51 protein-coding genes, 1 tRNA gene and 1 riboswitch (1 of these 53 running past the window's edge) are annotated in these 57,671 nt (G+C 54.2%); of the genes, 33 read left to right on the top strand and 19 right to left on the bottom strand.

The annotated features are described in order from the left end of the window. The first annotated feature begins 652 nt into the window (after window positions 1–652). The gene (locus DW088_RS09540) at window positions 653–4,759 is read left to right on the top strand and encodes an S-layer homology domain-containing protein (protein WP_118360535.1); all 4,107 of its coding nucleotides are present in this window, start codon (window positions 653–655) and stop codon (window positions 4,757–4,759) included. Between the two features lie 34 nt (window positions 4,760–4,793). Here the strand turns inward: DW088_RS09540 and DW088_RS09545 are convergent, their stop codons facing one another. The 5 genes from DW088_RS09545 to DW088_RS09565 form a co-directional block, all read right to left on the bottom strand. Continuing rightward, the gene (locus tag DW088_RS09545) at window positions 4,794–5,243 is read right to left on the bottom strand and encodes a low molecular weight protein-tyrosine-phosphatase (protein WP_118360536.1); all 450 of its coding nucleotides are present in this window, start codon (window positions 5,241–5,243) and stop codon (window positions 4,794–4,796) included. A 477-nt stretch (window positions 5,244–5,720) separates the two neighbouring features. Further along, window positions 5,721–7,079, bottom strand: coding sequence for an MATE family efflux transporter (locus tag DW088_RS09550; protein WP_118360537.1), 1,359 nt, complete (start codon window positions 7,077–7,079; stop codon window positions 5,721–5,723). A gap of 119 nt (window positions 7,080–7,198) precedes the next feature. Next, a complete protein-coding gene (locus DW088_RS09555; protein WP_118360538.1) occupies window positions 7,199–8,689 on the bottom strand; it encodes a Na+/H+ antiporter NhaC family protein in 1,491 nt (496 codons plus the stop codon). A 140-nt stretch (window positions 8,690–8,829) separates the two neighbouring features. Then, the gene (locus DW088_RS09560) at window positions 8,830–10,215 is read right to left on the bottom strand and encodes an alanine/glycine:cation symporter family protein (RefSeq protein WP_118360644.1); all 1,386 of its coding nucleotides are present in this window, start codon (window positions 10,213–10,215) and stop codon (window positions 8,830–8,832) included. A 144-nt stretch (window positions 10,216–10,359) separates the two neighbouring features. After that, entirely contained in the window at window positions 10,360–11,559 is a 1,200-nt protein-coding gene (locus DW088_RS09565; protein WP_118360539.1) for a nucleotide sugar dehydrogenase, read from the bottom strand. 97 nt (window positions 11,560–11,656) lie between these two features. Between DW088_RS09565 and epsC the strand changes: the two genes are divergently transcribed. Genes epsC through DW088_RS09580 form a run of 3 tightly spaced genes read left to right on the top strand, consistent with a single transcriptional unit; the run spans window position 11,657 to window position 13,201 of the window. Next, on the top strand, window positions 11,657–12,433 hold the full coding sequence (gene epsC / locus DW088_RS09570) for a serine O-acetyltransferase EpsC (RefSeq protein WP_118360540.1): 777 nt from the start codon (window positions 11,657–11,659) through the stop codon (window positions 12,431–12,433). Between the two features lie 52 nt (window positions 12,434–12,485). Beyond that, window positions 12,486–12,845 (top strand): sulfite exporter TauE/SafE family protein, encoded by a 360-nt coding sequence (locus DW088_RS09575; protein WP_118360541.1) that lies wholly within the window; start codon window positions 12,486–12,488, stop codon window positions 12,843–12,845. Then, the gene (locus tag DW088_RS09580) at window positions 12,842–13,201 is read left to right on the top strand and encodes a sulfite exporter TauE/SafE family protein (protein ID WP_118360542.1); all 360 of its coding nucleotides are present in this window, start codon (window positions 12,842–12,844) and stop codon (window positions 13,199–13,201) included. The genes DW088_RS09575 and DW088_RS09580 overlap by 4 nt, the downstream gene beginning before the upstream one ends. 252 nt (window positions 13,202–13,453) lie before the next feature. Here the strand turns inward: DW088_RS09580 and rnhA are convergent, their stop codons facing one another. Both rnhA and DW088_RS09590 read right to left on the bottom strand, forming a co-directional pair. Next, the gene (rnhA, locus tag DW088_RS09585; protein WP_118360543.1) at window positions 13,454–13,891 is read right to left on the bottom strand and encodes a ribonuclease HI; all 438 of its coding nucleotides are present in this window, start codon (window positions 13,889–13,891) and stop codon (window positions 13,454–13,456) included. Between the two features lie 24 nt (window positions 13,892–13,915). Continuing rightward, complete coding sequence (locus DW088_RS09590; RefSeq protein ID WP_117750624.1) at window positions 13,916–15,316, bottom strand: sodium-dependent transporter; 1,401 nt, start codon at window positions 15,314–15,316, stop codon at window positions 13,916–13,918. Window positions 15,317–15,588: 272 nt separating this feature from the next. On the opposite strand from DW088_RS09590, the gene proC reads away from it, so the two are divergent. From proC to DW088_RS09610, 4 genes are all read left to right on the top strand, one after another. Beyond that, complete coding sequence (proC, locus tag DW088_RS09595) at window positions 15,589–16,395, top strand: pyrroline-5-carboxylate reductase (RefSeq protein WP_118360544.1); 807 nt, start codon at window positions 15,589–15,591, stop codon at window positions 16,393–16,395. 139 nt (window positions 16,396–16,534) lie between these two features. After that, window positions 16,535–16,852 carry a hypothetical protein gene (locus DW088_RS09600; RefSeq protein WP_117750626.1) on the top strand — a complete coding sequence of 106 codons (318 nt, stop codon included), beginning with the start codon at window positions 16,535–16,537 and terminating at the stop codon, window positions 16,850–16,852. Between the two features lie 81 nt (window positions 16,853–16,933). After that, the gene (locus DW088_RS09605; RefSeq protein ID WP_382736430.1) at window positions 16,934–17,803 is read left to right on the top strand and encodes a radical SAM protein; all 870 of its coding nucleotides are present in this window, start codon (window positions 16,934–16,936) and stop codon (window positions 17,801–17,803) included. A 218-nt stretch (window positions 17,804–18,021) separates the two neighbouring features. Beyond that, the gene (locus DW088_RS09610) at window positions 18,022–18,621 is read left to right on the top strand and encodes a zinc dependent phospholipase C family protein (protein WP_118360546.1); all 600 of its coding nucleotides are present in this window, start codon (window positions 18,022–18,024) and stop codon (window positions 18,619–18,621) included. Window positions 18,622–18,712: 91 nt separating this feature from the next. Here DW088_RS09610 and gyrA read toward each other — a convergent pair whose 3' ends face one another. The 8 genes from gyrA to dnaA form a co-directional block, all read right to left on the bottom strand. Next, window positions 18,713–21,286 (bottom strand): DNA gyrase subunit A, encoded by a 2,574-nt coding sequence (gene gyrA, locus DW088_RS09615; RefSeq protein ID WP_118360547.1) that lies wholly within the window; start codon window positions 21,284–21,286, stop codon window positions 18,713–18,715. A gap of 58 nt (window positions 21,287–21,344) precedes the next feature. Next, window positions 21,345–22,367, bottom strand: a complete 1,023-nt coding sequence (locus tag DW088_RS09620) for a threonine aldolase family protein (protein ID WP_118360548.1) — start codon at window positions 22,365–22,367, stop codon at window positions 21,345–21,347. Window positions 22,368–22,378: 11 nt separating this feature from the next. Next, window positions 22,379–24,319 carry a DNA topoisomerase (ATP-hydrolyzing) subunit B gene (gyrB, locus tag DW088_RS09625; RefSeq protein ID WP_118360549.1) on the bottom strand — a complete coding sequence of 647 codons (1,941 nt, stop codon included), beginning with the start codon at window positions 24,317–24,319 and terminating at the stop codon, window positions 22,379–22,381. Window positions 24,320–24,473: 154 nt separating this feature from the next. Beyond that, complete coding sequence (gene remB, locus DW088_RS09630; protein ID WP_110435761.1) at window positions 24,474–24,734, bottom strand: extracellular matrix regulator RemB; 261 nt, start codon at window positions 24,732–24,734, stop codon at window positions 24,474–24,476. Between the two features lie 269 nt (window positions 24,735–25,003). Further along, window positions 25,004–26,116, bottom strand: a complete 1,113-nt coding sequence (gene recF, locus DW088_RS09635; protein WP_118360645.1) for a DNA replication/repair protein RecF — start codon at window positions 26,114–26,116, stop codon at window positions 25,004–25,006. Window positions 26,117–26,192: 76 nt separating this feature from the next. After that, the gene (gene yaaA, locus DW088_RS09640) at window positions 26,193–26,399 is read right to left on the bottom strand and encodes a S4 domain-containing protein YaaA (protein ID WP_118360550.1); all 207 of its coding nucleotides are present in this window, start codon (window positions 26,397–26,399) and stop codon (window positions 26,193–26,195) included. Next, window positions 26,392–27,501, bottom strand: coding sequence for a DNA polymerase III subunit beta (dnaN, locus tag DW088_RS09645; protein WP_118360551.1), 1,110 nt, complete (start codon window positions 27,499–27,501; stop codon window positions 26,392–26,394). Before dnaN ends, yaaA begins: the two co-directional genes overlap by 8 nt. A 426-nt stretch (window positions 27,502–27,927) precedes the next feature. Next, entirely contained in the window at window positions 27,928–29,205 is a 1,278-nt protein-coding gene (gene dnaA / locus DW088_RS09650; protein ID WP_243022633.1) for a chromosomal replication initiator protein DnaA, read from the bottom strand. A gap of 546 nt (window positions 29,206–29,751) precedes the next feature. On the opposite strand from dnaA, the gene rpmH reads away from it, so the two are divergent. The 15 genes from rpmH (at window position 29,752) to DW088_RS09720 (ending at window position 43,146) form a co-directional block, all read left to right on the top strand. Next, window positions 29,752–29,886 carry a 50S ribosomal protein L34 gene (rpmH, locus tag DW088_RS09655; RefSeq protein ID WP_110435757.1) on the top strand — a complete coding sequence of 45 codons (135 nt, stop codon included), beginning with the start codon at window positions 29,752–29,754 and terminating at the stop codon, window positions 29,884–29,886. 164 nt (window positions 29,887–30,050) lie between these two features. Next, complete coding sequence (locus tag DW088_RS15890; RefSeq protein ID WP_158574657.1) at window positions 30,051–30,227, top strand: hypothetical protein; 177 nt, start codon at window positions 30,051–30,053, stop codon at window positions 30,225–30,227. After that, window positions 30,193–30,537, top strand: a complete 345-nt coding sequence (gene rnpA, locus DW088_RS09660) for a ribonuclease P protein component (RefSeq protein WP_110435756.1) — start codon at window positions 30,193–30,195, stop codon at window positions 30,535–30,537. The genes DW088_RS15890 and rnpA overlap by 35 nt, the downstream gene beginning before the upstream one ends. Continuing rightward, window positions 30,534–30,746 (top strand): membrane protein insertion efficiency factor YidD, encoded by a 213-nt coding sequence (gene yidD / locus DW088_RS09665; protein WP_117491172.1) that lies wholly within the window; start codon window positions 30,534–30,536, stop codon window positions 30,744–30,746. Before rnpA ends, yidD begins: the two co-directional genes overlap by 4 nt. A 254-nt stretch (window positions 30,747–31,000) precedes the next feature. Then, window positions 31,001–32,008, top strand: a complete 1,008-nt coding sequence (locus DW088_RS09670) for a YidC/Oxa1 family membrane protein insertase (RefSeq protein ID WP_158574658.1) — start codon at window positions 31,001–31,003, stop codon at window positions 32,006–32,008. Between the two features lie 3 nt (window positions 32,009–32,011). Further along, entirely contained in the window at window positions 32,012–33,049 is a 1,038-nt protein-coding gene (gene jag, locus DW088_RS09675; protein ID WP_118360553.1) for an RNA-binding cell elongation regulator Jag/EloR, read from the top strand. 15 nt (window positions 33,050–33,064) lie between these two features. Then, entirely contained in the window at window positions 33,065–34,426 is a 1,362-nt protein-coding gene (gene mnmE / locus DW088_RS09680; protein ID WP_110435752.1) for a tRNA uridine-5-carboxymethylaminomethyl(34) synthesis GTPase MnmE, read from the top strand. Window positions 34,427–34,799: 373 nt separating this feature from the next. Continuing rightward, window positions 34,800–36,686 (top strand): tRNA uridine-5-carboxymethylaminomethyl(34) synthesis enzyme MnmG, encoded by a 1,887-nt coding sequence (mnmG, locus tag DW088_RS09685; protein WP_118360554.1) that lies wholly within the window; start codon window positions 34,800–34,802, stop codon window positions 36,684–36,686. Beyond that, window positions 36,683–37,387, top strand: coding sequence for a 16S rRNA (guanine(527)-N(7))-methyltransferase RsmG (rsmG, locus tag DW088_RS09690; RefSeq protein ID WP_118360555.1), 705 nt, complete (start codon window positions 36,683–36,685; stop codon window positions 37,385–37,387). The genes mnmG and rsmG overlap by 4 nt, the downstream gene beginning before the upstream one ends. A gap of 262 nt (window positions 37,388–37,649) precedes the next feature. After that, on the top strand, window positions 37,650–38,483 hold the full coding sequence (locus tag DW088_RS09695; RefSeq protein WP_243029872.1) for a ParB/RepB/Spo0J family partition protein: 834 nt from the start codon (window positions 37,650–37,652) through the stop codon (window positions 38,481–38,483). A gap of 677 nt (window positions 38,484–39,160) precedes the next feature. Then, window positions 39,161–39,937, top strand: coding sequence for a ParA family protein (locus tag DW088_RS09700; protein ID WP_118360556.1), 777 nt, complete (start codon window positions 39,161–39,163; stop codon window positions 39,935–39,937). After that, window positions 39,937–40,812, top strand: coding sequence for a ParB/RepB/Spo0J family partition protein (locus DW088_RS09705; RefSeq protein WP_118360557.1), 876 nt, complete (start codon window positions 39,937–39,939; stop codon window positions 40,810–40,812). Before DW088_RS09700 ends, DW088_RS09705 begins: the two co-directional genes overlap by 1 nt. A 12-nt stretch (window positions 40,813–40,824) precedes the next feature. After that, window positions 40,825–41,394: a hypothetical protein gene (locus DW088_RS09710; RefSeq protein ID WP_118360558.1), complete on the top strand. Its 570-nt coding sequence runs from the start codon at window positions 40,825–40,827 to the stop codon at window positions 41,392–41,394. A 33-nt stretch (window positions 41,395–41,427) separates the two neighbouring features. Further along, window positions 41,428–42,720 carry a serine--tRNA ligase gene (gene serS / locus DW088_RS09715; RefSeq protein ID WP_116705073.1) on the top strand — a complete coding sequence of 431 codons (1,293 nt, stop codon included), beginning with the start codon at window positions 41,428–41,430 and terminating at the stop codon, window positions 42,718–42,720. Window positions 42,721–42,753: 33 nt separating this feature from the next. Then, window positions 42,754–43,146 carry a thioesterase family protein gene (locus DW088_RS09720; protein ID WP_118360559.1) on the top strand — a complete coding sequence of 131 codons (393 nt, stop codon included), beginning with the start codon at window positions 42,754–42,756 and terminating at the stop codon, window positions 43,144–43,146. Between the two features lie 49 nt (window positions 43,147–43,195). Here the strand turns inward: DW088_RS09720 and DW088_RS09725 are convergent. Next, a tRNA-Leu gene (locus DW088_RS09725) sits at window positions 43,196–43,279 on the bottom strand. An 802-nt stretch (window positions 43,280–44,081) separates the two neighbouring features. Here DW088_RS09725 and DW088_RS09730 point away from each other — a divergent pair. The 4 genes from DW088_RS09730 (at window position 44,082) to DW088_RS09745 (ending at window position 48,219) form a co-directional block, all read left to right on the top strand. After that, window positions 44,082–44,339 carry a heavy-metal-associated domain-containing protein gene (locus DW088_RS09730; protein ID WP_116705072.1) on the top strand — a complete coding sequence of 86 codons (258 nt, stop codon included), beginning with the start codon at window positions 44,082–44,084 and terminating at the stop codon, window positions 44,337–44,339. Between the two features lie 95 nt (window positions 44,340–44,434). Continuing rightward, entirely contained in the window at window positions 44,435–45,325 is an 891-nt protein-coding gene (locus tag DW088_RS09735) for a helix-turn-helix domain-containing protein (protein WP_118360560.1), read from the top strand. A 264-nt stretch (window positions 45,326–45,589) separates the two neighbouring features. Continuing rightward, a complete protein-coding gene (locus tag DW088_RS09740) occupies window positions 45,590–45,901 on the top strand; it encodes a DUF6110 family protein (RefSeq protein ID WP_116705070.1) in 312 nt (103 codons plus the stop codon). 209 nt (window positions 45,902–46,110) lie between these two features. Further along, a complete protein-coding gene (locus tag DW088_RS09745) occupies window positions 46,111–48,219 on the top strand; it encodes a heavy metal translocating P-type ATPase (protein ID WP_118360561.1) in 2,109 nt (702 codons plus the stop codon). Window positions 48,220–48,629: 410 nt separating this feature from the next. On the opposite strand, the gene DW088_RS09750 is transcribed toward DW088_RS09745, so the two are convergent. The 3 genes from DW088_RS09750 to DW088_RS09760 all read right to left on the bottom strand — a co-directional run bounded on the left by DW088_RS09750 (window position 48,630) and on the right by DW088_RS09760 (window position 50,304). Continuing rightward, window positions 48,630–49,055 carry a GNAT family N-acetyltransferase gene (locus tag DW088_RS09750; protein WP_110435740.1) on the bottom strand — a complete coding sequence of 142 codons (426 nt, stop codon included), beginning with the start codon at window positions 49,053–49,055 and terminating at the stop codon, window positions 48,630–48,632. Window positions 49,056–49,084: 29 nt separating this feature from the next. After that, the gene (locus DW088_RS09755; RefSeq protein WP_118360562.1) at window positions 49,085–49,831 is read right to left on the bottom strand and encodes a hypothetical protein; all 747 of its coding nucleotides are present in this window, start codon (window positions 49,829–49,831) and stop codon (window positions 49,085–49,087) included. A gap of 266 nt (window positions 49,832–50,097) precedes the next feature. Continuing rightward, complete coding sequence (locus tag DW088_RS09760; protein ID WP_118360563.1) at window positions 50,098–50,304, bottom strand: hypothetical protein; 207 nt, start codon at window positions 50,302–50,304, stop codon at window positions 50,098–50,100. A gap of 161 nt (window positions 50,305–50,465) precedes the next feature. Between DW088_RS09760 and DW088_RS09765 the strand changes: the two genes are divergently transcribed. From DW088_RS09765 to DW088_RS09790, 6 genes are all read left to right on the top strand, one after another. Next, window positions 50,466–51,818: an MATE family efflux transporter gene (locus DW088_RS09765; RefSeq protein ID WP_118360564.1), complete on the top strand. Its 1,353-nt coding sequence runs from the start codon at window positions 50,466–50,468 to the stop codon at window positions 51,816–51,818. Between the two features lie 87 nt (window positions 51,819–51,905). Further along, window positions 51,906–52,265: riboswitch (cobalamin riboswitch) on the top strand. Between the two features lie 164 nt (window positions 52,266–52,429). After that, the gene (locus DW088_RS09770) at window positions 52,430–53,443 is read left to right on the top strand and encodes a sirohydrochlorin cobaltochelatase (protein WP_118360565.1); all 1,014 of its coding nucleotides are present in this window, start codon (window positions 52,430–52,432) and stop codon (window positions 53,441–53,443) included. Between the two features lie 363 nt (window positions 53,444–53,806). Then, window positions 53,807–54,703, top strand: a complete 897-nt coding sequence (locus tag DW088_RS09775; protein ID WP_118360566.1) for a hypothetical protein — start codon at window positions 53,807–53,809, stop codon at window positions 54,701–54,703. Further along, on the top strand, window positions 54,700–55,845 hold the full coding sequence (locus tag DW088_RS09780) for an ABC transporter substrate-binding protein (protein WP_118360567.1): 1,146 nt from the start codon (window positions 54,700–54,702) through the stop codon (window positions 55,843–55,845). The genes DW088_RS09775 and DW088_RS09780 overlap by 4 nt, the downstream gene beginning before the upstream one ends. 16 nt (window positions 55,846–55,861) lie before the next feature. After that, the gene (locus DW088_RS09785) at window positions 55,862–56,875 is read left to right on the top strand and encodes a FecCD family ABC transporter permease (protein ID WP_118360568.1); all 1,014 of its coding nucleotides are present in this window, start codon (window positions 55,862–55,864) and stop codon (window positions 56,873–56,875) included. Between the two features lie 673 nt (window positions 56,876–57,548). Continuing rightward, a protein-coding gene (locus DW088_RS09790) for an ABC transporter ATP-binding protein (protein WP_118360569.1) crosses the window boundary here: on the top strand, window positions 57,549–57,671 show its beginning. 999 nt of this gene lie beyond the right edge of the window; only the first 123 of its 1,122 coding nucleotides appear in the window; the start codon lies at window positions 57,549–57,551; the stop codon falls past the right edge of the window.

Below are 57,671 nucleotides of genomic sequence, written 5' to 3' on the forward strand. Positions count from 1 at the left end.
GTTTTCAAAGAGTTTTCACAACTTTTCGTTGTTCTTAACCGCTCATCGACAGCTTATTTAGTATACCGCAGTATACGCCTAATGTCAACACTTTTCTTTAACTTTTTCAAAAAAATATTTTACAGGAAATTTGTACACTCTATACATACCTATATAAATATGTCTCCTCTGTACAAATGCCCTGAAAATAGAACATCACCTGCTGCTGTACGCCGACAAGCACGGAAAATAATACAGCGCACCATCTTCCTTATGATATTTCAATATTCAGTTGTAATCTTTATCGCATATTGCTAATTTCTATACCGTATTTTTATCATTTCCACAGAAATTATGTGCTACTTTGTGCCTTTTTCGATGTAAACGATATGTATCGCACATACAAAAAATTTTTTCTTTATCAAAAATCACATTCAGAGTTAGTTTCTCCTAACTCATTGCAGGATTTTGTGTACTTTTTGTGTTGTTTATATGATACGGCCGTTCTTTCCTGTAAATATCAGGATTTGACACCACAAAATCTTTATGATATTTTATTACCTACTTATGAGTTAGTGTATGATAACTCATTGTGATCACGCTCCTTTCCTATGGAAAGGAAATTTTTTACCGGTATGGTTAGCCCAGTCTAACAACAAGGAGGAAAATATACTTGAACAAAAAACGTACCCTTGCGATGCTTTTGGCCGGAGCTATGCTCCTGCCAGCGAATGCATTCGCTGCCTCGCCTGAAGATTTTACCGATTTCCCAACCGACTGGTCCGCAGCCGGCCTGCGCAGCGCTGTACAGAACGGCCTGCTGAACGGCTCAAACGGCCAGATTAACAGCTCCGGCCTGCTGATCCGTGCCCAGATGGCTGCTATCGTCAACCGTGCCTTTGCCGCTCGCAAAACAGCTGACCTGTCGGTTTACAGCGATGCAAACACTTCCGCATGGTATTATAATGATCTCGAACTGGCCGTTGCCATGCGCACATTTCAGGGTGCAAACGGCAAACTGAATCCCGAAGCGCCAATCACCCGTGAAGAGGCTTTTGTTGTCCTCGCGCGTGCATTTGCACTTGAAAGCGGCGATACGTCCGTTCTGAACAATTACACCGATGGTGCTTCTGTCTCTGCATGGGCACGGAGCAGTGTAGCTGCATTGATTGAAAACGGCTATGTCAACGGTGCAAGTGGTAAGCTGAACCCGAAAACCAGCATCACCCGTGCAGAATTCGCCAAGGTCATCAGTGAGATGGCCAGCACCTACGCCGATGCAGACGATTCTCTGTCTGCCACGGTGGACGGCAGCGTTATTGTGCGTGAAAACGGCGTTTCCCTGTCCGGCAAGACTATCAACGGCGACCTTATCATTGCAGACGGTGTCAGCAGAATCGACCTGACGGGTGTTACTGTCACCGGCCGCATTGTACTGCGCGGCGGCGAAAGCGGTGTAACCTTTAAGGACACCAAGGCCGGCAAGGGCATTATCGCCAATACCGACATTGCGGTTTCCGGCTCGGTTGACAGCATCACAGTCACACAGGGTGCTGCCATTACCGTAAACAGCGGCGCGTCTGTCGGTTCCATCAACGTCAACGCAGAAGGCGTAAAGATTACCGGTGCAGGCAAGGTTGAAACCGTAAAGGCGAACGCCGATAACGTAACCGTTACCACCACCGGCACCAAGGTGACTGCCGCAAACGGCGTTTCCGGCGTCAAGGCAGGCAATAAATCGGTTGCCACAGGCAAAACCGAGACGGTCGGCGCGGCAGCTTCCGGCGGCAGTTCATCCTCCGGCGGCAGTTCGTCCAGCGGTGGTTCGTCTAACGGCGGTTCGTCCTCTGGTGGTTCGGTTGCACAGCAGAGTCTGGTCGTACCCGAGCAGACCAAGCTCATCGACATGAACACCGTTCAGCTCGGCGCACTGGGTCAGTTCGTTGTTGTCCGCTTTGAGGACGGCAACACGCTGGATAACTGCACACTGACCGTTGACGGCACCGAAATCAACGCCGGCTGCTCCAAGGTTTCCACCGACGGCAGCATTGTCAAGTGGCAGTCCACCGTACTCGACCCGAGCACGCTGACCGTTACCAATAAGACCACCGGCAAGACCCAGACCGTCAGCCTCGGCGGCAAGAACACGGTAAAACCGACCATTTCCGGTGTACCGGACGATTACTACTTCCTTGCAAACGGTCCGGTTTACGTCTGGGATTATCACCAGACCAACAAGGACGCCGCCGGTAAGGTACGCTATAATCCGACCCACACAACCATTGACCTGAAAACTGCCTCCAATTCGGTACGTTTCTACTCTCCGGACGCCGTTCTAAGCGAATCCGACGATAATCTCTATCAAGTTTCCGGCGAAGTACAGCTTATGTTCAACTATGCCAACGGCACCGACGCGGAAAAGGCGTTTGTGGACGGCATTACGAGCGTTGTACTCGTGCAGGACGATGAAAGTAACAGCGTGCTCAATAGCAATTTGAAGTGGAGCCTCAACAAGGCGCTGCCGCACGGTGTTGACGGCGCTACCGTTGCGTGCATCACTGTCCCACTCGGTCAGTCGAACTTCTTCTCGAACGGTCGCTACAAGCTGCGCGTGGTATCGAACGGCAATGCCGAGCTGTTCCCGATCCATGTGGTCAACGAGAAAACGCCGTCTCTGGTGCTGAGCGATACCGGCGCATACAGCGGCGTGAACACGCATTTTACGGTGAAGGATATGCTGTACGGCATCACCCAGCCGATTTACCGCGTAGAACTGCAGTATGCGGGCGATTCCGAGGTACAGGTGCTCAATAAGTTTGACGACTGGTATCTCATCGGCGATACCTTCGTGCTGTATAACGATACTACCAACCATCTGACGCACAGCGGAAAGTATACGCTGACCATCTACGCGAACGGCTTCAAGTCGTTCTCCCAGACCTTCTATGCCTACGGTGCAGATAAGCAGTCGGTTTCTCCGGCGGCGCGTGCCGCAGCGGCAGGCGTAGACGCGCTTTCCGCAGCGACCAGCGGCGGCGGCGGTGCCTCCTCGGATTCCGGTTCTGAAGGCGGCAGCAACACCATGAACGCAAATCTGGTATTCAGCGCCGACCTGCTGACCAACGCGAAGATCGTAGAAAAGCTGGGTCTGGACAACGCCAATGCAACCGCTATCTCCGAGCGCTGGGACAATATGCTCCATGACGCGGTTTATTATGAAGGCGCAGATAAGGTTTACACCAGCACAGGCTTCTTCGCTGCCGCAAATACCGCGCGTACCAAGGACAAGCTGCTCACCTTTGCGGAGTATGTCACCTCTGAGAACGCAGAAACCACACGCAACCGTCCGTATGCGGTAAAGAAGGTGCTGGAGGATAATCTGCTCGGCGAAACGACTTCGTTCAGCGAGGCGTCCTCTTCCGCAGCTCCTGACCTGACTCTGGTCAAGGAAGTGACCGAGGACGGTCAGACAAGCTACCAGTCCATCAACGAAGTAAATGAGGGCGAGGACGCAGTTCTGCTCGTTTCCGGCAGCAAGGCAGCGGCATATCTGGAAAAACTGAAAGAGAATGCCGACAGCCAGCTTTACCTCAACACCACCTCGGCGCTGAGCAAGGATGCATACTCCATCGACACCGAGAAGAACACCATCACCATTCCGGCAAACCAGCTCAAGCTGGGCGATAACGCGCTGACGCTGCAGGTCGATACCTTCCAGAAGGTGCGCCTGACGCTGACCGTTGCAAAGCAGCTAGAGAAAAACCTTTCTCTGTCGGTTGCCGAGACTACCGAATCGGGCAAGCCGGTCGTCGTATTCACGGTAGATGGCTCGAACGGTGATTTCCTCAAGAATCTGGCATCTGTTAAGCTGGATGACAAAACGGACATCGGTACTTACGGATATTACGGTTACGGTTCCGAAACGGCTTATTATGTAATCGGCAAGGATAACAAAACCATCTCTCTGTATAACGTACCGTCCGGTGAGCATACGGTTGCTATTTCGGCAAAGTACTATGGTGAGCCGCTGACGGCAAAGTTTACGGTTAATGCAAAACCTGCGGAAGCTGCAAAATCCGCACCGACGGTTTCCAGTGCTGAAAAGAAAACGGATACCAGTTATATGGGAACGTATTCCTACTATCGTCTCAGCTTCACCGGTCTGAATGCATCTGACCTCACAACATATCTGGCTAAAGTAAATCAGGTCAAGGTGAACGATACTGTTTTGACCCGCGGCTATTCCAGCAGCAGCCTTGCGGACAACAACTTCCGTCCGGCTGCAACCGATACCACTTATAGTACGTCTGCATACGATGTTCTCGATCTGCCCGTTAGCCTGTTTGCCAATGCCGGTGACTATAAAATCAAACTCACCGCAGATGGCTATACTGATGTAGAGTATACGCTGACGGTTGGTGATTCGAGTAGTTCCGGCGGCTCTGCGGTAACAGCACCGACCGAACTGCCGACGATTGAAAAAACTCAAGATTCTTCTGGCAATCAATATTACCTTCTGACATTTTCCGACGCCGCAGAGTGGCTGAGACAGCTTGACACCATTACGGTTGATGGTTCGGAATATAAAGTTGGCGGAGACCGCTTATCTACAAAAACATATCGCATTGATGCCGACAACCAGACTATTGCAATGTGTTTTCCCAGTGAACTTTGGTCCACAACTTATAATGTAGTATTTGTTGGCACAAATACCACTTCTAATTTGACTCTGAAAATCACCATTCCGGGATTTACCGGAGAACCTTCGGTGTCTAAGTAAGAAAAAAGGAAACCCACCCGGGTTTCCTTTTTTCTTACCTATATTCCCTCAGCAGCGCCTGACACCCTTCCAGTAAATCCTCCCATACAACATCAAAATCGCCGGTATACCATGGGTCAGCGACCTCTTTGCCCTGTCGGTCGGTAAAATCCAGCAGCAAATGCAGCTTTCCGTCCGGATCGCCGCCGCAAATGCGCTGCATGGTGTGCAGATTCGACCGGTCCATGCCAATCAGTAGATCAAACCTATCATAATCCGCGCGTGTCATCTGCCGCGCCGCATGCTGCCCGCACGGGATTCCCTGCTCAAGCAGCTTGCGCCGCGCCGGCAGATACACCGGATTGCCGATCTCCTCACGGCTGACAGCCGCCGATTCAATCTCCCAGTCATCCGCGACGTCTTCTCGCTTTACCAGTTCCTTCATGATATATTCTGCCATCGGACTGCGGCATATGTTGCCGTGGCAAACAAAAAGTATCCTCACCCAAACACCTCCTGCTGTTTTTCTCCATCATATCACACAGAGCCGCAATCGTCACGCAATTTCAAAACCCACCATCCCTGTGAACGGCATGCGCGCCTCGTTTTTTCCGTGCAAAACAATCCCCCGCCGAATGGAATTATACTCGCTTTCCATCCGGCGGGGTATCTCAATTATGAGGAGTTGTTCTTCATATTGCGGAAGCTGCGACCCTGCAATTCATCAGCCGGTATCGAAGAAGCCGTTACTCGACAGTGCTGTCCGCTTCTTCCGTGTTATCTGCTGTGCTTATACCATAGCAGATTTTCGATCATCCGGAACGTCTTTTTCACGAAATGCAGTTTTGCGGGAACGAAATGCAGAAAGGCCCTGCCCTAAAGCGAGAAATTGTCAGCCGTGTCGTTATGCAGATTCTTAATAAACAGGCATGAAAAAAGGTTTCCCGATGGGAAACCCTTTCATTTACAATTTTACGGCCGGTTAGAATGTAGGCAGATTCTTTTTCCATGCGCCGGACTTATAGAAGAACACCGACAGACCCGAGCCGAGGAACCAGCCAATCGGCCAGCTGAGCCAAATACCGTGCTCGTTGCCGACCACATAGAACAGTGCAATGGACAGCACCACGCGGATAATCAGGTCGGAGAACGTCGTTACCATGAACGGACGCATTGCACCGGCACCGCGCAGGACGCTGTCACACACGAACTTAGTGCATACGACCAGATAGAACGGCACGACCGTGAACAGGTAGCCTCGTGCGACATCGATAACACCGGAGGCACTACCCGCCGGAACAAACAGGCTGATGATCTTGTTCGCAAACGGCAGATAGATCGCCATAAACACCACGGACAGGCCGAGCGAATACACCGCACCCCATTTGAGACCCGGACCGATGCGGTCCATCTTGCGGGCGCCGATATTCTGCGCAACGTAGCTCGACAGACCCGAAGCGAACGACATGCAGCAGGTCAGCGCAAACTGGTTGACGCGGTTTGCCGCCGAGAATCCCGCGATAACGGTCGCACCGCACAGGTTGATGTAATACTGGATGACCACATTGCCGACCGATACGAAGCTCTGCTGTGCGATAGACGGCACGGCGTAGTTTGTCAGGCGGCGCAGCATTTCGGGCGCGAACAGCACGAAATGGTTGCCCGTATCAAACGAGCGCACACGGCGCAGCAGCAGCACAAACGCCAGAACACCGGACGCGCCCTGCGCAATAAACGTCGCCCATGCAACGCCTGCAACGCCCCAGTGCAGACCGGCAACAAATACCATATCCAGAATGACATTACCGACCGAGGACAGTACAAGCAGGATCAGCGGCGTTCGGCTGTCGCCCATGGCATTGAAGATACCCGTACACACGTTATAGATAAACAGGAACAGCAGACCGAACACATACACGCGCAGATACAGTGAGCCGTCCGCAAAGATATTCTCCGGCGTGGACAGCGCGTTCATGATGCCGTGCGTACCGATGGCTCCGATCAGCGTCAGCAGCAGCGCTACCGTCGTGGTGGTGAGCAGTGCGGTCGAGATGGCGGTCTTCATGCGCAGATAGCGCTTTGCGCCGAACAGCTGCGAGACGAGTACGCCGGTACCGATGTTGATACCGGTTGCAACCGCAACGAACAGCTGCGTGATCGGATAGCTGGCGCCGACAGCGGCCAGCGCCAGCTCACCGGCTTCTACAGTTTCGGCAAAACGGCCTACGATGATGGAGTCAGCCATCTGGTACAGCTGTTGGAACGCAACGCTGAGCAGCAGCGGAATCGAGAACCAGAACAGCTTCTGCGACGGTTTTCCGACGGTAAGGTCAGTGGTCAAATGGGATACCTTCTTTCGGGAGTCTGCTTATCCAGTTTTGACCGGATAAAATGGGGTTTATTGCAATTTTATGCTCTCCCCGAAGGGAGAGCATCATTTTGCGACTTTAATTGACGTTGTTACGCCTTTTTCTTCTGACGTGCGGTAATAACCGCAATAGTGAGCACCAACAGTACCGCACCTACGCCAAGCGCCAGAATGCCGTTTCCGGTCACACCGCCGACGAGGAAGCCGACAAAGCTCATCGCCGCGATCATCAGCGCGTACGGCATCTGCGTGGAAACGTGATCAATATGGTTGCACTGTGCACCCGCGGATGCGAGGATGGTCGTATCCGAAATCGGCGAGATGTGGTCGCCGCAGACCGCACCGGACAGGCAGGCTGCCACGGTCATGACCAGCATGGTGGACGGTGCATCGCCAAATACCGCAATAGCAATCGGAATCAGGATGCTGAACGTGCCCCAGGAGGTACCGGTCGCAAAGGCCAGACCGAGCGCGATGAGGAAGAATACCGCCGGCATGAACATACCGATGGTGGATTCCGCATTCACCACAGAGGATACGAATCCGCCGATGTTGAGGTACTCGTCACGGCACACACCGGACAGCGTCCACGCGAGCGTCAGGATGAGAATGGCCGGAACCATTGCCTTGAAGCCCTCGGTAAACGCCTCACAGAACTGGCCAAAGGACAGCACCTTGCGCGGGATGTACAGCACAAAGGTGAACAGCAGCGTGAAGAACGAGCCGAGCACCAGCGCGGTGGAAGAATCGCAGTTTGCGAACGCCTCAACAACGTTTGCGCCGTCCAGAATGCCGCCGGTGTACAGCATGCCTGCAATGCAGAGCACGATCAGTACGCTGATCGGCAGGATCAGGTCGTAAACCTTGCCCGAGCCGGCTACAACGTGGGTCTCCTCAATCAGAGAGAGATCGTCATCCTTGTGTGCAAGCTCGTACTTTTTCATCGGGCCGAAGTCGAAATCAGCAGCCATCAGCCAGATGAGGAACGCCAGCGTGAGCAGCGCGTACAGGTTCAACGGGATGGTCTTGAGGAACAGCGAGAAGCCGTCCAGCGTGCTCGATTCCGGCAGGGACGAGCCGACCGCCGCCGCCCACGAGGAGATCGGCGCGATGATGCAGACCGGAGCCGCCGTTGCATCAATGATGTACGCTAGCTTTGCCCGGGAAATGCTGTACTTGTCCGTCACCGGGCGCATGACCGTGCCGACGGTGAGGCAGTTGAAGTAATCGTCCACGAAAATGAACATTCCGAGGAACGAGGTCGCAAACGACGCGCCGCGCCGGCTGCGGATGGTCTTGACCGCCCACTCACCGTATGCGCGTGATGCGCCCGATTTGGTGATGAGCGATACCAGAATACCGAGCAGTACGAGGAAGATACAAATATTGATATTATCTCCCAATTTACTGCCCATGATGGTGAAAGTCGTCTCGACGGCTTTCAGCGGATGGAAGCCCGTATAGAGCAGCGCACCCGAAAGAATACCGATCATCAGCGAGGAGTAAACCTCCTTCGTAATCAGTGCAAGCGCGATTGCGATGATCGGCGGCAGCAGTGTCCAAACAGTTGCCGTAACGTCCATTCCTTATTTCCCCCTTATACACAGACAAATCGTGTCCGCAATTCCATTCTATTTTATATGGATTTAACCGGATTTACAAGTGCTAATCCGGTTTTTTCCGTCCGAAAAGATATTTTTGTGCAACTTGCAATGGTTTAACGTCATAAATTGCGTTTATAGCGACACCATTCCGCAATCACCTGCCGCCGAAGCGCCAGCACGCCCGCCAGATTAGGCAGTGCCATCAGGCCGTTGAACGTGTCGCTGAGCGCCCACACCGGCTCAAGCCGCATCATGCAGCCCGCTACCGCCGCCAGAAGAAAGGCCGCCTTGTAGACCGGAATCACCCGCTCCCCCATCAAATAGGCCGCTGCACGCTGTCCGTAATATGACCAGCCGAGCAGGGTCGAGAATGCAAACAGTGCGAGCGACACCGCAACGAATCCCCTGCCAAACCGTCCGAATACGGTGGAGAACGCCTCTGCGGTAAGCTGTGCACCGGTTGTCAGCTGAGAAAGCAAAGGCGTGCCAGACGCGAGCGCGTAGCGGCTTACGTCGTATACCCCGCTCGTGAGAATGACGAACGCGGTGACACTGCACATCACAATCGTGTCGAAGAACACCTCAAAAACCGCCCACATCCCCTGTTCACACGGCTCTTTTGCGTCTGCGGCAGCATGCACCATGACGGATGAGCCCAGCCCGGCTTCATTTGAAAATACGCCGCGCGACACGCCCGCCCGGACGGCCTGCGTCATGCCGTAGCCGAGCACGCCGCCTGTGCCCGCCCGCGTATCGAATGCCATCGAGCAAATCTGCGCGAACGCCTGCGGCAGCGCCGCCCGATGCACCCACAGCACAACGACCGCACCGCCCATGTAGAACAGCGCCATGAACGGTACGAGCGTTTCCGTCACGCGGGACAGCCGTTTAAGGCCGCCGAGCAGCACCGCGCCGAGCAAAACCGCTGTCACCGCACCGACGATCCCGCTCGGTATGCCGAACGAGCCGGAAAGTCCCTGCGCGATTGAGTTGCACTGGCTCATGTTGCCGATACCGAACGAGGCCAGCACACAGAACAGCGCAAAGGCTCCCGCCAATAGCGGACTGCGCAGACCGTTTTTCAGGTACAGCATGGCTCCTCCGCGCCAGCTGCCGTCGCTCCCCTTTTCACGGTAGAGCATGCCGAGCGTGTTCTCCGCGAACGCAGTCATCATGCCGACAAAGGCGCTCACCCACAGCCAGAATACCGCGCCCGGACCGCCGAGCGTCAGCGCGGTTGCCACACCGGCGATGTTGCCCGTGCCGACCGTCGCGGCAAGCGCAGTGCACATGGCCGCAAACGGCGAAACGCCGCCGCTTGTCCGTCTTGCGGCACTGGTAAAGCAGGAAAACAGTGTTTTCCGCAGCCAGAGCATGCAGTACCGCACCTGAAAAACTCCGGTCACCGCCGTGAAGTACAATCCGGTGCCGAGCAGCAAAATCAGCATGGGCGCGCCCCATATCAGGCCGCGCAGCCGCTCATTTACCTGTAAGATATCGTCCATCGGCATCCCACCTCTCCCCTGTTCCTCATTATATGAACCGGATTTCAGCGGCAGAACGCCCATAATCACTCATTTCTAACGACTAATTCCTACTTCAAACAACAGAAAGCCGCCCAGACAGGCGGCTTTCTGTTATTTGCGAAATTATTCCATCAGACCAACGCAGTCGAAGTACGGCTTCTCTGCGATTTTGTCCTTGTTCTCCTTGAACAGTGTGTGACCAAGTGTGATGACCAGATAATCTGCCTTGAGAACCTCCTCGAACGATACGTTTGGGATGTTCTGCACCTCAGTGTCCTTGGCGAACGGCTCGCACGCGATAACCTTTACGCCCTTTTCCTGCAGAATGTGGCACAGCTCGATGGACGGCGACTCACGCAGATCGTCAACGTCCGGCTTGTAGGACAAGCCAAGCACGCCGACCGTGTCGGTTACCTTCTTCATCCTGGCTACAACCTTGTCAGCGACGAAGTGCGGCTTGTTCTCGTTGCGCTCGCGTGCCGCAAGGATAACCTTCGCCTCCGCCGGGAACTGCTCATAGATAAACCACGGGTCAACTGCGATGCAGTGGCCGCCAACGCCGACACCCGGGGTCAGGATGTTAACGCGCGGATGGCAGTTTGCCAGCTTGATCAGCTCAAATACGTCAATGCCCATCTTGTCGCAGATGACGGACAGCTCGTTTGCGTAAGCGATATTGACATCACGGAAGGTATTCTCGGTCAGCTTGCACATTTCGGCGGTCAGGTCGTCGGTCTTGTGAACGACACCCTTCTCAAGCACCTTCTCGTAGATGGATGCCGCCATTTCGGCAGCCTCCGGCGTGCGGGCGCCGACGATGCGGTCATTGTTCTTCAGCTCGTACATCATGTTGCCCGGGATAACGCGCTCCGGACAATGTGCAACGTGAATCTCATTCATCGGAATGCCGGATTCCTCGCTCAGTACGCGCGCGAGCATCTCGGAGGTGTGCGGCGGCACGGTGGACTCCAGAATGACCAGATTGGACGGCTCGAGCACCTTGCCTGCCATACGTCCTGCAGACTCTACAAAGCGCAAATCAGCCTTGTGGCTGCCGTTCTCGTCCTTAAAAAACGGCGTCGGAACCGAAATATAGAATACATCGGACTTGCCAAGCTCTTCGGAAAAATGCAGATGACCGTGTGCAACAGCCTTTTCAAAGGCTTCCTGCAGACCCGGCTCTACAATATGGATATGACCACCCTGCAGGGTCTCGATGGTATTTTTGTTTACGTCAAAGCCGCAGACCTCAAAACCGGCCTCAGCCAGCGTGATCGCCGTCGGCAGGCCGATATAACCCAGTCCCATGACAGTAATTTTCATAATTTTCGTACCTCGTTCAGCATAATCTTCTTACATTATACCACTTTTTTCACGGAATTCAACGTAGTGTTTGAATTTTCACCGAAAAGAGTCTATAATGATACTATCGTTCGTTTATGCAAGTATCATAAACGACTGTCGGAACCTTTTATCTTCCGATTGCATATACTGCTTTATACCCCTAAAGTTTGGAAGGGATACTATGATTTTTAAGGGATTGCTCGAGGATGCACGCTCGATCCGGGACCGTGACCCGGCAGCACGCACCACATTGGAAGTTGTTTTGCTCTATCAGGGCTTTCACGCCCTGTTTTACCACCGTCAGGCGCACTGGCTGTACAAACACAAGCATTTCTTTCTTGCGCGTGCGCTGTCGCAGTTTGCACGGCATATGACCGGTATTGAGATCCACCCGGGCGCCAAGATCGGCAAACGCCTGTTTATTGACCACGGCATGGGCATCGTTATCGGTGAAACCGCTGAGATTGGCGACGACTGCACGATTTACCACGGTGTAACGCTCGGCGGTACCGGTCACGACACCGGCAAGCGTCACCCGACCATCGGCAACAACGTGCTCATTTCGACCGGCGCGAAGGTTCTCGGACCGTTCAAGGTGGGTGACAACAGCCGTATCGGCGCGAATGCTGTCGTACTGCAGGAGGTTCCGCCGGATTCCACGGTTGTCGGCATCAAGGCGCGCGTCGTCAAGATTGCCGGCCAGCGTGTCGGTCCGTCTCCGGCGTATGCGCTCGACCAGATCAACCTGCCGGACCCGCTTGCACAGGAACTGTGCCGTCTGCAGAACCGTGTTTACGCCAACGAGCAGAAGCTCAAAAAGGAAGAGGAACGCGAGCGCGAAGCCGACAAATAATACACATAAAAACAAGCCCTTCGGTGCAAACTGTCACCGGAGGGTTTCTTTTATGAAAATTTCAGTGAAATATGCGGTCACAGGTGCTCTTTCCGGTGCAGCAAACGGATTTTTCGGGGCAGGCGGCGGGTTATTTCTTGTACCGCTGCTGATTTCCTGGTGCGGCATGGAGCAGAAGCGCGCGTTTGCGACCTCAGTTGCGGTAATTTTCCCGCTGTGTGCGGTCTCGGCGGTCATTTACTGGCTGAAGGGCGGTCTGCCGATTGGGCAGGCGGTGCCGTATCTACTCGGCGGCGCGGCAGGCGGCGTGCTGGCCGGAAAGCTATTCGGCAGGGTAAAGGCAGACTGGCTGCGCCGTGCATTCGGCGTGCTGATTCTCTACGGCGGCATCCGTGCCGTCCTGTTGCTGTGAGCGCGGTACTTGCGGTCGCAATCGGTCTGCTGACCGGTATTTTAAGCGGCTTCGGCATTGGCGGCGGCTCACTTTTGCTGCTGTATCTGACGCTTTTTGAAGGGACAGGGCAGTATCAGGCGGGCGGCATCAACCTGCTGTATTTTCTCTCGTGTGCGCCTGCAGCGCTGATTTCGCACCGCAAAAACGGACTCATCGAAAGGGAAGCGGTCAAATGCTGTGTACCGGCAGGCGTGGTGACGTCCGTGCTTTCGGCGCTGCTTGCCGCAAGAGTGGACACCGGCCTGCTGCGGCGTGCTTTCGGCGTGGTTTTACTCTATATCGGCGTAAAAGAAACCTTTTTGCGCAAAAAATAACACCTTCCTCACAAAATATGAAGAAGGTGTTCAGTTTGTCTAAAGAGTGGATATTCCTGTCGCTCCATCCAATTCGCGCTGTAGCGCGCATAAAATAGAATTTGCTTCGCAAATTCGTAAAAACCGGGAGCATGTATCTCGGTTTTTACACTTCTGGAGGGAGAAAGTTTCTGTATAGGAACTTTCGGACGACTTTGGAACGGCCCACGGTCCGTTCCTGCTTGTCGGCGAAACTGTAGTTTCGCGACAGCCTTACTTATACTTCTGATACTCGCCGACGGCAAGTTCGTCACAGCGGTTGTTATACGGATTATCCGCGTGACCCTTGACCCAATGGAACCGCACCTCGTGTTTATCCAGCAGATCGAGCAGACGCCCCCAGAGTTCCGGATTTTTTGCGGGTTTCTTATCGCTTTTAACCCAGCCGCGCGCACGCCAGCCCTTAGCCCAGCCCTTGGTAATGCCGTCAACAACATACTTGCTGTCCGAATACAGATCGACCGAGCACGGCTCCTTGAGGGTCTCGAGGGCGGTAATTACACCGAGCAGCTCCATGCGGTTGTTCGTGGTGGACGGCTCGGAGCCGGAAAGCTCCTTTTCCGCCCTGCCGTACTGCAGGATCGCACCCCAGCCGCCGGGTCCCGGATTGCCCGAGCACGCACCATCTGTATAAATGGTTACAGTTTTCATTGGTTTTCTCCTGTGAGAGTGATTTTAAATTGTGAAAAGGTGGAATACCTTTGTTGCCAATTCCGAAGCGAGGATCGCTGCCAGCATTACCGGAGCCACCCAGCGCACCATAACGCGGTGCAGCTTCTCGCGGTGGAACGAACCGGCACCTTCCTTTACCTCGTCTGCGATGACCTTGGCGCCGACTACATGACCAATCAGGATGCAGGTGAGCAGCGCCACGATCGGCATGAGCACGGAGTTGGAGATAAAGTCAAAGAAATCGAGGAACTGCATACCGATAATGGTAATCGTTGCCCACGGACCATAGCCGAGACAGGACAGCATGCCAATGATCAGGCAGCTTGCCGTAATAGCGATGGTAGCCGTCTTGCGCTTCATGTGTGCCTTGTCCATCAGCACGGAAACCAGTGTTTCCATCAGCGAAATGGAGGAGGTCAGCGCCGCAAACAGTACGAGCAGGAAGAATACCGCGCCGATAATGGTGCCGAACTTCATAGAGTCGAATACCATCGGCAGAGTGATGAACATCAGACCCGGGCCGCTGTTTACCTGAGACGGATCGCCGCCGTTGAACGCGATAACCGCCGGAATGATCATCAGACCGGCCACAAACGCGAACAGCGTGTCGAAAATCTCAATCTGAGTGACAGAGTGCTCAAGCAGATTTTCCTTCTGCATGTAGGAGCCGTAGGTGATCATAATACCCATTGCCAGCGACATCGAGTAGAACATCTGTCCCATCGCACCAAGCACGGTAGATACCGAAAACTGCGAGAAATCGGGCAGAATATAATATTTCAGGCCCTGCAGCGCACCCGGAATGGTCAGCGAGTAGATTGCGATAACGACCGCCAGAATGGCGAGAATCGGCATCATGATACGGCTTGCCTTCTCGATGCCCTTCTCAACACCAAAGATAACGACAATGGTGGTCGCCAGCACGAACAGGATGAACCACGGGGTCGGTCCGTTGAAGCTGAAAATCGTCGAGGACAGCGAACCCGCATCGTAGCCAATGAAATTGCTGAAAAATCCGCCGTTGTCGGCCGCCTCAAGTGCGTTGCCGCTGATAAAGGTGAACAGGTATTTCATAACCCATCCGCCGATAACACAGTAATACGGCGTGATGATGAACGGCACGAACGCCGCCAGCCAGCCGAGGAATCCGAACCGCTTATCGAGCGCCTTGTACGCACCGATGCAGGACAGACGGGTCTTTCGTCCGATGGCAATCTCGGTAATCATCAGCGAAAAGCCGAACGTCAGCGCGAGAATGAGGTACACCAGCAGGAAAATACCGCCGCCGTATCGTGCCGCCAGATAGGGGAATCGCCAAAGGTTGCCCAGACCTACCGCCGAGCCTGCCGCCGCCAGCACGAAACCAATTCGGCTGGAGAAGCTGCTTCTCTTTTTTTGTTCCATGTTTTGTGTTTTACTCCCTTACATACAATATCTTTTAGACTATCCGAAATGACAGCCATAATGAAATAAAATTATTCTTATTGTACCATATCCGAAAGTTTTTCACAAGCTGTTTGCAGGAAAAGTACATTGTGCTATAATATCTTTTATCGGATATGATCGTTTTATCTGCCATAATTTGAAAGAAATGGCAGTATTCCTTCCGCAGAGCGGGCTGCCCTCTATCATTTAAGCATATATGAAACAACAAACCATAAACGAGGTGTATTGACATGAAAAAATACAAATTCGGTGTTCTCGGTGCCGGCAACATGGGTACCGCTATTGCGGAAGGCGCAGTGCGCGCAGGCCGTTTTGCGCCTGAGCAGGTGCTGATGTTCAACCGCAGCGAGGAAAAACGCGCCGCTCATGCAGCCAAGGGCTACGCCGTCACGGGTGACTATACCGAGGTCTACGCAGAAAGTGAGATCGTGCTGCTGGCCGTCAAGCCGCAGAATTTCGATGAAATCCTGCCGAATCTGGCGAAATATGAAGGGGATAAGCCGCTTGTCGTATCCATTGCCGCAGGCGTGACCTTCGCCAAGCTGGAGGGTGCACTCGGCGCAGACACCGCGATGATCCGCGTGATGCCGAACACACCGCTTATGCTCGGCGAGGGTGCAACCCAGCTGGTTAAAAATGCGGCCGCAACCGACAAGCAGCTGTCCGAACTCTGTGAACTGTTCAACACCATGGGCGTTACCGTCACGTTTGAGCAGGAGAACATGCTCAACGAGGTCATTCCGTATGCCGGTTCGGCTCCGGCGTACCTGTATGCCTACGCGGACGCGTTTGTGCAGAGCGCAAAGCAGCACGGCATCAACGAGGACGACGCGCTGACGCTCATCTGTCAGACCATGATCGGCTCGGCAAAAATGCTGCTGCGCCGCGATAAGACACCGGCAGAGCTGATCCGCGCGGTGTGCTCGCCCGGCGGCACCACCATTGAGGGCATGAAGGTGCTTGAGGACCGCGATCTGTACGGAATCGTGTCGGAAGCCTGCGATAAATGCATTAAGCGCGCCTATGAGCTCGGCTAAATGTGCCGTTAGCATTGACTTTGCCCCGTCCGTATGGTAAAGTATAGGCAAAGCACTTAATCGGCATTTACGCTGTATTTTGTTTAATTGATTTTTATTATGACAATAGTTCCGCATCATTTGAGAGGGAGTGGATACCGTGAAAAATTCTACCAAGGTGAAAGCAGGTCTGCTGCTGACCAGCCTTGCCTGTGCAGCCGGTGCTACCGCAGCGCTTGTCATGCTTCAGAAAAAGCGTGAAGAGGAAGTTTACCACGAGGCTGAACTGAAGGCCATGGATGAGTTGGAGGAAATGATGCGTGCCGAGTCTGACTGTGCCTCCTGCGCATGCGCAGAGGAGTGTGCGGATACTTCGGTATATCAGGACGCATTTGACGATGCCCCCAAGGCAGCTGAACCGGCGGCTGAGGAGCCGCAGGCTGAGGCCGAGGAAGAGCCGGAAGCCGAAGAGGACTAACCCAATGTTACCAGCAAACGGACGGAATACTCCGTCCGTTTTGTTTATCCAAATAGCTAAAATAAGGAGTTTTTACCCATGATTGAATACGAAGGCAGAGTTTTTCGTCCGCCCTCTGAGGCATACAGCCTGATTGTGCAGGTCACCATCGGCTGCAGCCACAACAAGTGCACCTTCTGCGATATGTACAAGGAAAAGCGTTTCCGCGTGCGCAAGCTGGAGGAGGTCAAGGCTGATTTTGACGAGGCACGCCGCATGTACCGCCGTGTCGGCCGTATTTTTCTGGCAGACGGCGATGCGCTGATGTGCCGTCCCGAGCACATGGCAGAAATCCTGCGCTACATCAAGAAGGTATTTCCGGAGTGTGAACGCGTTACCAGCTATGGCTCCCCGGCGTCCATTCTGTGCAAAAAGCAGGAAGATTTGAACATGCTGCACGATCTGGGTCTGGATATGATCTATCTGGGTCTGGAATCCGGCTCGGATGAGGTACTGCGCCGCATCAACAAGGGCGAAACCGCCGATGAGATCGTTCGTGCAGGCTTGATGGTCAAGGAAGCCGGCATGAAGCTGTCCGTTACCTGCATTGCGGGTCTCGGCTCGCTGGAGCTGAGCGAGGAGCACGCCATCAAGACCGCAGAAGCACTCTCCCGCATGAAGCCGGAGTACATTGGCCTGCTGACCCTGCTGTTTGAGCTGCCGACACCGCTCATGCGCGACTGGCAGGAGGGCCGTTTCTACCTGATGAACCCGATTGAAATCGCGCACGAAACCCTCATCCTGCTCGAGCATATCGACTCCGAGGGCAGTATTTTCCGTGCAAATCACGCGTCTAACTATGTTAATCTGGCGGGCACGCTCAATCAGGACAGGGAAGCCATGTGTGCACGTCTGCGCAAGGCACTTGAGGGCAAAATCAAATTCAAGAGCGAGCAATACCGGGCAAGATAACCAATTTAATGCAACTTAAATTGTGATAATCCGCAAAATTGTTAACATTCTGTGTTGTTTGCGTTACAATTTTCAAAAAAGCGAGACAATGTGCAAAAAGTGTGCTATACTAGCTTTAATCGTGAAAAGCGGAGAGGATGCTTTTCGGGTGTTAAGAAATTGTTAATTTAATATTTACTGTTAGCATTAACATATGTTCCGTCTTGGAGGACTGATAAATGGATTCCGTATCCCACATTCGCGTTGCAAATCTGCTGATGGATTACGTTGAGCAGACCTGCGGCGTGACCTTTGATCAGAGCGGTTTTATTTACGGCAATCTGAAACCGGATCTGACCGGTACTTACCTCACCAAACGCCATAACCCGTCCATTATGATGGATGAGGTGATGGAAAAAATCCGCACTTTTACGCACAAGTATACCATCGGGCGTACCAACGGACGCGAGCTGTCGGTCGATCTCGGCGAAATCTGCCACTACATGACCGACTTTTTCACCTACCCGCACAACGACGATATCTACGAGCACAATTTGCTCGCACATTATGTTTATGAAAAGCGCGTTGCACTGGTAATTCGCCGCCGTATGACCGAAGATAAGTTTGAGAAATGGGCAAGTCCCATCATTCCGCCCACGACCGTGGACACACTCGTGAACCGCATTTCCACGATGCACGAGGCTTACCGCACTTCGACTAAGCCGCATGGCATCAACGACGATCTGCAGCATATCTGCATCGCTACCGCTACCGTGGTGCTGTCTATCATCAGCATCGTTTACGAGCAGGTCGAGGATACTGCAGTCGCTACCGCGTAAAACTGTATAAGTCAAAAAACCGCCTTTACAGGCGGTTTTTCTGTTTTTCAGGCACAAAAAAACGAGTCCAAACGGACTCGTCTTTTGCTTTTTATTCTTCGGTACTCTCTGCGTTTTCAGCGGATTCAGAGGTTTCTTCCTCGGCTTCTGCCGGGTCTTCCTCCTCCTTGTCCGTGCGGGCAATCGAGATAACCTTCACGTCCTCACCGGTGCGCATTACGATAACGCCCTGCGAGCCGCGGCCGCATTCGCGGATCTCCTCAACGCCGGTACGGATGATAACGCCGTCATCGGTGATGATCATAACGTCGTTTTCGCTGTCTACAACCGCGATGCCTGCCACCAGACCGGTCTTTTCGGTCAGGTTATGCAGCATCATGCCGCCGCCGCCGCGATGATGCACGGTGAACTCCTCGACCGGGGTACGCTTGCCGTAGCCGTTCTCGGTGATGGAGAGCACATATGCGTCCTTGCGGGCACGCGCCGCGCCGATAACGTAATCGCCCTCGGCCAGCTTGATGCCGCGCACGCCGGTAGCCACACGGCCCATTGCACGAACCTCGTTCTCGTCAAAGCAGATGGCCTTGCCCTCGTGGGTGGCGATCAGGATGTTCTGCTCGCCGTCGGTCAGACGAACGTCAACCAGTGCGTCGTCCTCGTTGAGGTTGAGCGCGCGCAGACCCGCGCGGCGGATGTTCTGCAGGTCGCTCAGCACGATACGCTTTGCAATACCCTGACGGGTGACGAAGAACAGGAACTTATCGTCCGCAAACTCCTGAATCGGGAACATGGCGGTGATCTTTTCGCCGTTTTCCAGTTCCAGCAGGTTGACAATGTTCATGCCCTTTGCCGAGCGGCCGGTTTCCGGGATCTGATAGCCCTTGAGCTTGTATACCTTGCCTCTGTCCGAGAAGAACAGGATGGTATCATGCGTGGACGCGGTGAAGATATCCTTTGCGAAGTCCTCCTCACGGGTGCTCATCGCAGAAACACCGCGGCCACCGCGGCGCTGTGCGCGGTAAACCGAGGTCGGCTGGCGCTTGATATAGCCGAAGTGGGTGAGGGTATAGGCGCAGTCCTGCTGCTCTATGAGATCCTCAATGTCAATCTCATCTGCTACATTTTCGATGCGGGTATGGCGCTCATCGCCGTACTTCTGCTTGATTTCCTGCAGCTCCTGCTTGACAACAGCAAGAATATTCGCATCGCACGACAGAATTTCCTCAAAACCTGCAATGCGGCTCTCGAGGTCCTTATACTCGTCGTTGATCTTCTCCTGCTCCAGACCGGACAGGCGGCCCAGACGCATATCTACGATGGCCTGCGCCTGCGGCTCGTCAAGGTGGAACTCGAAGTGCTCCGAGCCGTCCACGATGCCGAGCAGCGCAATCTGATCAATCCAGAACGGCTCTGCCATCAGGTTTTCCTTGGCTTCAGCTTCGTTCCTGGAAGCGCGGATGATGGCAATAATACGGTCGATATTGTCGGTTGCGACCTTGAGACCTTCCAGAATGTGTGCACGGTCGCGCGCCTTCTTGAGATCAAAACGCGTGCGGCGCTCGACAACGTCCTTCTGGAAGCCGATATACTGATCGAGAATCTGGCGCAGCGTCAGCACACGCGGCTGCAGCTTGCCGCCCGCACCCGGCACGAGCGCGATGTGGATCATCGAAATGGTATCCTCAAGCTGAGAGTAGGTGAACAGCTGATTGAGGATGACCTGCGCGTTCGCGTCACGGCGGATATCGACCACAATCTGCATGCCTTCACGCGAGGAATGGTCCTGAATATTCGTGATGCCCTCCACGCGCTTATCCTTGACGAGATTTGCCATGGACTCGACCAGACGCGCCTTGTTAACCATGTACGGAATCTCGGTGATGATAATCTGGCTCTTTCCGTTCGGCAGATCAACGATCTCGGTCTTTGCGCGAACCTTGATCTTGCCGCGGCCGGTTGCATAAGCTGCACGGATGCCGCTGCGGCCCATGATAACGCCGCCGGTCGGGAAGTCCGGGCCCTTGATAAACTGACAGATCTCGTCCATCTCGGCTTCCGGATGGTCGATGACATAGCAGGTGCCGTCGATGACCTCGGAAAGATTATGCGGCGGGATGTTGGTCGCCATGCCGACCGCGATGCCGGACGAGCCGTTTACCAGCAGGTTGGGGAAGCGGGAAGGCAGTACGACCGGCTCCTGGCGCTCCTCATCGAAGTTCGGCTGGAAATCGACCGTGTTTTTCTTGATATCCGCCAGCATGTAGTTCGCCAGCTTGGCCATGCGGGCCTCGGTATAACGGTATGCTGCCGGAGGGTCGCCGTCCACGGAACCGAAGTTGCCGTGACCGTCGATCAGCGGATAGTGCAGCGAGAACGGCTGCGCCATACGCACCATCGCGTCGTAAACCGATGCGTCACCGTGCGGATGGTAGCGGCCGAGCACATTACCGACGGTCGTTGCCGACTTGCGGTAGGGCTTATCCGAGGTCAGGCCGTCCTCGTACATGGCGTACAGGATGCGGCGGTGCACCGGCTTGAGGCCGTCGCGCACATCAGGCAGCGCGCGGCCGACAATAACACTCATTGCATAGTCGATATAGCTTTTCTTCATCTCGCGTTCGAGATCGACCTGCATGATTTTCTGCTGTTCGTATTCTTGACTCATATTTTAATTTTGCCTCCAAAAGTGTTGGCTTTCAGCCGAAAACGACTGTTTTTATCGCTTAGAGGATACTGAGAAGCTCGTCCACCTGCTCCTCGGTCGTCGCCCAGCTGGTCGCCAGACGGATGACCGTATGCTCCGCGTCATATTTCTCTATAAAGCTGTAAACTACCTTGGTTTTCAGTTCAGGCAGTCTGCTGTTTTCTACAATGATGAACTGCTGATTGGTGGGGGACTCGATCGCGAAGCGATATCCCTTTGCTTTGAGACCGTCCCGCAGCTTGATGGCGAGTTTGACCGCCGGTGCGCAGATTTTCTCGTACAGCCCATCAGTGAACAAGACATCGAACTGCAGCGCGTTCAGACGGCCCTTTGCGATCATTGCGCCGCGGCGCTTGACCATCGTGACAAACTGGCGCGGCATATTTCCGTGCGTGAACACAACGGCTTCGCCGCAGAGCGCGCCGCATTTGGTGCCGCCGATGTAGAACACATCGGTGAGCTTGGCGATGTCTGCCAGCGTTACATCGGTTTCCGCCGTGAGGCCGTAGCCGAGGCGTGCGCCATCCAGAAACAGCGGCATGGCAAACTCCTTGCAAACGGCAGAAATGCGCTCCAACTCATTTCTCGTGTAAAGCGTGCCGTATTCAGACGGATGGGAGATGTACACCATGCCGGGAAATACCATATGGTCATGGCTTGCGTCCGCGTAAAAGGTCTGAACATATTCACGGAGATCGTCCGCATCCAGCTTGCCGTTCTTATGCGGAACGGTCAGCACCTTGTGTCCGGTGGACTCGATGGCGCCGGCTTCATGCGTGTTCACATGACCGCAGGAGGACGCTACAACGCCCTCATACGGACGGAGCAGCGTATCAATGACGACCATGTTGGTCTGTGTGCCGCCCGTCAGAAAATACACCTGAGCGTCCGGGCAGTCCGCCGCTGCTTTAATCTTTTCTGCCGCCGAAGCGGTAAATTTATCGTTGCCGTAGCCGGAAACCGGCTCCATATTCGTCTGTGCCAGATGTTCTAAAACCTTGGGGTGTGCGCCATAACCGTAATCATTTTCAAAAAACAGCATAGTTTTCTCCCTTATACGTCCAAATTCATTACATATTTTGCATTTCGCTCGATAAATTCGCGTCTGGGTTCTACCTTTTCGCCCATCAGGAGCGCAAAGGTTTCATCGGCGGCTGCCGCGTCCTCCATCGTAACCTGCAGCAGTGTACGATGCTCCGGGTCCATGGTGGTCTCCCACAGCTGCTGCGGATCCATCTCGCCGAGGCCCTTGTAGCGCTGTACGCGCACGTTGTCGCCCATTTCAGCGATGCAGTCGCGCTGCTGCTCCTCGGTGTAGGTGTAGCGGACATCCTTGCCCTTTTCGTTCTTGAACAGCGGCGGCTGTGCGATGAACACATGGCCGTGCTCGATCAGCGGGCGCATGAAGCGGAAGAAGAATGTCAGCAGCAGGGTGCGGATATGGCTGCCGTCCACATCGGCATCGGCCATCAGGATGATCTTGCCGTAACGCAGCTTTGCGAGGTCAAAATCATCACCGAAGCCTGCGCCGAACGCGGTAATCATTGGAGTCAGCTTGTCGTTGCCGTAAACACGGTCGAGACGCGCTTTTTCGACGTTCAGCATCTTGCCCCACAGCGGCAGGATCGCCTGATGACGGCGGTCGCGGCCTTCCTTGGCGGAGCCGCCTGCGGAATCACCCTCGACGATGTAGATTTCGGTGTAGGTCGGGTCCTTTTCAATGCAGTCCGCCAGCTTGCCCGGCAGGGAAGCCGAATCCAGTGCGGACTTGCGGCGGGTCATCTCACGCGCTTTTTTTGCGGCCTCGCGGGCACGCGCGGCAGTCTGCGCCTTTTCGATAATGGTGCGGGCCACCTGCGGGTTCTCTTCGAAGAAGGTCATCAGCTTCTCGGAAACCATCGCGTCCACCAGCGCACGCATTTCGCTGTTGCCCAGCTTGGTCTTGGTCTGGCCCTCGAACTGCGCTTCCTGCAGCTTGACCGAGATAATCGCGGTCAGACCCTCACGCGCGTCCTCGCCCTTGAAGGACTCATCGTCCTTGAGCAGCTTGTATTTCTTGCCGTAATCGTTGAGTACACGGGTAAGCGCGGCCTTAAAGCCGGTCTCGTGCGTGCCGCCCTCGGTGGTGTTGATGTTGTTGGCAAAGGACAGCATCAGCTCGCTGTAGCTGTCGGTATACTGCATGGCAACCTCGGCCATCGAGGTATCGCGGCTGCCCTCCATGTAGATCACCTGATCGTGCAGCGGCGTCTTCGTGCGGTTGAGGTGCTCCACGAACTGACGGATACCGCCCTCGTAGTGCATGACCTCCTCGACCGGCTCATCGTCGCGCTCGTCGCGCAGCGTGATCTTGAGTCCGGCGTTCAGGAACGCCTGCTCGCGCAGACGCTTTTCGAGTACATCGTATTCATAGACCGTAGTCTCGAAGATCTCCGGGTCCGCGTGGAAGCGGATGGTCGTGCCGGTTTCGCTCTCACACGGCGTATCGCGCATCTTGACGGTCGTTACACCGCGCTCAAAGCGCATGTAGTGCTTGGTATGGCCATCGCGTACCTCGGCCTCCAGCCAGTCGGACAGCGCGTTTACGACCGACGAACCAACGCCGTGCAGGCCGCCGGATACCTTGTAGCCGGAGCCATCGAACTTGCCGCCTGCGTGCAGGACGGTGAGTACAACCTCGAGCGTTGGGATGCCCATCTGCGGGTGAATACCGCAGGGAATACCACGGCCGTTATCGGCAACGCGGATGATATCGCCCTTTTCAATCGTAACTTCGATGTGCGTGCAGTAGCCTGCCAGCGCCTCGTCGATCGAGTTATCGACGATTTCGTACACCAGATGGTGCAGACCGCGTGCCGAGGTAGAGCCGATGTACATACCCGGGCGTTTGCGGACAGCCTCTAAGCCTTCGAGTACCTGAATCTGATTTTCATCATAGGTCTCGGTAACCTTCAGGTCGAGCACTTCGTCCTTGATTTCGATTTCTTCACTCATATCGTTAAATTTCCTTTCCAGAAATTGCGGGAACAAAATAATCGAGAATTGAAAATGGAAAATGCCGCTATCCTTGCGCGGTTATGCTTTTATTAAATCACAGCGCACCGCGCCGAACCTTCATTCTCCATTACCCATTCTCAATTTTCAATTATCAAACGGCGTAGCCCTTTTCCGCACGTCTTTGAATAGCCTGCGGAGAAAGCTGCGTCAGGTACAGGGTCTCACCGAGGGCGTTTTCGCACAGCACAGCCGCGCGCGGCAGATCGTCGTACAGCTCGATGATCCGTCCCTCGTCCTGCAGGCGTTCGAGCAGCAGGCGCGTGCGCTTGGATGCGGTCGCCGTGTCCATATCAAACACCGCAACTACGCTCTGCAAGGGCACGATGTAGTCCTGACCTAAATGTAAATACATTCTATTCCTCCGGAATAATTAGAAATTAGTAATGCGTAATTAAAGTCCTGCGGATTTTCTATCCGTTTCAACAATCGCGCCGTGCGCGACACCCCAATTTCTAATTACTAACTGGATTTAATTATACCACTTTTTTCACTAATTGTGTACCCTAAACCTAAGGAAAAACAAATATTTCTCTGTTTTTTTGAAAGAAAACAAGGGCACGGCAGGGAATTTCGAGGTGGTATCTGTTCCCGCCGTGCAATAGTTTGTAAAAATATGTGATTTCAGTGTGTTTCTGCGGATTTTTTGCCGTTTTGAATATGGAAAACCGCGCCTGCACGCAGCTTTTCCGAGATACCGTCCTCGCAGCAGGTGATCATGACCTGACCCGCCGATATGCGGTTGAGCACAAAGTCCTGACGACGGCGATCAAGCTCGCTGAGCACATCGTCGAGCAGCAGCACCGGATACTCGCCGTCCTCGTCGAAGAACAGCTCACGCTCGGCGAGTTTAAGCGATAATGTGCAGGTCCGCACCTGTCCCTGAGAGCCGAAGGAAGCGGCACTGCGGCCATCCAGCAGCAGCTCCAAATCGTCCTTATGCGGACCGGAGAGACAGCTTTTTGCTGCAATCTCGGCGGTCTTATGGCTGAACACATGGTCGATGAGTTGCTTTTCGATTGTCCGTGCGTCTGCAAACGGGTCGCTGACACTCGACACGGTCTTATACACACCGGAGAGCACCTCGTGCGGCGCAATATCCGCATAGACGGCGGCCGCAGCCTTGAGCAGCTTACGGCAGTAGTACGCGCGGTAGCGGATAATCTGCGCGCCGATATGCGCCATGCGAAGCGAGAAATCCTCCCACATGGAGAGCAGGGAAGGCTTTTCTTCACTGTCGCGCAGAATGCGCGTTTTATGCTCGTGCAGACGGTTGTACTCCTCGAGATAGCGCGCATAGTTTGGCCGCATCTGGCACAGCGCAGTATCGAGAAACCGACGCCGAGCCGCCGCTCCGGCGCGGACAAGCATTAGGTCCTCTGGGCAGAACAGTACGGTTTTGAGCAGTCCCTGTGTATCTGACTGGCGTTTCTGCCGCACACCGTTTTTATAGATTTCCATCGCTTTGGTGCGGGAAAACCGCAGTTCAAGCGAGATATCGCGCTCCTGCGCGACAAAATCAGCAAAGATAAAGGCATGATTCTCTCCGAACCGCAGCCCCTCTTTTTTCTGGGCCGTACGAAACAGCCGCATGGTCGAGCAGGCCGCTGCCGCTTCGAGCAGGTTGGTTTTGCCCTGTCCGTTTTCGCCGCAGATCAGGTTGACCGCCGGATCGAACGCAAACGATTCCTCCGCGTAGTTGCGAAAATTCTGCAGTTTTAACGACTTGATGTACATGGACTTCTCCGTATTGAACATTTTGTACGATAACGAACGCGCAAAATCGCGTTTATTATCGTACATAGTGTTTATTTTATTTGATGCAGACCTGCTCGCCGTCCAGCTCCACCGTGTCACCGGAACGCAGCTTTTTGCCGCGCATGGTGCAGATTTCGCCGTTTACCAGCACTTCGCCCTCGGCAATGCGGATCTTCGCTTCGCCGCCGGAGCTTACCAGGTTTGCAAATTTGAGCAGTGCATCAAGTTTGATAAATTCGGTTTCAATTTTAATTTCAGTCATTGGCTTTCAGTCTCACAGGCAGTACAAGATAGGTGTATTTATCGCCTTCCATCGGCGAAATGATCATCGGGTTGAGCGCTCCCTTGAGCTGCAGCTTCACCTGCTCATCGCCGGCCGCGCGCAGCGCCTCCAGAATGTAACGGTTGTTGAAGCCGATCTCAAGGTTCTCGATCGAGCCGTCAAACGGGCATTCATCATAGCTCTTGCCGATCGCGGTCACACACGACATCTGCACATACGAGCCGTCAAAATGGAAGCGGATCGGGTTTTTCAGCTTTTCCGACACGATCAGGGAGACACGTTCGATGCACTGGATCAGCTCCTGGCGATCCGCCGAAACCTCGTGCTCAAACTCCTTCGGAATGGCCGCACGATAGTTGAGAAACTCTCCGTCGATCAGACGAGTAATGAGAGTCGTGCTGCCGATGCGGAACAAAATGTTCTTGGAATCCGGGAAAATCTCGACAATATCGTCATCATCGTCCAGAATTCGTTCGATCTCGCGCAGGGACGTGCCCGGCACAACAAACTTCATATCACCGGGAACGCCCTCGACGGTCTCACGGCGTACAGACAGGCGGTAGCCGTCAACGGCCACGACGTTCAGGCGGCTGCCTTCGATTTCAAACAAGCAGCCGGTGTGGATGGGCTTGGATTCGTTATCCGAAACCGAGAAAATGGTCTGCGCGATCATGCTCTTGAGGATGGGCTGCGGCAGAGAGAGACCCTTGTCGCTGGCCACATCAGCCAGAGCCGGATATTCGTCAGCCTCGCTGGCCATCAGGTTGAACACTGAACGGCCGCACTTGATGGTGGTCATCAGCTTGTCGTCGGTCTCAAGGTAGACCACGTCCTGCGGCAGCTTGCGAACGATGTCACAGAACAGGCGGGAATTCAGCACGATTCTGCCGGGCTCTACCACATCGACCTGCGCGGTCGTCCGGATGCCCATGGACAGATCGTAGCCGGTGATGGTCAGGGTGTCTGCATCGGCTGCCAGCAGCAGACCTTCGAGTAGCGGCATCGAGCTTTTGCCGGTTACTGCGCGGGAGGCGATGTTGAGCAGATTCAGCAGGGTTTCTTTTTCACAGGAAAACTTCATAGTTGCTCCTCTCAGAAATGGAAATAAAACAAAGAGTCGATTTATGCAATACCTGCATATTTATAAATACACACCGGTGAATACTGTGCGATTGCACACATTTCTTAATGACTGTGTCCTCGACACGCGAACAGCTTTCAGCAGGCATTGCTAGCGGCGAGAAAGATCACACAGAATAGAAGGATAGGATATAGTATTCGTAGTAGTACCTGGGGAAATTGGGGAAAACCCGAAAATCCTCAGGTATGGCGCGGGAAATGTCGTACACAGGAGGTTGTGGATGAAAAATAAACGATACACAGTGAAAATAACCCCGCTATTTATCCACAGAGTTATCCATGTGGAATCCACAGGTTGCTTGGGGATAATTAAACTGTGCATTTTCAAGCTGTGGAAAAGTCGTTTTGCACGAATGCACGGTAAAGATCAGCCGTCGCCGCGGATATTATTATGCAGCTTTTTGATGACGTCCTCGGTTTCGCGGGAGTTCTTGCGCTCCTCCTCGATCTTGTTGCAGGCGTGCATGACGGTGGTATGGTCGCGCTTGAATATCTTTGCAATATCGGGGAAGGAGTATTCAAGCTCCTGCCGGATCATGTACATTGCCATCTGCCGCGGATAGGCCACATCCTTGGAGCGATTCTGCGAGATCATCTGCTCGACCGGGATATAGAAGTAGTTCGCTACCGCTTCCATAATGCGCTCCGGTGTCGGATTGAGACCCGGATTCTCGGTGCGCAGTGCGTCGATCGCGTTTTCCGCGAGCGAAACCGTGATGCGTTCGCCCATCAGCTCGTGCATGGCCTTGATCTTTTTGACTGCGCCTTCGAGCTGGCGGATATTTGCCTGAATATTCTCTGCAATGTAGTTGGATACGTCATCGGGCAGTTCAACGCCCATTTTGACCGCTTTATCACGGATAATAGCGATTCTGGTCTCAAAATCAGGCGGCTGAATATCAGCCAGCAGACCCCATTCAAAACGGGTCTTCATGCGGTCCTCGAGCGTGTTGATTTCCTTCGGCGGACGGTCAGAAGTGAGCACGATCTGCTTTTTTGCCTCATAAAGCGCGTTAAAGGTATGGAAAAATTCTTCCTGCGTGCGCTCCTTGCCGGCGATGAACTGCACGTCGTCCAGCAGCAGCAGGTCAACCATGCGGTACTTGTTGCGGAACGCCTGTACGTTGCCTTCCTGGATGGCGGTGATCAGCTCGTTGGTGAAATCCTCACCCTTTACATATATAATGCGGTATTCCGGATGGGTGCGGCGCAGCACGTTTGCGATCGCGTACATCAGATGCGTTTTGCCCAGACCCGAGTTGCCGTAGATGAAAAGCGGGTTGTTCTCTGCCGCCGGGCGCTGCGAAACCGCAAGGGCAGCCGCATGCGCGAATTTGTTGCTCGAACCGACGATAAAACGCTCAAATGTGTAGTCGTCATACGGAGAAGTGCTCGTGCTCGGCGCGGTGTATTCGCCGGTCACCACAACGACCGTGATCGGGTCGCCGGTCAGGTTGTGCAGCACATCCTGTAAAGGAGCGATAAATTTGGACTCGATAAATTCTTTCTTAAAGGGCACCGGAGAGTGCAGCACCAGCCGATTATCCCCAAAGGAAACGACCGTTACGTCGTCAAACCAAGCGGAAATGGTGGAAGGAGGGAAGTCCAGCTGCTCGAGCGCCATCTCCAATATATTGTTTGCCATAGGGCGCCTCCTGTCGATAATGATTCTATTTTATAATAGCATATTTTATCCACAAGTTCAATGCGCCGATGTGGATAACTGTTCGGCGGCGCGTCACGCAGCAGTGCGATTTTGAACAGCAGCAGCGGTTCGTTTACTCTGCAGAATTTTGAAAAAAAGCGGTTTTAGCGTCAAAATAATCGAAAATTAAAGCCAGTTGAGAAAAATGCACGGCATTTTTTATGAAAACTGCGGAATTTCTGCAAAAATTCATCGAGAATAGACGGATTTTCCGCGAAAATCCGAAAATCCGCAGATTACCGAAAACCGTGATTCCGCAAGCCGTTGAGCATACGTTTCTACTTATCCACAACATGTTGACAACCTGTGCAAACTGCTGAAATTCGTTCCGAGGGTCGGAAAAAATACTTGACAAAATCGAACCTATATAGGATAATAAATATCGTATCCTATTATGCAGACAGGCAGCGGCATATGCCCGCGTCTTGCGCCGGACCTATGCCGGTGCCCATCTGTAAATTTTAGAACAGGGAGGTGCACAAAGTTATGAAGAGAACGTTCCAGCCGAAGAAGCGTCAGCGCTCCAAGGAGCACGGCTTCCGTAAGCGTATGTCCACGTCCAACGGCCGCAAGGTACTTGCACGCCGTCGCGCTAAGGGTCGCGCTAAGCTGTCTGCTTAATGACAGCCTGTAAAGGGAGTATTCAGACTTCCCGAAAATTCGCGCCAGCGGCGCAAAAGAGTTCGTAACGAGCCGCATTCGTGCGGCTCGTTTTTTCGTTTACGGGCAACACCACTCAAGCAATCACTGTCTGGAGCGGTGTCATTCTGTTTAGGGTGCAGTCCATGCAGCGAAAATACGGTATTCCGGTTCGGATTTTACTGACCGAAATGAACGAAACAGTAAAATCAGCTTTGCAAACCATCAGATGCAAAGAAAAAATACGTTTTTTTCGAGGGCATCAGGAAAAAACGGGAGCATCAGAAGATGAAAAAAACAGTATCCTTAAAGGAAAACCATGAATTCCGCCGATTGTATCATCGTGGTGTGTCCACGGCAGGAAAACACGTTGTGATCTACTGCCGCAGGAACAAGCTCGGCTACAACCGGCTGGGACTCACCGTCAGCGCCAAGCTGGCGTGTGCGGTGAAAAGAAACCGCATCAAGCGTTTGTTCCGTGAGGCTTACCGGCTCAACGAGGACAAATTTGCCGACGGCATCGACCTTGTGCTGGTCGCACGGGTACGGGCCGTAGGCGCAAGCTATCAGGAAATCGAAAAATCGCTGCTGCGTGCCTTGAAGGACAACAAGGTTGCGGCAGCTCGGACATGAAGCGGCTACTGCTGGCGATGATCCGGTTTTATCGCCGGTATATTTCTCCAAACAAACCGCCCTGCTGCCGGTATATCCCGACCTGCTCGCAGTATGCGATCGAGGCCATCGAGAAATACGGTGCACTCAAGGGCGGCTGGCTGGCGTTTAAGCGCATCTGCCGCTGCAATCCTTTCTCTAAGAGAGGACCCTATGACCCGGTTCCTTAATTCGTCCGAAACCACGCTTTCGGACGAGGAGGACATACCACGTCAAACGCGGATATGTCCCGGGCGAAAATCTGCGCGTCGCTCTGCGGCACACAGATTTTCTTTCTTGTATAAATTCTGAGGCACATATCCCCGGAATTTATGGAAATTCGGAGAATTTCCGATGAAATACCGCCTTACGGCGGTAAAGTGAGGATTTTGCTTTGCAAAATCCTTTTCACTGTGTCGTTTTACAATTTAACATGGAGGTTTTTATGACCCTGGATCAACTTTCTAACCTGATCAAAGATCCGAAGCTGTTCGGTATTTTGATCGTTCGACCGTTCGGTCTGCTCCTGCAGTGGCTGTACAGCATTGTACAGAACTACGGTCTTGCCGTTATCCTGTTCGCGCTGCTGGTAAAGCTGGTCTGCATCCCGCTGACCATCAAGAGCAAGAAGAGTATGCTCGCCATGAGCGCGATGAACGCCGAGCTCCAGCAGCTGCAGAAGAAGTACGCGAACAACCGCGTCAAGCTGAACGAAGAGATGCAGAAGCTGTACGAGAAGCACGGCGTCAGCCCGATGAGCGGCTGTCTGCCCAACCTCATCCCGCTGCCGATCATGATGGGTCTGTACTACGCGGTTCAGCAGCCGCTGCAGTACATCGTTGGCCTGAGCCGCGAGACAGTTATCGCATTGGCGCAGATGATCGGTCTGGATCAGCTTGCGGGCGCAAACTACACCGTTCAGATCCTGATCGCCGAGAAGCTGAACGCTTTCGTGGACGGAAGCGGCCATTTCTCGGATGCTGTTACCAACTGCCTGCAGAGCGGCGAGACCATTTTCCCGCTGGATTTCCACTTCTTTGGTCTGAATCTGGCTGATACACCGTCTATCTCTCATCCGAGCATTATCTGGATCATCCCGATCCTGTCCGGTCTGACCGCATTCCTGTCCTCCTACATCATGCAGAAGATGCAGGGCACGCAGAACTCTGCGGCAGCAGGTCAGATGAAGATGCTCAACTTTATGATGCCGCTGATGTCGCTGTACTTCGCGTTCATCCTTCCGGGTGCGATCGGCATCTACTGGATCTTCAACAACGTATTTACCTGCGTACAGGAGATCATCCTCACCAAGACGCTCCGCGGCAAGCAGGAGGCCAAGCAGGCTGCTGAGGCTGCCCGCATCGAGGCTGAGAAGCAGGCCAAGCGTGAAGCACACAAGGCTGCACAGAAGCAGCAGTCCCAGAACGCAAAGAACAAAAAGGGGGACAAGTAAATCATGCAGAAGTTTTTTGAGGCTACCGGTGAAAACCGTGACGCAGCAGTCGAGAATGCTCTCAAGCAGCTCGGTCTGGAGCGTGACGACGTATCGGTAGAGGTACTCGAGATCGGCAAAAAGGGCTTTCTGGGTATCGGCGCAACGCCGGCACGCGTGCGCGTAACCTACGAAGCACCGGACATTCCGGCGGCAAAGCCGGAGGTTAAGAAGGAGGAGCGCAAGCCCGCTCCCAAGGCTGAGCCGAAGCAGGAGAAGCCTGCTGTCAAGGCGGAAAAGCCGGCTCCGAAGCAAGAGAAACCCGCTGAGAAGCCGCAGAAGCTGTCCATCACCACGGATGATAACACGCCTCGTCTGGTAAAGGCTGCTCCGGCAGACTTTGTACCGGAAAAGCTGGAGTTTGAGCGTCCGCCGCGCCGTGAGCGCAGCGACCGTCCGCGCCGTGACCGCGGCGACCGCAATGGCCGTGACCGCCGTCCGCGCCGCCCGCGTGAGGACCGTCCGATCACGCCGTCCGTTCCCAAGGAGCGTGAGCTGATCCCGGTTTCCGAAGCAGGCATGCAGCAGGCGGAAAAGCTGGCTACCGATTTTGTAACCGGTCTGCTGGCAAAGATGGGCGTTGAGGGTCAGGTTAAGACCCTGCCGCAGGTAGAGTGCGACCAGCTTCGTCTGGAGATTTCCGGTCCGGATATGGGCCCGATCATCGGCCGCCGCGGCGACACGCTGGATGCCATCCAGTACCTCGGCTCTCTGGTGCTGAATAACGCACTGGATGAGCACGTTCGTCTGTCTGTCGATACCGAAAACTACCGCGAGAAGCGCGCGGAAAGCTTGGAGCGCCTGGCCCGCAAGATGGCGATGAAGGTCGTTAAGGCGCATCGCTCCATGACGCTTGAGCCGATGAACCCGTATGAGCGCCGCATCATCCATGCCGCGCTGCAGGACTTCAACGGTGTGACCACCTATTCGACCGGCACCGAGCCGGGTCGCCGCGTTGTTATTGCGCCGGATAACAGCTATCGCAACCGTGACCGCGGTTAAATCGGGGTATTCGTTATGAACGATACGATTGCCGCAATTTCCTCCTCCGGCGGACCGATCGGTTTGATCCGCGTGTCGGGTGAACGCGCAATCGAAGCGATAAATGCCGTTTTTCAGGCGAAGAACGGCAAGCCGCTTACGGAAGCACCCTCGCAGAAGCTGGTTTACGGCACGCTGACGGACAAGTCCGGCAATGTGATCGACTGCTGCTACGCTGTCGCGCTGCATGCACCGCACACCTATACAGGTGAAACGATGGCGGAGCTGCAGTGCCACGGCTCGACAGCCGTGCTGTGTGCCGGTCTGGACGCTCTGTTCGCGCAGGGCGTGCGGCAGGCAGAGGCAGGTGAGTTTACTCGCCGCGCCTTCTTAAACGGCAAAATGGGCCTTTCTGAGGCCGAAGCAGTGCATGATCTGATCACCGCGCGTACCGCTGAGGCGGCGCAGAATGCGGCGGCACAGGTCATGGGCGCGGTCGGCTCTCCCGTGCAGCAGATGCGCGATGAGCTGCTCGGCATGGTGGCGCATTTTCACGCGGTCGTGGATTTCCCGGACGAGGACATTGATCCGGTGCTGTTCGAGGACGCGGCGGCGCTGCTGCACCGCACGACAAGCCGTCTGTACAGCATGGCGGAAAGCTACGAGCGCGGCCGTATTCTTAGAGAAGGCGTACCGTGCGTTATCCTCGGAAGGCCGAACGCCGGCAAGTCCACACTGCTGAACACGCTGCTCGGCCGCGAGCGAGCGATCGTGACTGATATTCCGGGCACGACCCGCGATCTCATCGAGGAGAATGTCAAGGTCGGACAGATTCTGCTTCGCGTGACCGACACCGCCGGTCTGCGCAACACGGACGATCCGGTGGAGCAGGCGGGCATTGACCGGGCGATGGCGGAGGCTTCGGCTTCCTCACTCATCCTGGCTGTGTTCGACGGCTCCAAGCCCATCAGCGACGAGGATATGCTCGTGCTGGCACGCTCGGCAGGCCACCGCGCGATCGCGGTTGTGAACAAGGTCGATCTGCCGCAGCAGCTGGATGAAAAGCTGCTGAAAAAGCACTTCCTGCATATCGTGCCGCTTTCTGCGAAAACCGGTGACGGACTGGATAAGCTACTCAATCTTATCCCGCGAACTGTGGGTCTGGGAGACGGCGCGTTTGACGGTGCGCTCATCACTAACGCAAGACAGGCGGCGGCGCTGGCGCGTGCTGCCGAACGCTGTGAAGCAGCGCTGTATGCGGCGCAATCCGGTATGACGCCGGATGCGGTCGTGATGGATGCCGAGGGCGCGATTACCGCACTGGGCGAGATCACCGGCGAAACCGTGACCGATGCGGTCGTTACCCGCATTTTCAGCGACTTCTGCGTCGGAAAGTGATGCTGCTGCAGCTGTTATTAAGAGAAATTGCACTTAAAATTCAGAGAGGACGTTTGCAATCTGTGCAAACGTCCTCTTTTATTTTATGCTGAAATCGTGTATGATATATACTGTATGTCCGCAGGAAAAAGGCGGGGAATTTGCCTTGTGCACAGCTTTCTGCGGGCGGCATACGAAATATAGTGGATAACTAAAAAAATTGCCCTATATTTAACAACTATATGTAATAATAATTTGCAAATAAAACATCGAGTATAATATTGTGGTCAAAAACTCACAAGTTATCAACAGTATCCACAGAGTTATCAACAATTACGCACAGGTTTCACACAACCGAAATCACAGGATTTTTTTGAAAGGGGAGAGAGCGCCAATGACGGTTTTTCCGGCGGAGAGTTTTGATGTAGCGGTGATCGGCGCCGGTCATGCCGGTATTGAGGCGGCACTGGCTGCAGCACGTTTGGGTGCAAAAACAGCGTGTTTTTCGATCAATTTGGACGCCGTAGGCAATATGCCGTGTAATCCGGCGATCGGTGGCACAGCTAAGGGACACCTTGTACGCGAGATAGATGCGCTCGGCGGTGAGATGGCGCGTGCGGCTGACGCGGCTTGCATTCAGTACCGCATGCTCAACCGCGGCAAGGGACCGGCAGTGCACTCGCTGCGTGCACAGGCCGACCGTATTAAATACAGAGAGTATATGAAGCACACGCTTGAGCGGCAGGAAAACCTGTTTCTCATGCAGGACGAGATCGTTTCCGTTGAGGTGGAGAACGGTGCCGTTTCCGCGGTTGTTACCGCTATCGGTGCACGCCATCCGGTCAAGGCGGCTGTCATTGCGTCCGGCACATTCCTCGGCGGACGTGTGATCATCGGCGAGTACACCCGTGAATCCGGTCCGGACGGCATGGCGGCAGCCAAGCCGCTCACCGAGTCGCTGCGCGGTCTGGGACTGCGGCTGCAGCGGTTTAAGACGGGTACGCCGCCGCGCATCAATCGCCGTTCAATTAATTATACCGATCTGGCGGAGCAGGCCGGTGAGGATGAGATCATCCCGTTTTCGTTCGAGACCGACCACCCGCCGGACAACCGCGCGGTGTGTTATCTGACCTATACGACCGCGAAAACACATGAAATCATCCGCGCAAATCTGAGCCGTTCGCCGCTGTACGGCGGCCAGATTGAGGGCGTGGGACCGCGCTATTGTCCGTCTATCGAGGACAAAGTGGTGCGCTTTGCGGATAAGCCACGCCACCAGCTGTTCCTTGAGCCGATGGGTCTGGACACCGAGGAGGTCTATGTGCAGGGCTTCTCGTCGTCCATGCCGTTCGACGTGCAGCGCGAGATGCTGCGCTCGGTCAAGGGATTGGAGAACGCGGAGATTATGCGGCCGGCGTATGCCATCGAGTATGACTGCATCGACCCGCTGGAGCTGCGGCCGACGCTCGAGACCAAAAAGGTGCCCGGACTGTACGGCGCAGGCCAGTTCTGCGGCTCGTCCGGCTATGAGGAGGCGGCTGCGCAGGGACTGGTTGCGGGCATCAATGCTGCGCTTAAAATCAAGGGGGAGAAGCCGCTTGTACTCGACCGTGCGGACGGCTACATCGGTACGCTGATCGATGATCTGGTGACGCGCGGCACGAGCGAACCCTACCGCATGATGACCTCACGCTCGGAGTATCGCCTGCTTCTGCGGCAGGATAACGCAGATGAGCGTCTGGTGCCGATTGGTGTTCGAGTTGGCTTGAATCCGCCGGAACGCGGAGAAAAAGTGCGTAAAAAGTACGAAGCCGTGCAGGCAGAGATCGACCGCACAGCCTCGGTCGGCGTTGCGCCGAGCGATAAATTGAACGGCTTTCTTGCGGGTAAAAACTCCACACCGCTCAAGGCGGGCTGCAAGCTGATCGACCTGCTGCGCCGTCCGGAACTCAGCTATGCGGACCTTGCAATGTTCGATCCTGAGCGTCCGGAGCTGCCCGCTGTTATTCGTGAGCAGGTGGAAATCCGCGTCAAATACGCGGGTTATATCGAGCGCCAGATGCGCGATGTGGAGCAGTACCGCAAGCTGCAGAGCCGACCGCTGCCGCTCGATCTGGACTACAACGAGGTGGACTCGCTGCGACTGGAGGCACGTCAGAAACTGAACGCCGTCAAGCCGCTGAATTTCGGTCAGGCGGCCCGTATTTCGGGCGTTTCACCGGCGGATATCACGGCACTGATGATCTACATCGAGACCCATAAAAAGGAGGAAAAGGCATGACCGAACGCGAGCTTCTGACCGCCGGTCTGCGCGAGCTGGGCGTCGCAGAGTGTCCGTCTGCAGCGGACAACTTACTGCGCTATTCCGAGATTCTGCGCGAGAAAAACAAGGTTATGAATCTGACCGCCATTACCGATCCGACCGAAATCGTGACCCGGCATTTTCTCGATTGCGCGGCACTTGCACCGTATATGCCGCAGAATGGACGCGTGCTCGATGTGGGAACGGGAGCCGGTTTTCCGGGCATGCCGCTGGCGATTCTGTGCCCGCAGACCGAGTTTGTGCTGCTTGACGCACTGCGCAAGCGCATTGATTTTCTAAATGAAGTCATCACCGAGCTGGGTCTGACCAACGTCACGGCGGTGCATGCCCGTGCGGAGGATTACGCCAGAGACAACCGCGGCACGTTTGATCTTGCGGTGTCGCGTGCGGTAGCCGATCTGCGCGTGCTGAGTGAACTGGCGCTGCCGATGGTCAAGGTCGGCGGTGCGTTCCTCGCCATGAAGGCCGAGGACTGCACAGAGGAAGTTGAAACAGCGGCAAACGCCCGCACGGTTCTCGGTGCGGCGGACGCTGAAGTGCTGCACTACACTGTGCCGTTCGATGAGGTTTCCCGCGCCATCGTGCGCCTGCAGAAAACGCAGGAAACACCGGAAAAGTATCCGCGCCGCTTCAAGAAAATACAGACTTCGCCGCTGTAAATCAGGCGAGAAATATACGGAAAGTACCCCTCTGTACGGAAAATTACAGAGGGTATTTTTTGTCCGAAAATAGGGGAAAATTATAGATATCAGATATAATTTGTCATATTTTCGTTGAATTTTGCAGATTACGCGGTCGATTTTACTTGTCAATATGTAATTATATGGTAATCTATTACCGAGGGCGACATTCTGCTGGTGGTGCGGCAGAGATAAGCGCGAATAAAATGAACGAATAAGACGAATTGGAGAGTGGTTAACCATGATGTCTGTATTAACGCTGGTTTCCGGCAAAGAGGATCGCACGCTGCGGCGTATTCGTGTGAGTGAGATTGCGCGCAATCCCAATCAGCCGAGGAAATATTTTGATCCGGAGGCAATTGCACAGCTGGCAGAGAGCATTCGGCAGTACGGCGTACTCAATCCGCTGACCGTACGGCGTGCGCCCGGAGGCGGTTACGAGCTGGTTGCAGGGGAGAGGAGACTGCGCGCTGCGCGTGTTGCGGGGCTCAACGACGTACCGTGTCTGCTGATTGCGGCAGATAACGAGGATTCCTCGGCGATTGCGCTCGTGGAGAACCTGCAAAGGCGTGATCTGGATTTTTTCGAGGAAGCCTACGGTTTCAAGCGTCTGATCGATCAGTACGGACTGACGCAGGAGGAAGCCGCGCGTAAAGTAGGGAAAACACAGTCTGCGGTGGCGAATAAGCTGCGTCTGCTGCGGCTTTCTCCGCAGAATATGGAATTGATTCGCAGTGCGAATCTTACAGAGCGGCACGCGCGCTGTCTGCTGCGTCTGCATGATGATGAGGAACGGATGAGCGCAACGCACTATATTATCGAGAACGAATTAAACGTCAGCCGATCGGAGGAGTATATCGAGAACCTGCTGGAGCAGAAAAAGCATCCGGAGTTAGCGGAGCCGCCGCATAAGGATAATGTTGTGCGGCTTATTAAGGATGTGCGGTTTTTCCTGAATACGCTCAATCGGGCGGTCGGCGTAATGGTGGACGCCGGAATCGGTGCAACCGTAGACCGGCAGGAAAACGAGGATGGAATTACGCTGACAATCAATATTCCGCACGCAAAGAGCTGATGTTTCACGTGAAACACTTTTGTTCCACAGGAGGGCGGATTTTGTTTCACGTGAAACATGGGATAGTTGCTTGCGAAGCAAACGGAATCTGCGCTGACGCCGCGCGGGCGCACAAAAGGGTAGACACCAAGGTTTGCCCGTAGGCCACTAAACCTTTTTTCCGCGCCGTGCGCGGATTAAATGAGTACCACCCTCTGATTTTCTTCCCTTTCCCCTTAGATAGCACGGCGGAAATCGGAGAGCGGCGATTGCTGCGAAAAGGGGAACGGCAGTCCGGGTTACTCTTGCGTGGCTTTCGTAAACAATTCGCAGTTCACAGATAACGTACTGCTACACATGCGGTTTAGTCTATGCAGGGGCAACATGACAGTGTTACACAACGGCTTTATTACTTATTACGGACGGTACTGCTGGATAAGAGTGTGTGCAGATTGGAAAGTGTGTAACGCATATATATCATATACATATATATAATAAGGTAAGAGAGCCGAACGGCTCTCTTTTGTTTCACGTGAAACAAAAGCCGGTTGATTTACCAGTTGTATCCTATAAAACGGCAAAATACTTGATGTTTCACGTGAAACAGCTGTAAAAATACTGCGATTGCTTTGCAATTAAAAGTGCAATGTGATATAATGAAATCCGTAGAAAAAAACCATGGACGAGAGGAAATGACTATGGGGAAGATTATCGCGTTTGCCAATCAAAAGGGCGGCGTGGGAAAAACTACAACCGCTATCAACCTCGCGGCAGCGTTGTCGGAGCGCGAAAAGCGCGTTCTGCTGTGTGATTTCGATCCGCAGGGCAATGCAACCTCCGGTTTTGGCGTGGATCCGCGCTCACTGGAAACCTCGATTTACGACCTGATTGTAGCCGACCAACCGGATGTCAAGAGCGCCATCGTATCGACTAAGTGGGTTGATCTGCTGGGCGCAAATGTTAATCTGGCGGGCGCTGAGTTGGATTTGATTGGAATGTCCGACCGAGAGTATCGTCTGAAAAACGTACTCGATCAGGTGAAGAACGATTACGACTATGTATTTATCGACTGTCCGCCGTCACTCGGTCTGCTGACTCTCAACTGCCTGTGTGCAGCCGACAGCTTTCTGGTGCCGCTGCAGTGCGAGTATTACGCGCTCGAAGGTCTGAGTCAGCTGATGACGACCGTGCGCATGGTAAAGAAGGCGCTCAACCGCAAGCTGGTGATGGAAGGCGTGCTGCTGACTATGTTTGACGGACGCACCAATCTGTCGATTCAGGTGGTTGAGGAAGTGAAAAAGCACTTCCCAGGCGAGGTATTTTCGGCTGTTGTGCCGCGCAACGTACGCCTGAGTGAAGCACCCAGCCACGGCAAGCCCATAACAGCTTACGACAGAATGTGCCGCGGCGCAGAGGCTTATCTGGCTCTTGCGGACGAGATTCTGAAGAAAAATGACCGAAAGGGGAGAAGCTGATGGCAGGCGCAAAAATGGGTCTGGGCGGCGGCTTGTCCAACCTTTTCGGCAGTGATACCAGCGATTTGATGGAAGAAAGTCTGGATAACGGCACAAAAAAACTGCCTTTGGCAAAAATCGAGCCGAATCCCGATCAGCCGAGGAAGGCCTTTGATCAGGTATCTCTGGACGAGCTGACAGAGAGCATTCGCCTGCACGGCGTCATCACACCAATCACAGTGCGCAAGGGCGAGAAGGATGGCTACTACCAGATCATTGCAGGTGAGCGCCGTTGGCGTGCAGCACGTCAGGCAGGCTTGGAAGATATTCCTGCGATGGTGCTTGAGGCTGAGGAAGACGAGGTCATGGAGTTGGCGCTGATCGAAAATCTGCAGCGGCAGGACCTGAACCCGATCGAAGAAGCTGAAGGTTATGAGCGTCTGATGAAGCAGTTTGGACTGACGCAGGAGCAGGTTTCCAAGCGCGTGGTCAAGTCACGTTCGGCGGTAGCAAATGCACTGCGTCTGCTGGCTTTGCCGACCGAGGTGCGTACGATGGTCAGCGAAGGCGAAATCTCCGGCGGTCACGCGCGGGCAGTCCTTGCAGTAAACGAGGCGGATAAGCGCGTAGAGGCAGCCAGACAGATGGTCGGCCTGTCGGTCCGTCAGTCGGAGGCGCTGGCCAAGCGCATGAACAAAAAAACGGTCGAGAAGCCTGAGCAGTCGCCCGAGGTTTCCGTGGACTACATTGCCGAGCTGGAGAAGGAGCTGGAGGGCGCCCTCGGACGCAAGATCAGCATCCAGCAGGGCAAGCATAGCGGCCAGCTGACGTTGGAATACTACGGCGCAGAGGATTTGGAGCGGCTCAGTGAAGCACTCCGAAACCTGCGTGTATAAAGGAGGCAAGCAATGGACGAGCAGAATAAGCAGCCGGAACAGAACAAGCCGGAGAAAAAGCTCAGCCGCACCACGCTGACCTTTTATATCGTCGGACTGTTTTCTGTAGCAATTGCGCTGATTCTGATCAGCTATGTGGCGCAGTCGCGTGCGGACAAGCAGGTCAAAAACCTGAGCTCGCAGCTGACACAGCAGCAGACCGTGGCACAGGGCGCAACCCAGAAAGTGGAAGATTTGCAGAAGCAGTACGACATGCAGAATACTGCACTGGATAAGGTGCGCAAGACGCTCGACAGTGAGCAGGCGGCAACCGATGTAGTCGGCGCGACCGAGCGGCGTATGGAGGAGCGTGAGGTGTATCAGTACCTTGCGCAGATCGGCGTTTCTCTGGCGGCTAAGCAGACCGCGGATGCCCGCAAGACCTACGACGAAATGCTGACGAAATACAGCGAGGAGCGTTTGCTTGGCAGCAGCGAGGATGGCTTTGATGAGAACATCAGCAAACTGTTCCAGTCGGCCAAATCTGAACTGGATCAGGCTGAGCAAGCGCAGGATGCAGAGCCGAACGACACGGCAGAATAACATGTATATAATGTAAAAGGAGATATAGAAACAATGCTGGATATCAAATTTGTCCGCACCAATCCGGATGCGGTAAAGGAAAACATCAAGAAGAAGTTCCAGGACGAGAAGATCCCGATGGTTGACGAGGTCATCGAGTTTGACGCGAAGTACCGTGCAGCCAAGACCCGCTGTGATGAGCTGCGTGCACAGCGCAACAAGAAGTCCAAGGAGATCGGCGGTCTGATGGCCAAGGGTCAGAAGGAAGAGGCTGAGAAGATCAAGGCCGAGGTAAAGGCTATGGCCGACGAGATGACCAAGCTCGAGGAGGACGAAAAGACCTTCGCTGAGGAAGTCAAGAACCGTATGATGGTCATCCCGAACATCATTGACCCGTCCGTTCCGATCGGCAAGGACGACTCCGAGAACGTTGAGATTGAGAAGTTTGGCGATCCGGTCGTTCCGGATTTCGAGGTTCCGTATCATGTTGATATTATGGAGTCCTTCGACGGCATCGACCTCGATGCTGCACGCCGTACCTCCGGCAACGGCTTCTACTACCTGAAGGGTGATATTGCCCGTCTGCATTCCTCCATCCTGTCCTACGCACGCGACTTCATGATCGACCGCGGCTTCACCTACTACATTCCGCCGTTCATGATCCACGGTGATGTCGTTAAGGGCGTTATGTCCTTTAAGGAAATGGAGAACATGATGTACAAGATCGAGGGCGAGGACCTGTACCTGATCGGTACCTCCGAGCACTCCATGATCGGCAAGTTCATCGACACCATCAACGATGAGGAAACCCTTCCGCAGACCCTGACCAGCTACTCTCCGTGCTTCCGTAAGGAAGTCGGCGCACACGGCATCGAGGAGCGCGGCGTATACCGTATTCACCAGTTCGAGAAGCAGGAAATGGTTGTTGTCTGCAAGCCGGAAGAGAGCAAGATGTGGTATGACAAGCTGTGGCAGAATACGGTTGACTTCTTCCGTTCGATGGACATTCCGGTTCGCACGCTCGAGTGCTGCTCCGGTGACCTGGCTGACCTGAAGGTTAAGTCCTGCGACGTAGAGGCATGGTCTCCGCGTCAGAAGAAGTACTTCGAGGTCGGCTCCTGCTCCAACCTCGGCGACGCACAGGCTCGCCGTCTGGGCATCCGTGTCCGCGGCAAGGAGAATCCGAAGGAGCTGTACTTCGCACACACGCTGAACAACACCGTTGTTGCACCTCCGCGTATGCTGATCGCATTCCTCGAGAACAATCTGCGTGAGGACGGCTCGGTTGCAATTCCGAAGCCGCTGCAGCCGTATATGGGCGGCATGACTGAAATCCGCAGAAAGTAATTTACCTTACTATAGAAAAAAGGAGAGATTCCAATGCAGGTTGGTATTAAGGGTGAGAAGAAGTTCATCGTAACCAAGGATCAGCTGGCATGCAATGTAGGCAGCGGTCTGGTATCCGTGTTTGCCACCCCGATGATGATCGCAGCTATCGAGAACACTGCAGCAGGCAGCGTAGCTGGTGAGCTGGAAGAGGGTAAGACCACGGTCGGCACGTTGGTAAACGTAAGCCACGTTGCCGCTACGCCGGAGGGCATGGAAGTCCGCATCGAGACCGAGCTGACCGAGATCGCGCCGAACGGCAAGATGCTCACCTTCAAGGTTGCCGCATATGATGAGGCAGGCCTGATCGGTGAGGGCACGCACCAGCGCGCTATCGTAGCGAAGGAGCGCTTTGAGCAGAAGGCACAGAGCAAGCTGTCCAAGTAAAAATAGGCAAAAGAAAAACGCTGTGGAGAGATTCCACAGCGTTTTTTGTTGGTGCGGGTAACAGGACTTGAACCTGCACGTCGAGGACACCAGAACCTAAATCTGGCGCGTCTGCCAATTCCGCCATACCCGCAAGTAAGATTAGTATACCCTTTTTGCGGGTATTTGTCAATCTTGATGATGGTGCTCATCGGGAGTGGGGCGCTTGCGAAGCGAGAGGAATCTGCGCTGACGCCGCGCGGGCGCACAAGAGGGTAGACACCTGCGGTTTCCACCCTCTTGAGAATCACCCCTTTCCCTTGGATAGCCTGGTGCAGATTACCGATATGTGACCGCTCCGAAATATGGGGAACGGCAGAGGATTTTTTCTTCCGTAGGGGAGCACAGTGTGCTCCCATGCCGAAACCTATACGCAGTGCTGGATACCGTTCTGCTACACAGACGAGCTACTCTACGCAGGCGCGGCATAACCGTGCCGCGCAACTCGTTAGCGCGTTATGATAGACAGCACCTACGAGGATAAATTGTACCAAATGCCTAATCCGCAGGTGCCGTGCGGTACAACGCGCCAAAGAGTTGCGCGACACTGTTATGTCGCGCCTGCGCAGACTTTCCGGTCTGTGTAGCAGAATACTATCTGACCCTGCGAACAGGTTGAGAAAGATACGGAAGAAAAAATCCTCTGCCGTTCCCCATTATCGAAGAGGTCGCCGGTCTCTGGTTTGCGCCAGACTAAGAAATAAAGGGAAACGGGAGTTAAGAGGGTAGAAACCGCAGGTGTCTACCCTCTTGCCCCTGCCGCGGGTGCGGCGAATCCTGTATGAGCAAACTCCTACGCAAAACTAAGGATTCCCCCTTGCAATCTGCGCTATTTCGTGATATATTGTTAGTTAGTAAAAGCTAACCAGCTCGGGTACAAAAGGAGCATTACACCCATGTTGAAAATTACTCTCGGCGTTGACGGCATGATGTGCGGCATGTGCGAAAGCCATGTCAACGATGCGGTTCGCAAGGCATTTCCTGTGAAGAAGGTCACTTCCTCTCACGGCAAGGGGCAGACGGTTATCCTCACTGAGCAGGATCTCGATGAGCAGGCTGTCCGCGATGCGGTAAACGCTACCGGCTACACCGTTACGTCCTTTTCCAAGGAGCGATATGAGAAAAAGGGACTGTTTTCCTTTCTGCATAAATGAGCAGAGTAAGGCCGCCTTGCAGCGGCTTTGCTTTTCAACATAGGTTAGCAAAATCTAACCTAATAAACCGATAGATACCAACGGAGGAAATCGCAGTGCTGGAAACTCTGCTCAAACCGAATACCGGCGCATCGCTGTCCGGCTGCGTACGCTGGACCCAGCCGATGGATGGCGTGCGCGTGTGCGATTTTGACTGCGCGCTGACCGTGCCGCCGGCCATGCCTGCGGAGCCATCCGAGGTGCCGTGCGAGGTGCTGTTCTGCCGGCAGGGCGGTCTGCGGCTGACCATGACCAATGGGCGGCAAGTGTTTCTGCATGAGCACGAGGTACTGCTGCTGCTTGGCGCAAGTGTGCAGAGCCTTTCGGTCGCGGACGGATTGTTCAGCGGTGAGCTGGTGCTCATCGAGCAGAGTGCAGCGGCACCGTGCCGTCTGACGGTCAACGCAGCACGAATCAAAGCACGAGTCACTCCGCATCTGGGCTGCGTAGTGCTGCGCAGCGCGGTGTGGATTGATAGTCTGGCTGCGGCACTGCAATCCGTTCCGGAACGGGACAGAGCCGCCTACAGTGCAATCAAAGCCATTGAGCTGCTGTACCTCATCAGTACAGACAGTCCGCTGCTGACGATACCGCCGGAATCCGTCTCCCGCGATCACTATCTGACCGATACAGTGAGGCAGGTACAGGAGTATATGGTATCGCACCTGTCCGACTCGCTTACGATCGACCAGCTGTCTGCACGGTTTCGCATTTCGCCGACCGCCTTGAAGGATATATTTCGGCAGACCTATGGTCGTCCGATCCACCAGTATCTGCTCGAAAAGCGGGTGCAGCATGCTGCCGAACTGCTGCATCGGAGTCCGCTCTCCATCGTGGATATTGCGGCGGCGGTCGGCTATAACAGCGCCAGTCAGTTCGGTGTGGCGTTCAAGCGCCGCTATCAGCTGACGCCCTCGCAGTACCGCCGACAAGCTCGAAAAAGTTAGCAAAATGCAACTATTTTGATGATAAAACTAAAAATTAGCGGCAACAAACTGCGAAAATGTCCGATTCCGTGCGTTTCATGTCTAAAGCTGTGCGACAAGCAGGGAAAATTGTGATATGATAATCGCAAACAAAAAAACACACCATGTTTGGAGGTGTACTGTATGAAGCAGCATCGTTTTTGGGCATGGGCCGCGTTGTTCTGCATGGTAATGACGATGATTACCGGCTGTAAGCGCAAGTGAGATTGATAGGAGGAACATATTATGAAGAAGATTTACAAGGACATCGCCGTATTTGTTGGTGGCACTCTGTTCGGTTCCGCAGGTATCAAGCTGCTGAGCAGCAAGGATGCTAAGAACGTATATACCCATGCTACCGCAGCGGTTCTTCGCATGAAGGATACTGTTATGAACACCGTTGACTGCGTTAAGGAGAACGTCGGCGACATCCTCGCTTCCGCAGAGGAGATCAACGAGAAGCGCGCTGCTGAGGCAGAGGCTGCTGCTGTTGAGGATGCAGACATTGAGGTTGAGCTGACCGATGAGGACCCGACTGCTGCTCCGGTTGAGGCATAAGAACCTGTTGCCAAACCGTGGTTTGGCGGACAGGAAGAACGGACTGTGAGCCGTTCCAAAGTCGCCCGAAAGTTCCCGTTCGGAAGCTTTCTCCCTCTTAGGGAATGAAAACCGAGGTACATGTTCCCGGTTTTCATGGGACGAATATCAAAGAGGGGCAGAGCCCCTCTTTTCCTATCTACCGGAAGTAAGCTGGAGGTAATTTTACTATGAAAGCATTCATTGAACACGAAAGCCGCGGACGGCTTCGTGTGCGCATGAAGCAGTACCGCATGACGCTGGAGCAGGCTGATCTGCTGGAGGCGTATCTGCAGAATCAGCCGGGTGTACTCAACGCAGCCGTGCACGAGCGCACCTGCTGTGCTGTCATCCGCTACATCGGTGACCGCGAGAATATCATCCGCGCGATCGCTCAGTTTAACTATACTGCACCGTCTGTTACGGCGCTGACGCCGACCCACAGCGGCCGTGCGCTCAACCGTGAGTATCAGGAAAAGCTGGTCGGCAAGGTTATTACGAAGTTTGCCTGCACGCTGTTCCTGCCAACGCCGCTGCAGATAGCACGCACGATCTGGCTGTCGCTGCCGTTCCTCGGCCGCGGTCTCAAGCGCCTGATTCACAGAGAGCTGAAGGTTGAGCTGCTCGACGCGCTGTCCATCGGTGTTTCGATGGTACGCCGGGACTTCTCCACGGCAGGCTCGGTTATGTTCCTGCTCGATATCGGTGAGCTGCTCGAAGAGTGGACGCACAAAAAGTCGGTTGACGATCTGGCGCGCTGTATGTCGCTCAACGTAAAACGCGTATGGCTCAAAACCGATGACGCAGAGGTACTTGTACCGCTGTCAAACATCGCTGTCGGTGATCACATTCTGGTTCGCATGGGCAGCGTCATCCCGCTGGACGGTGAGGTTGTTGAAGGCGAAGTCATGGTTAATCAGGCATCGCTTACCGGAGAATCCATGCCGGTTGCAAAGCGTCCGGGTACGCAGGTTTACGCCGGCACGGTCATCGAGGAAGGCGACTGCGTGATCGAGGTCACCCAGTCCTCCGGCGAGAGCCGCTATGACAAGATCGTTTCCATGATCGAGCAGTCCGAGCAGCTCAAGAGTGCAGCTGAGAGCCATGCCGCCAATCTGGCGGACAAGCTGGTGCCGTATACGCTGGTCGGCAGTGCGCTCAGCTACGCACTGACCCGCAATGTCACCCGTGCACTGTCCGTGCTGATGGTTGATTTCTCCTGTGCGCTCAAGCTGGCTATGCCGCTGGCGGTTCTGTCCGCCATGCGTGAGGCAAGCATGTATCATATCACGGTCAAGGGCGGCAAGTTCCTCGAGGCTGTCGCGCAGGCAGATACCATTGTATTTGACAAGACCGGCACACTGACGCATGCCTGCCCGGTGGTTGCCAGGGTTATTCCGTTCGGCGGCCGCACCGAGGATGACATGCTGCGCGTTGCAGCATGCCTGGAGGAGCATTTCCCACACTCCATGGCGAACGCCGTGGTCCGCGCTGCGCGTGAGCGCAATCTGGCGCACGAGGAAATGCACTCGCAGGTTGAGTATATCGTAGCGCACGGCATTTCCAGCATGGTTGAAAACAAGAAGGTCGTTATAGGCAGTGCACACTTTATCTTCGAGGATGAAAAGTGTACGGTTCCGGCCGGTGAGCAGGAGAAGTATGATGCACTCCCGCCCGAGTTCTCGCACCTGTATCTGGCCATCGGCGGTGAGCTGGCGGCTGTTATCTGCATCGCGGATCCGCTCCGTCCGGAGGCCCGCGATGTGATGAAGGCGCTGCGCGCCCTCGGCATCAAGCGCACAGTCATGCTGACCGGCGACAGTGAGCGCACGGCAGCGGCTATCGCGGCTGAGGTCGGCGTGGACGACTACCGCGCTGAGGTTCTGCCGGAGGACAAGGCGAACTTTGTCGAGCAGGAACGCGCGGCGGGCCATACGGTTATCATGCTCGGCGACGGTATCAACGATTCTCCGGCGCTGTCGGCGGCTAACGTTGGCGTAGCCATCAGTGACGGCGCTGCCATCGCCCGTGAGATTGCGGACATCACCATCGCAGCGGAGAATCTGTTTGAGCTGGTTGCGCTGCGCCGTATCGCACAGGGTCTGATGAGCCGCATCAACTCCAATTACCGTTTTGTAATCGGCTTTAACGGTTCGCTGATCGGTCTGGGCGTTGCCGGCGTGCTGGCTCCCGCAACCTCTGCGATGATGCACAACCTGTCTACGCTGGGCATCAGCCTGCGCAGCATGACCAATCTGATCGATTCTTCCGAGACGACCCGTCTGCTGGAGAACCGCTAATTTAGAGTGAAAGTTTGAGAGTGGAGAGTGAAGCGCTTTCCACTCTTTCTTTTCAGTCATAGCAAAACCCCGTCTTTGACGGGGGGGTGAGGCTGTCGAAAAACTATCGTTTTTCGAGCAGCCTCTCGATCGAAACCACGCTTTCGATCGAATGCTGAAGAAAAACTGCGTCCTCCGGACACATTTTTTCTTCCCTTGTATAAAAACCGAGGTACACAAGGTGAATTGCCGCATAGCGGCAAGAGAGGGGGGTCTGGACCACGCCCCCGGTTTTTATGAATTTGCTGCGCAAATTCTATTTTATGCGTGCTGTCGCACGAAGCACAAAATAGAAATTTGACTTTTTCGACAAGCTGCCCCCGTCTTTGACGGGGGGTTGTGTTTCTATAACTGTTTGAAAAACTGTATTTTTACTTCTGCTGCCACGCCATTCCATAATCTTTTTCTCCGGTAGCTTCATCCAGGCCGCTGTACTGAATTTCAAATCCTTCTCTTTGATAAAAAGATATTGCTGGTGTGTTTTTTTGATATACATTCAAAATCAGTTTGCTTCTTGTATTCTTTACATAATTCAGCAGTATTTTACCAATACTCTGCGACTGCATTGCCTCAGAAACAAAAATGCCTTCAATATATTCGCCATTCAGCCCGATAAATCCTTGTATCTTCTGATTGTCCTCATAGACATAGACAGTTGCCTGCAACAGCAGTTCTTTCACAAGCTCCAAATTGCTTTTCCAATATTGGGCAGGGATAAAATAATGTGCCTTTATATTGGTATCCAACCATATATCGGCAACTTGATTGATATCTGCTTTTCGTAATTCTCTAATCATAGCGGGGGACTCTCCTGCAAATTTGATTGTTACACAATAGAAGGTAATGTCAGATACGTTACCGGATGTGGAAACGTAAACAGCGGGCGCTGTTCGCCGCTGGCGTTGATCAGCGTGAGGGACAGCGTGCGCAGGTCATTCGTCGGCAGCGGCACAAGCTGTGTCCACTCGGTGCGGATAAACCGGTTCGGACCGGTTTCGGTCAGCGTGTAAGTTCCATTATGGTATGCAAGGAACAGGGGCTGTCCCAGAGTAGGCTGCATTTCCAGAGAAATGGAAGCATTCCGATCTCGATGGATTGCAAAAAAGCGCGTCAGCAGCGCATACGGCGGCTTGAGTTTATTCTGTCCGGTCAGGCGCAGTGTACCGCAGTCGCGCCAGCGCGGCACGGAACAGATATGCCGGGCGTCCCATTCGGTCACCGGATCAAAAATGTGCTGCCCAATGTTGGAATCGGCCATAAACCATTCGGTGTAGGGGAGACCATAGGCGTTTTCGCCATCTGCGGAAAACAAAACCGAATAGGTGAATTCGTCGGTCTGTCCGCACGGCTGCAGGTGATACTCTGTGCCGTCAAATGTCAGAGAACCGGTTTCACCGTTCGGTGTGCGCAAGGTGAGTGTGCTGGGTTCGTCTGCTTCGGCAAGCTCATACAGTACAGAATCATCTATGACCTCACGGTCGGAGGAGATTGTCAGCGTGTCGAAATCAGCCGCCATAGCGGGATAAGCACATAGAACCAGCGCCAAAACGGCAGATAACAGGCGTTTTTTCATATAATCGTCTCCTTGGATGCTGCTTTATCTGCAATCACTTTCTTTTCGCTTTCTAATTCCTTATTTTCCTCTCCAATAATTTCCTTGTTTGATCAAACTGGAATTGGTCAAGCTTTTGACTTAGGGCAATACCGCATAATTGAACAAGAGTGATTTGCGAGTAAATTTTGCGTACTGACGAGGCGCAGTTTTGCGGTAATACTTGATGTATTACCGTGAAACTGCAACAAAGTCAGGGCACAAAATTTCCGCAAAGCACCGCCGCTTTAATTGTGCGGTGTTGCCTTAGAGCATTTCCAAGTTACAAATGCAAGAATACCGCAGATTACAGCAACTCCGATGCATACGGCTCTCGCAATATTGCTCAAATCCAAGAAGCCACTTCCTGAACCTGTAATAGCACAGGCGATTGCTAAAATGGTTATGAGAGTAAAAACAATACTAATCACTTTCAGAATGACACCTTTTTCCATGCAATCACGCTCCTTTATCAAATCCTAATTTATCATTCTACTGTGACTTCACTATACCATGAATGCGTCCGAAACACAATCACCCATTGACACCACCGATATTCCGATAGATAATATAGGCAATAGGAAAGCTTTACGCAAGAAGGGAAGTGCTTCAACGAATGAAACGCAGCTACGAGATGGACCTGTGCAGCGGTCCGCTGCTGAGCAAAATCCTGCTGTTTTCGCTGCCGCTGATTCTTTCGGGTGTGCTGCAGCTGCTGTTCAACGCGACCGACATTGTCGTAGTCGGCAAATTTGCGGGCAGCAATGCGATGGCGGCGGTCGGCTCGACCACCTCGCTGTTCAACCTGCTGGTCAACTCATTCATCGGTATTTCGGTCGGTGCGAACGTGCTTGTCGCGCGGCATTACGGCGAGCGGGATTACGACGGTGTGCAGCAGACCATCCAGACGGCGCTGCTCACCGGCTTAATTGGCGGCACGATACTGATCGTGCTCGGCGTTGTGCTCGCACGTCCCATGCTGACGCTGATGGCCACACCGGACGAGGTTATTGACCAGGCTGTGCTGTACATGCAGGTGTACTTCATCGGCATGCCGGCAACCATGATCTACAACTTCGGTGCCGCCGTACTGCGTGCTGTGGGCGATACCCGGCGTCCGCTGTACTTCCTGATGGCGGCCGGCGTGATGAACGTCCTCGGCGACCTGCTGTTTGTGTGCATCCTCGGCATGGGTGTCGCCGGAACGGCTATCGCCACCGTGCTCAGCCAGTGCGTTTCGGCGGGCCTAACCGTGCTGTGCCTTGTCAAAACGGATGGTATGTGCCATCTCGACCTGCGCCGTCTGCACTTCCGCGCGGATAAATTCGCCCGCATCATGCAGATCGGTCTGCCGGCCGGTATGCAGAGCGTTATCTTCAATATCTCGAACGTACTCATTCAGTCCTCGGTCAACAGCTTCGGCGCAGTAACGGTTGCGGGCAACACGGCAGCCGCCAACATTGAGGGCTTTGTGTACATTTCGATGAATGCGCTCTATCAGACCTCCATCAGCTTCACCAGTCAGAATCTCGGTGCAAAGAATTATCACCGCATCGACCAGACACTCGTGCGCTGCATGTGCATCGTCACACTGATCGGTCTGGTGCTCGGCAACGGCGCACATCTGTTCGGCAATCATCTGCTGCACATCTACTCGGATGATCTGGAGGTCATCTCGTTCGGTATGCAGCGCCTGTCGGTCATCAGCGTCACCTACTGCCTGTGCGGCATGATGGATGTGCTCGCGGGCACAATACGCGGTCTGGGCTATTCCATGCTGCCAATGATCGTCTCGCTGATTGGCGCATGTGTGTTCCGTATCATCTGGATTTTTACGGTCTTTCGCGTGCAGCATACGCTGTTCATCCTGTATGCGTCCTACCCGATCTCGTGGATACTGACCATCCTGGCGCACTTTGTGTGCTACCTGATCGTGCGGAAAAAGGTTTTCCGGCCGCAGGAGATATAAGCGCGCGTTTTTCTCCGGAAAACGGTTGTAATTGACGGTTAAATATAGTATAATACTCGTGCAATGCGGGAATTTCCCGCGCAATAAGTAAATAAGCGAACAGTCGGTGCCGCTGTCTGTAAAGGAGCAGCGGGTAAAAGGGAAGCAGGTGCAAATCCTGCACGATCTCGTCACTGTAAGCGGGGAATGGACTGCCATTTACGTCACTGATATTACGGTATCGGGAAGGCGGCAGTTCTAAGGCAACATCGCATGATGAAAGCTGCGGCGCTTTGCGGAAACTTTGTGTCCTGACTTCGTTGTGATTTCACGGTAATACATCAAATATTACCGCAAAACCACGCCTTGTCAGTACGCAGAATTTACTTGCAAATCGCTCTTGTTCAATTATGCGGTATTGCCTTAAGAGCCGCAAGTCAGGAAACCTGCCGGTCTGTTGGTACGGGAAGCTGCTTCCGGGTCACGAGTTATTGATTGTACTGATACCGCATGATTTTTGATTCAAGCAGTCCCTTTCATCATATATTGATGGGGGGACTGTGTGTTTTCCGTACCCTTTTTCTTTCAAAGTGTGCGCTTTCGCTTTGCAGGCAAAACGAAGGAGGAAAACCATGAGCAAAGTAAGCAAACTGAAGAAGCTCGGCATTATGCTGATCGTTTCCGGCATGCTGATGTCCATGCTGACCGCTTGCGGCGGCAGCAAGACCGCAGATGCGGATGACACGAAGGACAATAACACCACTGCACAGACTGATGCGCAGGATCAGACCGATCCGGACGAAAACTATGAAACGGGTGACGCTTCCTTGGACGATCCGCTGAATCAGGATGAAATTGGCGATACCGAGCTGCTCGTAGTCAGCTTCGGCACCAGCTATAACGACAGCCGCCGTGAGACCATCGGCGCCATCGAGAAGGCGATGCAGAAGGCGTTCCCGGATTACGCGGTACGCCGCGGCTTCACCAGCCAGATCATCATCGACCATGTAAACAAGCGTGACGGCGAGAAGATCGACAACGTAACCGAGGCACTGGACCGCGCCGTAGACAACAAGGTAAAGACCCTGGTTGTTCAGCCGACCCATCTGATGAACGGTCTGGAGTACAACGACCTTAAGGATGAGCTGGCAGGCTATTCGGATTCCTTCGAGAAGATCGTGCTCGGTGATCCGCTGCTGACCTCTGATGATGACTTCCAGAAGGTTATGAATGCCATCGTAGACGCAACCAAGGAGTACGACGACGGCGAGACCGCAATCTGCTTCATGGGTCACGGCACCGAGGCGGATTCCAACAGCGTTTACACCAAGATGCAGGAGACTCTCAAGGCCGCAGGCTACGATAACTACTTTGTCGGCACTGTTGAGGCAACTCCGTCCCTTGATGACGTAATCGCAGCCGTTAAGGCAGGCGGCTATAAGAAGGTTGTTCTGCGTCCGCTGATGATCGTTGCAGGCGACCACGCCAATAACGATATGGCAGGCGACGAGGACGGCTCCTGGAAGACCGAGTTTGAGAAGGCAGGCTTCGAGGTAACCACCGTAGTTGAGGGCCTTGGCTCTGTGCAGGCAATCCAGGATCTGTTTGTTGCACACGCACAGGCAGCGATTGATTCCCTGAAGTAAATCAAGTAAACAGCAGGGTCCGGACCGTGGAATGCGGACGGACCCTGTTTTTGTGGAAATTTTGATTGTCGATTTCGGTGTGCAGAATTGAGAATTGAAAATGGAGAATTATACCCAGAGTGAAGCGTTGAGAGTGAAGAGAACGTGATAGGCGTAATTCGCAGGTGCCGTCTGTAATATCCAGATTAACGATTTGTGCGGCACGGTTATCCCCCAGGGAACCTTCTCTTACCCTTCGGGCAATGCACCTTGTGCCCCTGCCGGGTAGGCAAGATTCCGTTCGCTTCTCAAGCGCAAATGCCCCGAATGGCAGCCATTCATCAAAATCCCGTTTTTATATCGCAAAACAAAGGAGAAGCCACAATGAAGAACAAAAAAGCACTGTTAAGCGCCGTATTTGCGGCATTCATGCTCCTGTCCGCCTGCGGCGGCAGCACCCAGAAGGACACCTCCTCGCAGGACAGCAGCACCACCTCTCAGGTCGCTTCTGCGTCCGATATGGCCGGTGTCGAGGACGTTGTTGAGGACGGTATGACGCCGATCACCGGCGACAAAGTGAAGGACGGTACCTACGATGTAACCGTCGATTCCAGCTCCAACATGTTCAATGTTACCGCATGTGAGCTGACCGTCAAGAACGGCGAAATGACCGCCAAGATGCACATGGGCGGTACCGGTTATCTGTACGTCTATATGGGCACCGGCGAGGAGGCTGCCGCTGCCGCTGAAGCCGACTACATTCCGTTTACCGAGGAAGCCGACGGCACACACAGCTTTACCGTTCCGGTTAAGGCGCTCGATGAGGGCATTGACTGCGCAGCCTTCAGCAAGAAGAAGGAGAAGTGGTACGACCGCACTCTGGTGTTCCGTGCGGACTCTTTGCCGGCAGACGCACTGGCAGACGGCGTAATGACCACCGCTGAGAGTCTGTCCCTCGCAGACGGCACCTACACCGCTGACGTAACGCTTTCCGGCGGCTCCGGCCGTGCAAGCGTGGAATCTCCCGCAGCGCTGACCGTTTCGGGCGGCAAGGTGACGGCTAAGATCATCTGGAGCAGCAAAAACTACGATTACATGAAGGTGAACGACGAAAAGTACGATGCTGTGATCGAAAATGAGCACTCCACGTTTGAAATTCCGGTTGCGGGCTTTGACTGGGCGATGCCGGTCGTAGCCGACACTACCGCAATGAGTGAGCCGCACGAGATCGAGTACACGCTGCGTTTTGACTCTGCGTCCATCGCTCCGGCAGCAAAATGAGAAGAATTACAGCATGGTGCCTGAGTGCGGCACTGCTGCTCGGCGGTCTGTCCGGCTGCGGAACTGCCCGGCAATCGACCGCACAGACGCAGGCGGCGGTCTCGTGGAGCGACATGCAGCCGACCGACAGCGTGGATTTGGAGTATGCCGAGTGCTTCTCGGTCGATCACTATGACGGCGGCTATTCGCTCATTACCGTGAAGGACGACGCACGTTATCTGGTCGTTCCGGAAACTGCGTCCGTGCCGGACGGTCTGGACGCGGATATTACGGTGCTGCAGCAGCCGCTGGACAGCATTTATCTGGTTTCCTCAAGTGTCATGGACCAGTTCGTTGCACTGGATGCGCTGGACAGCATTTCACTGTCCGGCACCAGGCAGGACGGTTGGTACATCGACGAGGCCAAGCAGGCGATGGCGGACGGAAAAATCGTCTACGCGGGCAAGTACAGCGCGCCGGATTACGAGACCATCTACTCCGCTGACTGCAATCTTGCTATTGAGAACACCATGATCTACCATACGCCTGAGGTAAAGGAGCAGCTCGAAAAGCTGGGTATTCCGGTGTTTGTCGAGCGTTCCAGCTACGAGCCGCACGCACTCGGCCGCATGGAATGGATCAAGGTGTACGGCACGCTGCTCGGCTGCGAGGACAAGGCGGAAAAGCTGTTTGCGGATAAGGTGGACGGCATTGTGGACATCCTGCAGAAGCCGGCAGCCGGCAAGACGGTTTCGTTCTTTTACATCACGTCAAACGGTGCGGTCAATGTTCGCAAATCCACGGATTATATCGCGGAGATGCTCAGTCTGGCAGGAGGAAAGTACATTTTTGATGACCTGACGGACGATACGGCAAAGTCCACCGTCAATATGCAGATGGAAAGCTTTTACGCCGGAGCCAGGGACGCGGATGTGATGATCTACAACGCCACCATCGACAGTGAGCTGCAGACGCTTGACCAGCTGTTGAAAAAAAGTACGCTGCTTGCGGACTTCAAGGCCGTGAAAACCGGCAATGTGTGGTGTACGGAGAAGAACTTGTACCAGTCCACAATGGAGCTGGACGAGCTGATCCGCGACTTCCATACCGTCATTGCAGACGGCGATCCGTCCACCCTGAAATACTTACACAAACTGTCCTGAAAGGAGAGGATTTCCCATGAAACCGCAGCCTAAAATGCGTTATGCGGGCGCGTTTGCCGTGCTTCTAGCACTGCTGGCCGTGCTGTTCGTGTGGAATGTCAACTCGGGCAGCCTGCACCTGTCCGTCCGAGAGGTCGCGCAGATTCTGCTGACGCACAGCGGCGACAATGCGGTCATCGTGTGGGAGATTCGCCTGCCGCGTATCTTCGCGGCCATCCTGCTCGGCGGTGCGCTGTCTGTCTCCGGCTTTCTGCTGCAGACCTTTTTCGCCAACCCGATCGCGGGACCGTTCGTGCTGGGTATTTCCTCGGGCGCCAAGCTGACGGTTGCGCTGACGATGATAGGCGCGCTGTCCTGCGGGCGCGTGCTCGGCTCTGCTGTCATGATAACAGCTGCCTTTGCGGGAGCCATGCTCTCGATGGGCTTTGTGCTGCTCATCGCGCAGCGCGTGCGGCAGATGCCGCTGTTGGTCGTGAGCGGCGTGATGATCGGCTATATCTGCTCGGCGGTGACGGATTTCGTCATTACCTTTGCTGAGGATTCCAATATTGTCAACCTGCATAACTGGTCGATGGGCAGCTTTTCGGGCATTTCCTGGGACAATATCCGCGTGATGACGCCGGTCGTGCTCGCGGCGCTCGTGTGCGTGTTCCTGCTGTCCAAGCCGATCGGCGCGTACCAGCTCGGAGAGGGGTATGCCCGCAGTATGGGCGTCAACATCACCGCGTTCCGTGTGGTGCTGATCCTGCTGTCGAGCGTGCTCTCGGCGTGTGTAGCGGCGTTCGCCGGACCGATCTCGTTCGTCGGCATCGCGGTTCCGCATCTTGCGAAAAGCCTGTTCGGCACGGCAAAACCGATACTGATGATACCGGCGTGCTTTCTCGGCGGTGCGGGATTCTGCCTGCTGTGCGATCTCATCGCGCGGACGGTGTTTGCACCGACGGAGCTGAGTATCAGCACCGTGACAGCCCTGTTTGGTGCGCCGGTCGTCATTTATATTATGGTGCATCGGAAGTCCTCCAGAGGGTGAGTCTGCGTCCTCACGCAGAGGGAGTGGGAGCCAACCCTTGGCTTGGGGACCAAAAGGATAGACACCAAGGTTTCTATCCTCTTGGAACTCCAGTTTCCTATTGTTAGATAGTCTGGCGCATACCAGAGACCGGCGACCGCTTCGAAAAGGGGGAACGGCAGACGATTTTTCCTATCGTAGGGGAGCACAGTGTGCTCCCATGTCGAAACCCATACGCAGTGCCAGATTCCTTGCTGCTACACAGGCGGTTCAATCAGCGCAGGCGCGGCATGACAGTGCCGCGCAAGTCGTTAGCCTGGAGTATATAGACAGCACCTGCGGATTTATTGGTTTGGTATAATCTATCTGCGCAGGTGTTGTCTGGAATAACGCGTAAAAGAGTTGCGCGACACGGGCATGTCGCGCCCAGCGTAGAGTAGCCCGCATGTGTAGCAGTATGTTATCTGTGAACTGCGAAAAGACGGAGAAAGACACGCAAAAGTAACCCGACTGCCATTCCCTAATAGTCTCAGCTCTGCAAATTTCGCCGTGCTATCCCAAAAGGAAACGGGATTCATAAGGGTGGAAACCTTGGTGTCCACCCTTATGCCCTTCGCTGTGGGCACGGCACCCCTGCCGGGTAGGCAAGATTCTCTTGCTTCGTAAGCAATCATGTTAAAGAAGAAGGTACAAAATGTCCCATCCTTTTGTCGAAACAAAAGAAATGACCGTCGGCTACCGCGGTGTGCCGCTCATCCGAGACATCGCCCTGAGTGTTCACCGCGGTGAGATTTTAACGCTCATCGGCCCGAACGGC

Source organism: Butyricicoccus sp. AM05-1 (assembly GCF_003474415.1).
Taxonomy (GTDB): Bacteria; Bacillota; Clostridia; order Oscillospirales; family Butyricicoccaceae; genus Agathobaculum; species Agathobaculum butyriciproducens.

What these genes read in the sequence shown, in the direction of transcription:
- DW088_RS09555 (WP_118360538.1), bottom strand. Translation starts at nt 8,689, where the DNA reads ATGGACGTTACGGCAACTGTTTGGACACTGCTGCCGCCGATCATCGCA.
- DW088_RS09560 (WP_118360644.1), bottom strand. Translation starts at nt 10,215, where the DNA reads ATGGACGATATCTTACAGGTAAATGAGCGGCTGCGCGGCCTGATATGG.
- DW088_RS09565 (WP_118360539.1), bottom strand. Translation starts at nt 11,559, where the DNA reads ATGAAAATTACTGTCATGGGACTGGGTTATATCGGCCTGCCGACGGCG.
- epsC (WP_118360540.1), top strand. Translation starts at nt 11,657, where the DNA reads ATGATACTATCGTTCGTTTATGCAAGTATCATAAACGACTGTCGGAAC.
- DW088_RS09575 (WP_118360541.1), top strand. Translation starts at nt 12,486, where the DNA reads ATGAAAATTTCAGTGAAATATGCGGTCACAGGTGCTCTTTCCGGTGCA.
- rnhA (WP_118360543.1), bottom strand. Translation starts at nt 13,891, where the DNA reads ATGAAAACTGTAACCATTTATACAGATGGTGCGTGCTCGGGCAATCCG.
- DW088_RS09590 (WP_117750624.1), bottom strand. Translation starts at nt 15,316, where the DNA reads ATGGAACAAAAAAAGAGAAGCAGCTTCTCCAGCCGAATTGGTTTCGTG.
- proC (WP_118360544.1), top strand. Translation starts at nt 15,589, where the DNA reads ATGAAAAAATACAAATTCGGTGTTCTCGGTGCCGGCAACATGGGTACC.
- DW088_RS09610 (WP_118360546.1), top strand. Translation starts at nt 18,022, where the DNA reads ATGGATTCCGTATCCCACATTCGCGTTGCAAATCTGCTGATGGATTAC.
- gyrA (WP_118360547.1), bottom strand. Translation starts at nt 21,286, where the DNA reads ATGAGTCAAGAATACGAACAGCAGAAAATCATGCAGGTCGATCTCGAA.
- DW088_RS09620 (WP_118360548.1), bottom strand. Translation starts at nt 22,367, where the DNA reads ATGCTGTTTTTTGAAAATGATTACGGTTATGGCGCACACCCCAAGGTT.
- gyrB (WP_118360549.1), bottom strand. Translation starts at nt 24,319, where the DNA reads ATGAGTGAAGAAATCGAAATCAAGGACGAAGTGCTCGACCTGAAGGTT.
- remB (WP_110435761.1), bottom strand. Translation starts at nt 24,734, where the DNA reads ATGTATTTACATTTAGGTCAGGACTACATCGTGCCCTTGCAGAGCGTA.
- recF (WP_118360645.1), bottom strand. Translation starts at nt 26,116, where the DNA reads ATGTACATCAAGTCGTTAAAACTGCAGAATTTTCGCAACTACGCGGAG.
- yaaA (WP_118360550.1), bottom strand. Translation starts at nt 26,399, where the DNA reads ATGACTGAAATTAAAATTGAAACCGAATTTATCAAACTTGATGCACTG.
- dnaN (WP_118360551.1), bottom strand. Translation starts at nt 27,501, where the DNA reads ATGAAGTTTTCCTGTGAAAAAGAAACCCTGCTGAATCTGCTCAACATC.
- dnaA (WP_243022633.1), bottom strand. Translation starts at nt 29,205, where the DNA reads ATGGCAAACAATATATTGGAGATGGCGCTCGAGCAGCTGGACTTCCCT.
- rpmH (WP_110435757.1), top strand. Translation starts at nt 29,752, where the DNA reads ATGAAGAGAACGTTCCAGCCGAAGAAGCGTCAGCGCTCCAAGGAGCAC.
- DW088_RS15890 (WP_158574657.1), top strand. Translation starts at nt 30,051, where the DNA reads ATGCAGCGAAAATACGGTATTCCGGTTCGGATTTTACTGACCGAAATG.
- rnpA (WP_110435756.1), top strand. Translation starts at nt 30,193, where the DNA reads ATGAAAAAAACAGTATCCTTAAAGGAAAACCATGAATTCCGCCGATTG.
- yidD (WP_117491172.1), top strand. Translation starts at nt 30,534, where the DNA reads ATGAAGCGGCTACTGCTGGCGATGATCCGGTTTTATCGCCGGTATATT.
- DW088_RS09670 (WP_158574658.1), top strand. Translation starts at nt 31,001, where the DNA reads ATGACCCTGGATCAACTTTCTAACCTGATCAAAGATCCGAAGCTGTTC.
- jag (WP_118360553.1), top strand. Translation starts at nt 32,012, where the DNA reads ATGCAGAAGTTTTTTGAGGCTACCGGTGAAAACCGTGACGCAGCAGTC.
- mnmE (WP_110435752.1), top strand. Translation starts at nt 33,065, where the DNA reads ATGAACGATACGATTGCCGCAATTTCCTCCTCCGGCGGACCGATCGGT.
- mnmG (WP_118360554.1), top strand. Translation starts at nt 34,800, where the DNA reads ATGACGGTTTTTCCGGCGGAGAGTTTTGATGTAGCGGTGATCGGCGCC.
- rsmG (WP_118360555.1), top strand. Translation starts at nt 36,683, where the DNA reads ATGACCGAACGCGAGCTTCTGACCGCCGGTCTGCGCGAGCTGGGCGTC.
- DW088_RS09695 (WP_243029872.1), top strand. Translation starts at nt 37,650, where the DNA reads ATGATGTCTGTATTAACGCTGGTTTCCGGCAAAGAGGATCGCACGCTG.
- DW088_RS09700 (WP_118360556.1), top strand. Translation starts at nt 39,161, where the DNA reads ATGGGGAAGATTATCGCGTTTGCCAATCAAAAGGGCGGCGTGGGAAAA.
- DW088_RS09705 (WP_118360557.1), top strand. Translation starts at nt 39,937, where the DNA reads ATGGCAGGCGCAAAAATGGGTCTGGGCGGCGGCTTGTCCAACCTTTTC.
- DW088_RS09710 (WP_118360558.1), top strand. Translation starts at nt 40,825, where the DNA reads ATGGACGAGCAGAATAAGCAGCCGGAACAGAACAAGCCGGAGAAAAAG.
- serS (WP_116705073.1), top strand. Translation starts at nt 41,428, where the DNA reads ATGCTGGATATCAAATTTGTCCGCACCAATCCGGATGCGGTAAAGGAA.
- DW088_RS09720 (WP_118360559.1), top strand. Translation starts at nt 42,754, where the DNA reads ATGCAGGTTGGTATTAAGGGTGAGAAGAAGTTCATCGTAACCAAGGAT.
- DW088_RS09730 (WP_116705072.1), top strand. Translation starts at nt 44,082, where the DNA reads ATGTTGAAAATTACTCTCGGCGTTGACGGCATGATGTGCGGCATGTGC.
- DW088_RS09740 (WP_116705070.1), top strand. Translation starts at nt 45,590, where the DNA reads ATGAAGAAGATTTACAAGGACATCGCCGTATTTGTTGGTGGCACTCTG.
- DW088_RS09745 (WP_118360561.1), top strand. Translation starts at nt 46,111, where the DNA reads ATGAAAGCATTCATTGAACACGAAAGCCGCGGACGGCTTCGTGTGCGC.
- DW088_RS09750 (WP_110435740.1), bottom strand. Translation starts at nt 49,055, where the DNA reads ATGATTAGAGAATTACGAAAAGCAGATATCAATCAAGTTGCCGATATA.
- DW088_RS09755 (WP_118360562.1), bottom strand. Translation starts at nt 49,831, where the DNA reads ATGAAAAAACGCCTGTTATCTGCCGTTTTGGCGCTGGTTCTATGTGCT.
- DW088_RS09760 (WP_118360563.1), bottom strand. Translation starts at nt 50,304, where the DNA reads ATGGAAAAAGGTGTCATTCTGAAAGTGATTAGTATTGTTTTTACTCTC.
- DW088_RS09765 (WP_118360564.1), top strand. Translation starts at nt 50,466, where the DNA reads ATGAAACGCAGCTACGAGATGGACCTGTGCAGCGGTCCGCTGCTGAGC.
- DW088_RS09770 (WP_118360565.1), top strand. Translation starts at nt 52,430, where the DNA reads ATGAGCAAAGTAAGCAAACTGAAGAAGCTCGGCATTATGCTGATCGTT.
- DW088_RS09775 (WP_118360566.1), top strand. Translation starts at nt 53,807, where the DNA reads ATGAAGAACAAAAAAGCACTGTTAAGCGCCGTATTTGCGGCATTCATG.
- DW088_RS09780 (WP_118360567.1), top strand. Translation starts at nt 54,700, where the DNA reads ATGAGAAGAATTACAGCATGGTGCCTGAGTGCGGCACTGCTGCTCGGC.
- DW088_RS09785 (WP_118360568.1), top strand. Translation starts at nt 55,862, where the DNA reads ATGAAACCGCAGCCTAAAATGCGTTATGCGGGCGCGTTTGCCGTGCTT.